55 protein-coding genes and 1 pseudogene (2 of these 56 running past the window's edge) are annotated in these 57,671 nt (G+C 56.4%); 18 read left to right on the top strand and 38 right to left on the bottom strand.

What is annotated here, in order from left to right; genetic code table 11:
- Together rsmF and PUZ33_RS00585 are read left to right on the top strand one after the other, a co-directional pair.
- On the top strand, positions 1-934 hold the 3' portion of the coding sequence (gene rsmF, locus PUZ33_RS00590; protein ID WP_062676524.1) for a 16S rRNA (cytosine(1407)-C(5))-methyltransferase RsmF. 509 nt of this gene lie to the left of the window's left edge; the window shows 934 of its 1,443 coding nt (coding positions 510-1,443); its start codon lies off the left edge, out of view; the stop codon is at positions 932-934.
- 105 nt (positions 935-1,039) lie between these two features.
- Positions 1,040-1,279 (top strand): YebV family protein, encoded by a 240-nt coding sequence (locus PUZ33_RS00585; RefSeq protein ID WP_013096113.1) that lies wholly within the window; start codon positions 1,040-1,042, stop codon positions 1,277-1,279.
- 33 nt (positions 1,280-1,312) lie between these two features.
- Here the strand turns inward: PUZ33_RS00585 and pphA are convergent, their stop codons facing one another.
- Complete coding sequence (gene pphA / locus PUZ33_RS00580; protein ID WP_058680170.1) at positions 1,313-1,957, bottom strand: protein-serine/threonine phosphatase; 645 nt, start codon at positions 1,955-1,957, stop codon at positions 1,313-1,315.
- Between the two features lie 166 nt (positions 1,958-2,123).
- Here pphA and PUZ33_RS00575 point away from each other — a divergent pair, with 166 nt between their 5' ends.
- A complete protein-coding gene (locus tag PUZ33_RS00575; RefSeq protein WP_058680171.1) occupies positions 2,124-3,065 on the top strand; it encodes a VirK/YbjX family protein in 942 nt (313 codons plus the stop codon).
- 406 nt (positions 3,066-3,471) lie between these two features.
- On the opposite strand, the gene PUZ33_RS00570 is transcribed toward PUZ33_RS00575, so the two are convergent.
- From PUZ33_RS00570 to yobA, 3 genes are read right to left on the bottom strand one after another with little or no spacing between them, the layout of a single operon-like run.
- The gene (locus PUZ33_RS00570; RefSeq protein ID WP_058680172.1) at positions 3,472-3,810 is read right to left on the bottom strand and encodes a YebY family protein; all 339 of its coding nucleotides are present in this window, start codon (positions 3,808-3,810) and stop codon (positions 3,472-3,474) included.
- A 16-nt stretch (positions 3,811-3,826) separates the two neighbouring features.
- The gene (gene copD / locus PUZ33_RS00565; RefSeq protein ID WP_058680173.1) at positions 3,827-4,696 is read right to left on the bottom strand and encodes a copper homeostasis membrane protein CopD; all 870 of its coding nucleotides are present in this window, start codon (positions 4,694-4,696) and stop codon (positions 3,827-3,829) included.
- Between the two features lies 1 nt (position 4,697).
- Positions 4,698-5,069: a CopC domain-containing protein YobA gene (gene yobA, locus PUZ33_RS00560; protein WP_020690820.1), complete on the bottom strand. Its 372-nt coding sequence runs from the start codon at positions 5,067-5,069 to the stop codon at positions 4,698-4,700.
- Between the two features lie 137 nt (positions 5,070-5,206).
- On the opposite strand from yobA, the gene PUZ33_RS00555 reads away from it, so the two are divergent.
- The 3 genes from PUZ33_RS00555 (at position 5,207) to exoX (ending at position 6,883) form a co-directional block, all read left to right on the top strand.
- A complete protein-coding gene (locus tag PUZ33_RS00555) occupies positions 5,207-5,437 on the top strand; it encodes a DNA polymerase III subunit theta (protein WP_013096102.1) in 231 nt (76 codons plus the stop codon).
- Between the two features lie 109 nt (positions 5,438-5,546).
- Positions 5,547-6,197 carry a carbon-nitrogen hydrolase family protein gene (locus PUZ33_RS00550; RefSeq protein WP_045294396.1) on the top strand — a complete coding sequence of 217 codons (651 nt, stop codon included), beginning with the start codon at positions 5,547-5,549 and terminating at the stop codon, positions 6,195-6,197.
- A gap of 23 nt (positions 6,198-6,220) precedes the next feature.
- Positions 6,221-6,883 (top strand): exodeoxyribonuclease X, encoded by a 663-nt coding sequence (exoX, locus tag PUZ33_RS00545; protein WP_020690817.1) that lies wholly within the window; start codon positions 6,221-6,223, stop codon positions 6,881-6,883.
- Here the strand turns inward: exoX and ptrB are convergent.
- Entirely contained in the window at positions 6,880-8,940 is a 2,061-nt protein-coding gene (gene ptrB / locus PUZ33_RS00540) for an oligopeptidase B (protein ID WP_020690816.1), read from the bottom strand. The genes exoX and ptrB overlap by 4 nt on opposite strands.
- Before the next feature lie 85 nt (positions 8,941-9,025).
- Positions 9,026-9,673: a tellurite resistance TerB family protein gene (locus tag PUZ33_RS00535; RefSeq protein ID WP_020690815.1), complete on the bottom strand. Its 648-nt coding sequence runs from the start codon at positions 9,671-9,673 to the stop codon at positions 9,026-9,028.
- A gap of 170 nt (positions 9,674-9,843) precedes the next feature.
- On the opposite strand from PUZ33_RS00535, the gene purT reads away from it, so the two are divergent.
- On the top strand, positions 9,844-11,022 hold the full coding sequence (purT, locus tag PUZ33_RS00530; protein WP_058680174.1) for a formate-dependent phosphoribosylglycinamide formyltransferase: 1,179 nt from the start codon (positions 9,844-9,846) through the stop codon (positions 11,020-11,022).
- A 42-nt stretch (positions 11,023-11,064) separates the two neighbouring features.
- Here the strand turns inward: purT and PUZ33_RS00525 are convergent, their stop codons facing one another.
- The 3 genes from PUZ33_RS00525 to zwf all read right to left on the bottom strand — a co-directional run bounded on the left by PUZ33_RS00525 (position 11,065) and on the right by zwf (position 15,267).
- Positions 11,065-11,706 (bottom strand): bifunctional 4-hydroxy-2-oxoglutarate aldolase/2-dehydro-3-deoxy-phosphogluconate aldolase, encoded by a 642-nt coding sequence (locus tag PUZ33_RS00525; protein WP_058680175.1) that lies wholly within the window; start codon positions 11,704-11,706, stop codon positions 11,065-11,067.
- Positions 11,707-11,745: 39 nt separating this feature from the next.
- The gene (gene edd / locus PUZ33_RS00520) at positions 11,746-13,557 is read right to left on the bottom strand and encodes a phosphogluconate dehydratase (protein ID WP_058680176.1); all 1,812 of its coding nucleotides are present in this window, start codon (positions 13,555-13,557) and stop codon (positions 11,746-11,748) included.
- A gap of 234 nt (positions 13,558-13,791) precedes the next feature.
- Positions 13,792-15,267, bottom strand: coding sequence for a glucose-6-phosphate dehydrogenase (gene zwf / locus PUZ33_RS00515; RefSeq protein WP_014832396.1), 1,476 nt, complete (start codon positions 15,265-15,267; stop codon positions 13,792-13,794).
- A gap of 356 nt (positions 15,268-15,623) precedes the next feature.
- Here zwf and PUZ33_RS00510 point away from each other — a divergent pair, with 356 nt between their 5' ends.
- Complete coding sequence (locus PUZ33_RS00510; protein WP_029882312.1) at positions 15,624-16,493, top strand: MurR/RpiR family transcriptional regulator; 870 nt, start codon at positions 15,624-15,626, stop codon at positions 16,491-16,493.
- Positions 16,494-16,633: 140 nt separating this feature from the next.
- Positions 16,634-18,076 (top strand): pyruvate kinase, encoded by a 1,443-nt coding sequence (gene pyk / locus PUZ33_RS00505; protein WP_013096092.1) that lies wholly within the window; start codon positions 16,634-16,636, stop codon positions 18,074-18,076.
- A 51-nt stretch (positions 18,077-18,127) separates the two neighbouring features.
- Here pyk and lpxM read toward each other — a convergent pair whose 3' ends face one another.
- The 3 genes from lpxM to znuA form a co-directional block, all read right to left on the bottom strand.
- The gene (gene lpxM / locus PUZ33_RS00500) at positions 18,128-19,099 is read right to left on the bottom strand and encodes a lauroyl-Kdo(2)-lipid IV(A) myristoyltransferase (protein WP_274205289.1); all 972 of its coding nucleotides are present in this window, start codon (positions 19,097-19,099) and stop codon (positions 18,128-18,130) included.
- Between the two features lie 119 nt (positions 19,100-19,218).
- A complete protein-coding gene (mepM, locus tag PUZ33_RS00495; RefSeq protein WP_013096090.1) occupies positions 19,219-20,538 on the bottom strand; it encodes a murein DD-endopeptidase MepM in 1,320 nt (439 codons plus the stop codon).
- Between the two features lie 15 nt (positions 20,539-20,553).
- Positions 20,554-21,498: a zinc ABC transporter substrate-binding protein ZnuA gene (gene znuA, locus PUZ33_RS00490; protein WP_013096089.1), complete on the bottom strand. Its 945-nt coding sequence runs from the start codon at positions 21,496-21,498 to the stop codon at positions 20,554-20,556.
- A gap of 77 nt (positions 21,499-21,575) precedes the next feature.
- Here znuA and znuC point away from each other — a divergent pair, with 77 nt between their 5' ends.
- Both znuC and znuB read left to right on the top strand, forming a co-directional pair.
- Positions 21,576-22,331: a zinc ABC transporter ATP-binding protein ZnuC gene (znuC, locus tag PUZ33_RS00485; RefSeq protein WP_014832401.1), complete on the top strand. Its 756-nt coding sequence runs from the start codon at positions 21,576-21,578 to the stop codon at positions 22,329-22,331.
- Entirely contained in the window at positions 22,328-23,113 is a 786-nt protein-coding gene (znuB, locus tag PUZ33_RS00480; protein WP_058680177.1) for a zinc ABC transporter permease subunit ZnuB, read from the top strand. Before znuC ends, znuB begins: the two co-directional genes overlap by 4 nt.
- Positions 23,114-23,605: 492 nt before the next feature.
- Here znuB and ruvB read toward each other — a convergent pair whose 3' ends face one another.
- The 6 genes from ruvB to aspS all read right to left on the bottom strand — a co-directional run bounded on the left by ruvB (position 23,606) and on the right by aspS (position 28,862).
- Entirely contained in the window at positions 23,606-24,616 is a 1,011-nt protein-coding gene (gene ruvB, locus PUZ33_RS00475) for a Holliday junction branch migration DNA helicase RuvB (RefSeq protein ID WP_013096086.1), read from the bottom strand.
- 8 nt (positions 24,617-24,624) lie between these two features.
- Positions 24,625-25,239: a Holliday junction branch migration protein RuvA gene (gene ruvA / locus PUZ33_RS00470; protein ID WP_020687649.1), complete on the bottom strand. Its 615-nt coding sequence runs from the start codon at positions 25,237-25,239 to the stop codon at positions 24,625-24,627.
- An 81-nt stretch (positions 25,240-25,320) separates the two neighbouring features.
- Entirely contained in the window at positions 25,321-25,842 is a 522-nt protein-coding gene (gene ruvC / locus PUZ33_RS00465) for a crossover junction endodeoxyribonuclease RuvC (RefSeq protein ID WP_013096083.1), read from the bottom strand.
- Between the two features lie 34 nt (positions 25,843-25,876).
- On the bottom strand, positions 25,877-26,617 hold the full coding sequence (locus PUZ33_RS00460) for a YebC/PmpR family DNA-binding transcriptional regulator (RefSeq protein ID WP_013096082.1): 741 nt from the start codon (positions 26,615-26,617) through the stop codon (positions 25,877-25,879).
- Between the two features lie 27 nt (positions 26,618-26,644).
- Positions 26,645-27,088, bottom strand: coding sequence for a dihydroneopterin triphosphate diphosphatase (gene nudB / locus PUZ33_RS00455; RefSeq protein WP_014832405.1), 444 nt, complete (start codon positions 27,086-27,088; stop codon positions 26,645-26,647).
- A 1-nt stretch (position 27,089) separates the two neighbouring features.
- Positions 27,090-28,862 (bottom strand): aspartate--tRNA ligase, encoded by a 1,773-nt coding sequence (gene aspS / locus PUZ33_RS00450; protein ID WP_013096080.1) that lies wholly within the window; start codon positions 28,860-28,862, stop codon positions 27,090-27,092.
- Between the two features lie 264 nt (positions 28,863-29,126).
- On the opposite strand from aspS, the gene PUZ33_RS00445 reads away from it, so the two are divergent.
- The 5 genes from PUZ33_RS00445 to cmoB are packed head-to-tail and all read left to right on the top strand — an operon-like array spanning position 29,127 to position 32,706.
- Complete coding sequence (locus PUZ33_RS00445; protein WP_013096079.1) at positions 29,127-29,693, top strand: hydrolase; 567 nt, start codon at positions 29,127-29,129, stop codon at positions 29,691-29,693.
- Complete coding sequence (locus PUZ33_RS00440; RefSeq protein ID WP_058682203.1) at positions 29,690-30,508, top strand: DUF72 domain-containing protein; 819 nt, start codon at positions 29,690-29,692, stop codon at positions 30,506-30,508. The genes PUZ33_RS00445 and PUZ33_RS00440 overlap by 4 nt, the downstream gene beginning before the upstream one ends.
- 50 nt (positions 30,509-30,558) lie before the next feature.
- Positions 30,559-30,954, top strand: coding sequence for an MAPEG family protein (locus tag PUZ33_RS00435; RefSeq protein WP_013096077.1), 396 nt, complete (start codon positions 30,559-30,561; stop codon positions 30,952-30,954).
- Positions 30,955-30,994: 40 nt separating this feature from the next.
- Positions 30,995-31,738 (top strand): carboxy-S-adenosyl-L-methionine synthase CmoA, encoded by a 744-nt coding sequence (cmoA, locus tag PUZ33_RS00430; RefSeq protein ID WP_013096076.1) that lies wholly within the window; start codon positions 30,995-30,997, stop codon positions 31,736-31,738.
- Positions 31,735-32,706, top strand: coding sequence for a tRNA 5-methoxyuridine(34)/uridine 5-oxyacetic acid(34) synthase CmoB (gene cmoB / locus PUZ33_RS00425; protein ID WP_058680199.1), 972 nt, complete (start codon positions 31,735-31,737; stop codon positions 32,704-32,706). The genes cmoA and cmoB overlap by 4 nt, the downstream gene beginning before the upstream one ends.
- Before the next feature lie 262 nt (positions 32,707-32,968).
- On the opposite strand, the gene cutC is transcribed toward cmoB, so the two are convergent.
- Positions 32,969-33,712 (bottom strand): copper homeostasis protein CutC, encoded by a 744-nt coding sequence (gene cutC, locus PUZ33_RS00420; RefSeq protein WP_058680200.1) that lies wholly within the window; start codon positions 33,710-33,712, stop codon positions 32,969-32,971.
- A 78-nt stretch (positions 33,713-33,790) separates the two neighbouring features.
- Positions 33,791-34,351, bottom strand: coding sequence for a VOC family protein (locus PUZ33_RS00415; RefSeq protein WP_038419925.1), 561 nt, complete (start codon positions 34,349-34,351; stop codon positions 33,791-33,793).
- A 238-nt stretch (positions 34,352-34,589) separates the two neighbouring features.
- Between PUZ33_RS00415 and argS the strand changes: the two genes are divergently transcribed.
- Complete coding sequence (gene argS / locus PUZ33_RS00410; protein WP_058680201.1) at positions 34,590-36,323, top strand: arginine--tRNA ligase; 1,734 nt, start codon at positions 34,590-34,592, stop codon at positions 36,321-36,323.
- 39 nt (positions 36,324-36,362) lie between these two features.
- On the opposite strand, the gene bglB is transcribed toward argS, so the two are convergent.
- From bglB to PUZ33_RS00330, 16 genes and pseudogenes are all read right to left on the bottom strand, one after another.
- Complete coding sequence (gene bglB / locus PUZ33_RS00405) at positions 36,363-37,502, bottom strand: beta-galactosidase BglB (protein ID WP_058680235.1); 1,140 nt, start codon at positions 37,500-37,502, stop codon at positions 36,363-36,365.
- 4 nt (positions 37,503-37,506) lie between these two features.
- Complete coding sequence (locus PUZ33_RS00400) at positions 37,507-39,090, bottom strand: MFS transporter (protein ID WP_029882320.1); 1,584 nt, start codon at positions 39,088-39,090, stop codon at positions 37,507-37,509.
- A gap of 260 nt (positions 39,091-39,350) precedes the next feature.
- Positions 39,351-39,743, bottom strand: a complete 393-nt coding sequence (gene flhE / locus PUZ33_RS00395; protein WP_058680202.1) for a flagellar protein FlhE — start codon at positions 39,741-39,743, stop codon at positions 39,351-39,353.
- On the bottom strand, positions 39,743-41,821 hold the full coding sequence (gene flhA, locus PUZ33_RS00390) for a flagellar biosynthesis protein FlhA (RefSeq protein ID WP_020687642.1): 2,079 nt from the start codon (positions 41,819-41,821) through the stop codon (positions 39,743-39,745). Before flhA ends, flhE begins: the two co-directional genes overlap by 1 nt.
- A complete protein-coding gene (gene flhB, locus PUZ33_RS00385; protein ID WP_013096066.1) occupies positions 41,814-42,962 on the bottom strand; it encodes a flagellar biosynthesis protein FlhB in 1,149 nt (382 codons plus the stop codon). Before flhB ends, flhA begins: the two co-directional genes overlap by 8 nt.
- A gap of 145 nt (positions 42,963-43,107) precedes the next feature.
- Positions 43,108-43,752, bottom strand: coding sequence for a protein phosphatase CheZ (gene cheZ / locus PUZ33_RS00380; RefSeq protein WP_013096065.1), 645 nt, complete (start codon positions 43,750-43,752; stop codon positions 43,108-43,110).
- A 10-nt stretch (positions 43,753-43,762) separates the two neighbouring features.
- Entirely contained in the window at positions 43,763-44,152 is a 390-nt protein-coding gene (gene cheY, locus PUZ33_RS00375; RefSeq protein WP_008500431.1) for a chemotaxis response regulator CheY, read from the bottom strand.
- 17 nt (positions 44,153-44,169) lie between these two features.
- A complete protein-coding gene (locus PUZ33_RS00370; RefSeq protein WP_003859716.1) occupies positions 44,170-45,219 on the bottom strand; it encodes a protein-glutamate methylesterase/protein-glutamine glutaminase in 1,050 nt (349 codons plus the stop codon).
- Positions 45,216-46,082 (bottom strand): protein-glutamate O-methyltransferase CheR, encoded by an 867-nt coding sequence (cheR, locus tag PUZ33_RS00365; RefSeq protein WP_058680203.1) that lies wholly within the window; start codon positions 46,080-46,082, stop codon positions 45,216-45,218. Before cheR ends, PUZ33_RS00370 begins: the two co-directional genes overlap by 4 nt.
- A 19-nt stretch (positions 46,083-46,101) precedes the next feature.
- Positions 46,102-47,703 carry a methyl-accepting chemotaxis protein IV gene (gene tap / locus PUZ33_RS00360; RefSeq protein ID WP_058680204.1) on the bottom strand — a complete coding sequence of 534 codons (1,602 nt, stop codon included), beginning with the start codon at positions 47,701-47,703 and terminating at the stop codon, positions 46,102-46,104.
- Positions 47,704-47,747: 44 nt separating this feature from the next.
- Positions 47,748-49,415, bottom strand: coding sequence for a methyl-accepting chemotaxis protein II (gene tar, locus PUZ33_RS00355; protein ID WP_013096061.1), 1,668 nt, complete (start codon positions 49,413-49,415; stop codon positions 47,748-47,750).
- Between the two features lie 85 nt (positions 49,416-49,500).
- Positions 49,501-50,463 carry a Csu type fimbrial protein gene (locus PUZ33_RS00350; RefSeq protein WP_045903425.1) on the bottom strand — a complete coding sequence of 321 codons (963 nt, stop codon included), beginning with the start codon at positions 50,461-50,463 and terminating at the stop codon, positions 49,501-49,503.
- Positions 50,460-52,844, bottom strand: a pseudogene (locus PUZ33_RS00345) (fimbria/pilus outer membrane usher protein). Before PUZ33_RS00345 ends, PUZ33_RS00350 begins: the two are co-directional and overlap by 4 nt.
- Positions 52,820-53,581, bottom strand: coding sequence for a fimbrial biogenesis chaperone (locus tag PUZ33_RS00340; protein WP_038419938.1), 762 nt, complete (start codon positions 53,579-53,581; stop codon positions 52,820-52,822). The pseudogene PUZ33_RS00345 and the gene PUZ33_RS00340 overlap by 25 nt, the downstream one beginning before the upstream one ends.
- Positions 53,582-53,597: 16 nt before the next feature.
- A complete protein-coding gene (locus tag PUZ33_RS00335; RefSeq protein WP_058680205.1) occupies positions 53,598-54,146 on the bottom strand; it encodes a Csu type fimbrial protein in 549 nt (182 codons plus the stop codon).
- Between the two features lie 12 nt (positions 54,147-54,158).
- The gene (locus PUZ33_RS00330; RefSeq protein WP_013096056.1) at positions 54,159-54,731 is read right to left on the bottom strand and encodes a spore coat protein U domain-containing protein; all 573 of its coding nucleotides are present in this window, start codon (positions 54,729-54,731) and stop codon (positions 54,159-54,161) included.
- 428 nt (positions 54,732-55,159) lie between these two features.
- Here PUZ33_RS00330 and PUZ33_RS00325 point away from each other — a divergent pair, with 428 nt between their 5' ends.
- On the top strand, positions 55,160-56,419 hold the full coding sequence (locus PUZ33_RS00325; RefSeq protein ID WP_274205288.1) for a dicarboxylate/amino acid:cation symporter: 1,260 nt from the start codon (positions 55,160-55,162) through the stop codon (positions 56,417-56,419).
- A gap of 539 nt (positions 56,420-56,958) precedes the next feature.
- Here the strand turns inward: PUZ33_RS00325 and cheW are convergent.
- On the bottom strand, positions 56,959-57,462 hold the full coding sequence (gene cheW / locus PUZ33_RS00320) for a chemotaxis protein CheW (RefSeq protein ID WP_013096054.1): 504 nt from the start codon (positions 57,460-57,462) through the stop codon (positions 56,959-56,961).
- A gap of 19 nt (positions 57,463-57,481) precedes the next feature.
- Positions 57,482-57,671 carry the end of a chemotaxis protein CheA gene (cheA, locus tag PUZ33_RS00315; protein WP_058680206.1) on the bottom strand. 1,847 nt of this gene lie beyond the right edge of the window, so the window shows 190 of its 2,037 coding nt (coding positions 1,848-2,037); the start codon falls outside the window, past its right edge — the gene reads right to left on this strand; the stop codon is at positions 57,482-57,484.

Genomic DNA, 57,671 nt, shown 5'->3' with positions numbered 1-57,671 from the left:
TGCCCTGACGCATTTCGACGGACGCGTGTTTGGCGCCGCCCTGCCGGAAGCGTTTGACGCCATACTGCTGGACGCTCCCTGCTCCGGTGAAGGCGTGGTACGCAAAGATCCCGATGCGCTAAAAAACTGGTCAGTTGAAAGCAACCTCGACATTGCCTCAACGCAGCGCGAACTGATCGACAGCGCGTTTCATGCCCTTCGTCCAGGCGGTACGCTGGTTTATTCCACCTGCACGTTAAACCGTGATGAAAACGAAGAGGTCTGCCTGTGGCTGAAAGCGCAATACCCCGATGCGGTTGAGTTTCTGCCACTGAATGACTTATTTGCCTCTGCTGAAGACGCCATCACCCCGGAAGGTTTCCTCCACGTATTCCCGCAGATTTATGACTGCGAAGGCTTTTTTGTCGCCCGTCTGCGTAAAACTGCCGCCATCGCACCACTGCCCGCGCCAACATTTAAGGTCGGTAATTTCCCCTTCACACCGCTGAAGAGCCGTGAAGCAGAGCAGGTCACCACCGCAGCCCGCAAAGCCGGACTGAACTGGAACGACGATCTCCACCTCTGGCAGCGTGATAAAGAGATTTGGCTTTTCCCGGCGAACATCGAACCGCTTATCGGCAAAGTTCGTTTTTCCCGAATCGGGATCCGCCTGGCGGAAGTGCATAACAAAGGCTATCGCTGGCAGCACGAGGCAGTCATTGCCCTTGCCGGCACGGCTAACACCTTCGCGCTGACGCATCAGGAAGCTGAAGAGTGGTACCGGGGGCGCGATGTGTATCCGGAAACGGCCCCTTCTCAGGATGACGTTGTGGTGACGTACCAGGGATACCCGCTGGGACTGGCAAAGAAAGTGGGTTCGCGTCTGAAAAACAGCTATCCACGCGAACTGGTGCGCGATGGTCGCCTGTTTACCGGTAACGATCGCGCCGACTAAAAAAAGCGCACTTTTTTACTGGCGATTTTGCTCTCCTTGTCTACGATCAAAAATGGATGGCTGTACTGGTCATACCAGATTTTGACAACACACCCGGAGAGCATTATGACGAAAACCAGCGTGCGAATTGGTGCTTTTGAAATCGACGACGCAGAATTGCGCGGCGAAACCCAGGGCGAACGAACGTTAAGTATTCCCTGCAAATCCGACCCGGATTTGTGTATGCAACTGGATGCCTGGGATGCCGACACCAGCGTTCCGGCAATCCTTGATGGCGAACATTCCGTCCTTTACCGCGAGCATTACGATAGTAAAACCGATGCCTGGGTCATGCGTCTTGCCTGACCAGAGAGAACCCGCCCGAAGGCGGGTTATTTATTACTGCAACTGCGCCAGCGTGAAATAGCCGTCAAACACCGCGCCGGTATCAATGTAGTGCAGGCTGTCAAAATCATATCGCTTATCCAGCGGCGTATGACCAAACCAGAAGTGATCCGCTCCGCGAATTCCCTGCCCTTTTCCTGCCATAAACCCCATTAGCCGATCCCGATCCCACAGCACCCGCTCAGCGCTCACCGGCTGCTGCCAGCGATATTCCGCTGCCGGATAGTCAGCATGAGCAATGACATTCAGGCCGTTTGTGCAGGTTATCTCAATAATCAGCGGCAACTGTCGGCACGCTTCTAACAGGGTCAGCGCCTGCTGCTGTTGCGAATCACCAAGCTGCGAAAACCAGCTTCCACCATTCATCAACCAGAGCGCAAAGTCGTTATTTTCCACGCTGTCGATTGCCATTTGCTCATGGTTCCCCCGGACTGCGCGAAACCATTTTTCATTGATCAGTTGCAGGCATTTAACGCTGTCAGGGCCACGATCAATTAAATCCCCAACGGAGATCAGCAAATCCTCATAAGGATTAAAACGGCGGCGTTTCAGTTGGTCCAACAGCCACTGATAGCAACCGTGTATATCGCTCACAACCCAGACGTGACGCCACTTTCCACCATCGATTCGCTGATACATAAGGCCTCCCTGAATAAGTATAGCCGCATCAGAAAATGCAAATATCAGCGCCGGGCATCACAAAGCCAAACAAACGCTAAACCAAACGGAAATAAACCTTCCAGCGCTATTAATCCCTTTTTATCGGGCCTTTAAAATAAGCGCTAAATAAAAGAGAGGTTTCAACGTGTCCAATACTCACCTGCATAACGATGTGCTCTATCCGCATCGTACACATATTATTTCCGACCTGGTCAACGGAAGATGCGTTCCGGGCCCCATCTGGAAAAAGCGTGAGTATCGGCTGAAATTCCTGTTACGCTCGCTTCTGTTCTGGTCTTCTACCCGACGCATGCTTGAGGCACTCTCTGGCCGAGATGACTTTGATCGACTGCTGGCCGCGCAAATCACGTTACCCAGTAAAACCCACCGCCAGTACTTGATGCGCGGCCTGAATGCCGGCGACCGTGCTGACGCGATCGTCAGCCACTACCACTGGATTGATGGTCTGAAAGACCCCTTACTCGCCCATGCGCTGACCAGCCCTCAGGAGCAACCTGTCATGCAGTTCAGGGCTAAAAATGAGGTGCTCTATACCGTCAACGCCTCCTCCGCTCACAAAGCCGAGCGCGAAGGTGAAAGCACACTGTGGCTGCGCGATGACGAGAATACCTTGCTCGCAAGCCTGACCTTCACTGTTGCGCATAGCGCGGGACAACGGGTACTGGTGATCGGCGGTCTTCAGGGGCCTCGCCGTGGCGTCACGCGCGATGTGATAAAACAGGCTACCCGCGCCTGCCACGGTCTGTTCCCAAAACGCGTACTGATGGAAGTGATTTTCCAGCTGGTCGCACAGTCAAACATCCGCGCCATCTATGCCGTCAGTGATGAGGGCCATGTTTTCCGCGCGTTGCGTTATCGCCTGAGCAAAGGCCGTCATTTCCACGCCAGCTACGATGAGTTTTGGGAAACCCTGGACGGTAAGAAACGCTCGACCTTCTGCTGGCAGTTGCCACTTGAGATGGCGCGCAAATCCCTGGACGAGATTGCCAGTAAGAAACGGGCAGAATATCGCCGCCGCTTTGAGCTGCTTGATGAAATTAAAACGGCCATTAACGCCCGCTTTTAACCCTGCGTCTTGCTTTTGCCAACCACATACAAAAATTTAACAAAACCGTCAAAAAGGGCTGGACTTCCGCCTGCCGTAGTGTGGTATGGTTGAAGGCGGTTCACTGGAACTGTCCCTTCTGAGAGAGTCGATAAGTGGATTTTGTCGCTACTTTCAATCAGATAAAAAGAGACCGAATACGATTCCTGTATTCGGTCCAGGGAAATGGCTCTTGGGAGAGAGCCGTGCGCTAAAAGTTGGCATTAATGCAGGCTAAGTCGCCTTGCCTTTTAAGAATAGATGACGACGCCAGGTTTTCCAGTCCACAGCTAAAGCGGTCGGAAAAAAAGCGTCAAAACATCAATAAATATGAAAAACCGCAGTGCTTTCGCAAGCCACTGCGGTTTTTTTTACTGGAAACCGAAAGCTAGCAGAGCTTGTCAGCGCGTTCGATAAACGGCGCCAGGTTCATTTTCTGCCCCGGGCTGGACGGGTCGTCAATCTGGATTACGCTGATGGGCTGTCCGCTGCTCTTACCGCTGGCGACCTGCTGCTCGGCCGCGTCGTTTAACGGGTATTGCACCAGCGTGCTTGGGTTGATGGCATACAGCGCATGACCCGGACGGCAGGTCAGCATCACCTCTTCACGATTGAACGCCCATTTATCCTTACCCACTTCAAAACGGCTGACGGTGATAACCTGTGGCGCCGCCAGCGCGCTACCCGTGCAGGCCAACAATAAGAGAGAAAGTACTGTCTTTTTCATATGCTTTTTAACCTTGTCAAAAGGGTTCCCAGGTCGCGAACAGGCTGACTGTTGCCAGCACCAACGCCCCCAGCACCACCTCTGCCTGTGTCATTCTGATAAAAATCTGTTGTTCGCGCCCGATGTGGGCACCAAACCGTGGCACCAGAAAATACCGATTCACCAGCGCAATTACCACCATCAATGCCACCAGCGCACATTTGAACAACAAAAGTTGCACGTAGCCCGTCTGCCAGGGCACCGTGATGCCCAGAATAAAGAGCCCATTGATCGCGCCGGTAAGCACTACCCCCGCTACGGCATAATGCCCCACGCGAGAGAAGCGCATCATGGTGTAAATTGCCGCAACCCGCCAGCGCCCTTTCGCCAGATGCATGCAATACAGCAGCGGCAGGAGGCCGCCAACCCAGGTGGCGGCACAGAGCAGATGCAGAGCGTGATTGATACGCTGCAACGCCCCCGCTGCACCGTCGTTCATTGCCGCATGCCCTACGCCTGCCAGCAGGACAAATTGCCCCATGGCGAGCAGCAAGAGTCGCGATCCTTTCTGAGGCGCAAGCCAGGCGACACAGGCCGCAATTACGCCCAGGATAATTTGCCACAGCCACACGCTACCAAACTGCGTTTCCAGCACGCTCTGCCAGACGTTCGGGTTAAACACGTCTCCCCAGCCGTTGCCCATGAGCCCCGCCTGGATCATTAACATCAGGAGCGCCGACAACAGACTGACCAGCGCCGCAATCTGCTGCTGCACCTGAAAACGACAGGACATCAGACGGTACAAAGAAGACGGCGCGAACCAGACGCTATACAGCGCATTACCAAAAATCAGCATCAGCGCGCCGAAGTGGATAAAGCGCAACCCCACGTAGATAAAGGCCAGCATATTATTTCACGCTGAAGCGATAGCTGCCTTTGGTTTTGTGACCATCTACCGAGACCACATGCCAGTCAACCTGGTACGTGCCGGTCACCAGCGTCTGCTCCAGCGGAACATGGAACTGGGCCTTATTCTGCTCGTCACGCTGAATATCACCGGTTTTAACCACATTCCCCTGTGCATCCTTCACCACGACACCGCTGAATCCGGGTTCAATGCCTTCGGAAAAATTCAGGGTAAGCGCCTGAGGAGCTGCTACCTGGCTATCGGCTGCCGGGATTTGTTGCTGGAGGTGCGCATGCGCCAGCACCGGGGTCGCTGTAACGGAAGAGAAGAGAAAAGCCAGTGCGCATACCGCGCGGGAAGCGGATAAACCCATCGCAATCATTCCTTTTTGTTATGCCTGTATGCTAAAGAATAACGCTGTATAATAATCGAGTCGAGGATCATCCCACCTCCGCTTGTCATCATCGTGCAATCGCGGTAACGTTGCCGCCGCATAAAAAGGAGAAGGTAATGAAGATCAATCTGGCTGCCCTTCCTCAGGACGAGATGGATAAAGTGAATGTCGATCTCGCTGCCGCAGGTGTCGCGTTTAAAGAGCGTTACAACATGCCAATCGTGGCTGAGGTGGTGGAACGTGAACAACCCGCCCATCTGCGTGACTGGTTCCGCGAACGTTTGATTGCGCACCGACTCGCGTCGGTCAATCTCTCTCGTTTGCCGTACGAACCTAAAGTTAAATAAGCTTAACGACTCGTTACACTTCCTTACGCGGAATATGCCAGGATAAGAAAACCCTGATTAGTTTAGGTGTATTCTTAAATCCTGCGACTCTGTGTATAAGGAAGTCACGATGTCACAATGGAATATTGCCGCCGCCCAGTATGCCGGGCAGCATCACAGTGTAAATGACCACGTAGCGCACCACCTCCGTTTCGTTGCGGAAGCGGCACAACAGCGGTGCGATCTCCTGGTCTTTCCTGAACTCTCGTTAACAGGACCGGGAAGGACGGACCTACCTCCCCCACCCGATGACGCACAGCTGGCCCCTTTGCTCGCCGCCGCAAAGCGTTACCGGATCACCATCATTGCCGGTCTGCCCCTTGATCTGAATGGTCAGCGCGTAAAGGGCCTCGCCCTGTTTTCGCCGTCCCGGCACAGCATCCTGCGCTACCCCCAGGGAAGCGGAGCCAGCCTGGTGCCGGGTGATAAACAGCTGACGATTGTTGATACGCATGCCGATTCCCCCAATCTGGATCCGCAGGCGACGCTGTTTACCAGCTGTCAGTCCGTGGGCGATACCCGCTGGCGCCAGTCCATCAACACGTTGCAGCGCTTCGCGCACAGGTATGCCATTGCCGTGTTAATGGCAAACGCCCGTGGCGGTAGCGCGCTGTGGGATGAAAAAGGCCAGCTGATTGTCCGTGCGGATAAGGGCGAACTATTATTGACCGGATCTCTGGGCCGACAGGGTTGGCAAGGCGATATCATTCCTTTAGGCTAAGCGTTTTAGCTCAGGAGCATTCAATGCTGCGCGTCATCGATACCGAAACTTGCGATCTTCAGGGCGGAATAGTGGAAGTGGCGTCTGTTGACGTCATTGACGGTAAAATCGTCAATCCCATGAGCCATCTGGTGCGTCCCGACCGCCCGATTAGCCCGCAAGCGATGGCCATTCATCGCATTACAGAATCGATGGTGGCGGATAAACCCTGGATTGAAGAGGTCATTCCGCACTATTACGGTAGCCCGTGGTATGTCGCGCACAACGCCAGCTTTGACCGCCGGGTACTGCCCGAGATGCCCGGCGAATGGATTTGCACCATGAAGCTGGCGCGTCGTCTGTGGCCGGGGATCAAATACAGCAATATGGCGCTGTATAAATCGCGTAAGCTCAGCGTCAGAACGCCCGAGGGGCTGCATCATCACCGCGCCCTGTACGACTGCTATATCACCGCGGCGCTACTCATAGATATTATGAATACCTCTGGCTGGACGCCGGATGATATGGCAACGATCACCGGGCGACCGGCGCTTATGACCACCTTCACCTTTGGCAAATACCGCGGCAAAGCGGTGTCCGATATCGCCGATAAAGATCCGGGCTACCTGCGCTGGCTGTATAACAACCTCGACAAAATGAGCCCGGAGCTTCGCTTAACGCTCAAGCACTATCTGGGTGAAGCTTAACTTCCGGCACGGCCTGGCAGCGTTTCCTGCGCCAGGCCAATCAAAAAGGCATACTCCAGCGCGACCCCTTCATACGATTTGAATCGTCCCGATTTCCCGCCGTGTCCGGAGTCCATGTCGGTACAGAGTAGCAGCAGGTTATTATCGGTTTTCAGCTCCCGCAGCTTCGCCACCCACTTTGCGGGCTCCCAGTATTGCACCTGTGAATCGTGCAGGCCGGTGGTCACCAGCATGTGCGGATAGGCTTTGGCTTCCACGTTATCGTACGGGCTGTATTCTTTCATATAGCGGTAATAGATCTCGTCCTGAGGATTCCCCCACTCTTCAAACTCACCGGTCGTCAGCGGAATAGACTCATCCAGCATCGTGGTTACCACGTCGACAAACGGAACCTGCGCAATGACCCCTTTGAAGCGGTCAGGACGCTGGTTAATGGCCGCCCCCATCAGCAGCCCTCCCGCACTGCCGCCCATGCCAAAGCAGAGCTGCGGATCGCCATAACCCTGTTCTATTAGCGCATCGCAGACGTCGAGGTAGTCGTTAAAGGTGTTTTTCTTCTTCAGGAATTTCCCGTCTTCGTACCAGTGCTGGCCCAGCTCGCCGCCACCGCGCACGTGGGCGATGGCGAAAACAAAGCCACGATCGAGCAGGCTTAATCTGCTGCTGCTGAAATCGGCATCCATGCTTGAGCCGTAGGATCCATACCCGTAGACCAGGATCGGGTTTTTCCCTTTCTGGAAATGCGCCTTGTGATAGACGAGCGAGACGGGCACCTCAACGCCATCCCGGGCGGTGACCCACAGGTGTTCGCTTCGGTAGTTATCGGAATCAAACCCTTTTACCTCAGACTGCTTAAGCACCTGACGTTGTCCGGTCTCCATGTCCAGCTCAAACAGCGTATCCGGCGTGGTCATTGACGAGTAGCCATAGCGCAAGCGGGACGATTCCGGCTCGGGATTAAACCCAATCCACGTAACATAGGCCGGATCGTCAAACGCAATCCCGATGACCTCCCGCGTTTTGCGGTTAATTTGCCGCAGGCTGGTCAGCCCCCGCTGGCGCTCTTCCACCACCAGCCAGTCGGTAAAGAGGGTAAATCCTTCCAGCATCACCTGTTCCCGCGCAGGAATGAGCACTTCCCATTTCCGTTCATCGCGTACTTTGGTTTTATAGAGGCCAAAGTTTTTGCCCTCGCGGTTAGAGCGCAAGTAAAAGCTGTGCTGGAAGTGATCCAGGCTGTACTCATGATCTTTACGACGCGGCAGGAAGCAGAGCGGCTGCGCATCAGGCAGCTCGGCATCCAGGAGCAGAACTTCAGAGGTGGTCGCGCTGGCGAGGAAGATAATCACATAGTGACGTGACGACGTTTTATGCAGACTGACATAGAACGTTTCATCTTTCTCTTCGTAGACCAGCTCGTCATCATCCGCACTGGTGCCAACGGTATGACGCCATACCTGATAAGGCAGCAGCGTGGAGGCATGTTTCTTCACGTAGTAGACGGTTTCAGAATCATTCGCCCAGACAAAATCCGGAGAAACGTTGGCAATCATCTCCGGGTACCAGTTACCGGTTTCCAGATTGCGAAAACGCAGGCCGTACTGACGCCGGGAGAGGTAATCTTCCGCCAGCGCCATAATGGCGTTATCGGGCGAGACCGACATGCCGCCCAGCGTATAAAACTCGCTGTGGGCAGCACGCTGGTTGGCATCCAGCAAAATATCCCATTCATCCCACTCGGCGCTTAACACCGACTGACGCTGGTAGATGGGATATTCGTTACCGGGCTCGTAGATATGGCGATAACGATAGCCGTTTTTGGTCCAGGGTGCGGAGACATCGCGCTGGGGAATACGCTGCACCATTTCATTCAGCAACTGATCCTGAAGCGCCTGCTGGCTGGCCATGACCTTGCGGCCATAGTCATTTTCCGCGTGCAAATAGTCGAGCACCTCTGGCCGGGAACGCGAATCGTCCCGGAGCCAGTAATAGTTGTCAATGCGCGTATCGCCATGCGTGGTGATCGCATAAGGAGTACGTCGGGCTTTTGGTGGCATGTCATGTTTCTTTTGAGTTTTACACCCTATAAGGTTGGCAAAACACGCGCATGATGCAAGCGAAACATGACCGCGACGGTGACAGTTAACCCGCTAACGCCTGTTTTTGCTCCCTGATATCCTTCTCAATGCCGTCGCGCACGTCCTGAGGGATCTTCAACGCGTCGCCGAGGGCATTGAGGTAGCTGCGCTCCATAAAGTGGTCAATATCAATGGCGGCACAGCTTAAGAAATAGAGTTCAAGCGCCTCCTCCTCATTCTTTACGCTTTGCGCAAGGCGCTGCGGATCAAGCGGCTGTTCGATGGCCTGAGCCACCAGCGTTCTGCCCTGCTCTTCCACACCGGCCTCCCGCAACTGCTGCTCAATCGCCGACCGTTCTTTATCGTCGATATGCCCGTCACTTTTCGCGGCAAAAACCAGCGCAAGGATCAGCCGTTCAGTGCGCAGATCCAACGGTGATGTGTGCTGACCATAATCGGGTTCATCGCTATGTGCGGTTCGTACTCTGTCCTTGTATTTATTCCACAGTACAGTCCCCGCAATGGCTCCGCCACCGGCCAGTAACGCGCCGGTGCCATATTTTGCCAGCAACTTGCGCGAGGATTTATTCGCCACCAGCAGGCCTGCCAGCCCGCCGAGCGCCCCGGGGACCAGTTTGCTCAGCCCCTGCTCGCCGGATGGCGATGTTTTCTGCCCTAACAGTGATTGCAATTGATTTAACCAGCCAGACATGGTTTCCCTCACTTAACGGTGTACATGTTCCACAGCGTAAGCGAGCAGGCGTCAGGAAATGTCTGGCGGGGCTAAAGAAGCGCAAATTTCTTCCCCGCGCACGGGCCCCGATCAAGACACACGCAAACGTTTTCGTTTATACTGCGCGCAACTTTTTCAGGGGGATTGTTATGACTCGTTTAGGAACCGCGCTGCGACCTGCGGCGACGCGTGTAATGCTGTTGGGATCGGGTGAACTGGGCAAAGAGGTCGCCATTGAGTGTCAGCGTTTAGGCGTGGAAGTCATTGCCGTAGACCGGTACGCCGATGCACCCGCCATGCACGTTGCCCACCGTTCTTATGTGATTAACATGCTGGATGGCGATGCCCTGCGCGAGCTGATTACGCGTGAGAAACCGGATTTTGTCGTACCGGAGATCGAAGCCATCGCCACCGATACGCTGCTTGCCCTTGAACAGCAAGGCCAGCGCGTGGTGCCCTGTGCAAAGGCCGCGAAGCTGACCATGAATCGCGAAGGCATTCGTCGCCTGGCGGCGGAAGAGCTGGGATTACCCACCTCTGGCTATCGTTTTGCCGGCGATAAAGCTGCTTTCCTGCAGGCCGTTGAGGAGATTGGCTATCCGTGCATCATTAAGCCGGTGATGAGCTCCTCCGGTAAAGGGCAGAGCTTCATCCGCGACAGCAGCACGCTGGACAAGGCATGGGATTATGCCCAACAGGGCGGTCGCGCCGGAGCCGGTCGCGTGATTGTTGAAGGCGTGGTGAAGTTTGATTTCGAAATTACCCTCCTGACCGTCAGTGCCGTTGATGGCGTCCATTTCTGCGATCCGATTGGACACCGTCAGGAGGATGGCGATTACCGTGAATCCTGGCAGCCGCAGCAGATGAGTGCCCTGGCGCTGGCGCGCGCGCAGGAGATCGCCCGTAAAACGGTGCTGGCGCTGGGCGGTTACGGCCTGTTCGGCGTGGAACTGTTTGTCTGCGGTGATGAGGTGATTTTCAGCGAAGTGTCCCCTCGCCCGCACGATACCGGGATGGTGACCCTGATTTCCCAGGATCTCTCCGAGTTCGCCCTGCACGTGCGCGCGTTCCTCGGCCTGCCGGTTGGCGGTATTCGCCAGTATGGTCCGGCCGCCTCGGCGGTGATCCTCCCGCAACTGACCAGCCAGAACGTCACCTTTGACAACGTTGAAGGCGCGGTTGGGGTGGGTATGCAGGTTCGCCTGTTCGGGAAACCGGAGATCGACGGTACGCGTCGTCTGGGCGTGGCATTGGCCACTGGCAATAGCGTTGATGATGCCGTGGCAAGGGCGAAAGCTGCCGCTGCCGCGGTTAGCGTTAACGGATAAAAAAAACGGGCCTGATGGCCCGTTTTTCATGATGTGAGGTGCTTACTGCTTCGCACCTTCAACCGCTTCGCGAGCCAGTCTGGTGATGCGATCCCAGTCGCCTGCTTCCAGGGCATCCGCCGGTACCAGCCAGGAGCCGCCGATGCACAGCACGCTCTTCAGCGCCAGGTAATCACGGTAGTTGGCCGGAGAGATGCCGCCCGTCGGGCAGAAGCGCACCTGAGAGAAGGGACCCGCAATCGCCTGCAGCGCTTTGGTGCCGCCGTTGGCTTCTGCCGGGAAGAATTTGAACTCTTTCAGACCGTAGTCCATGCCCAGCATCAGTTCAGAAACGGTGCTGATCCCGGGGATCAGCGGGATGGTGCCCTCGGTGGTCGCTTTTAACAGCGGCTCGGTCAGACCCGGGCTGATGGCAAACTGCGCGCCCGCTTCGGTCACTTCAGCCAGCTGTTTTGCGTTCGTAACGGTACCCGCACCAATGATGGCATCCGGCACGTCTTTAGCGATTGCGCGAATCGCGTCCATCGCGCAGGCGGTACGCAGGGTCACTTCCAGAACGCGAACGCCACCCGCAACCAGCGCTTTCGCCATCGGTACCGCGTGCTCCAGTTTGTTCACCACGATAACCGGCACAACGGGGCCAGTGGTCAGGATTGCTTCTGCACTTGTTTTCCAGTTTTTCATCAGAGTTTTCTCTCGCCAGATCGATAAAATCAAGTCGTCTTAAAACGTAATACAGGTTGCGCCCTGCTCCGCCCCGGAGAGTTTCTCACGCAGCGCGCCAAACATTTCGCGTCCGGTTCCCACGCGCGATGCGCTCAGGTCGGGAATATGCGGCTGACGGGCCGCCAGCTCGGCTTCGTCCACCAGCAGGGTTAACTCACCTGTCTGGCCATTGACGCGGATGATGTCGCCGTCACGCACCTTAGCCAGCAAACCACCATCATACGCTTCAGGCGTTACGTGGATGGCTGAAGGCACTTTACCTGAGGCACCCGAGAGGCGTCCATCGGTGACCAGTGCAATTTTGAAACGGCGGTCCAATAATACACCAAGTGGTGGCATAAGTTTATGTAATTCTGGCATCCCGTTCGCTTTAGGTCCCTGATGACGCACCACCACCACGCAATCCTTGTTGAGAAGGCCCGCATCAAAGGCAGGTAAAACATCATGCTGGCTCTCAAAGACCACTGCCGGGGCTTCAATCACCTGGTTCTCTTCCGGCACGGCAGAGGTTTTCATCACCGCGCGTCCCAGGTTGCCGCTCAGCACTTTCGTGCCGCCGTGGCGTGAGAACGGCTGTTCGAAGGTAGCAATGACCTGCGGATCAAGAGAGGCGCTCGCCCCATCACGCCAGTCCAGCTCACCGTTGTTCAGCCACGGCTCAAGGGTATAGCGATGCAGACCATAACCCGCCACCGTGTTCACGTCTTCGTGCAGCAGACCGCCCTTGAGCAGCTCACGCATCAACACCGGTACACCACCGGCGGCCTGGAAGTGGTTAATGTCTGCCGGACCGTTCGGATACAGGCGCGCCATCAGCGGCACCACGGAAGAGATGTCGGAGAAATCATCCCAGTTGATCAGGATGCCAGCCGCACGTGCCATTGCCACAAGGTGCATGGTGTGGTTGGTTGAGCCCCCCGTTGCCAGCAGGGCCACGATGCCGTTGACGATCACTTTCTCGTCGACCATTTTACCCAGCGGCATCCACTCGTTGCCGTTCCCGGTCAGACGCGTCACCTGACGGGCGGCGGCTTCGGTCAGAGCCTTGCGCAGCGGCGCATCGGGTTGAATGAAGGAGGAGCCCGGAAGCTGCATCCCCATAAATTCCACCACCATCTGGTTGGTGTTGGCCGTACCGTAGAAGGTACAGGTACCCGGCGCATGGTAAGAGGCGGCTTCCGCTTCCAGCAGCGCCTGGCGGTCTGCTTTACCTTCGGCATACAGCTGGCGGATACGCACTTTTTCTTTGTTTGGCAAACCGCTGGCCATCGGACCTGACGGCACAAAAATGGCCGGAAGATGACCAAACGACAGCGCCGCCATGGCGAGCCCCGGGACAATCTTGTCGCACACGCCGAGGTACAGCGCGCCATCGAACATATTGTGAGAAAGACCGACCGCTGCAGACATGGCAATGACTTCGCGGCTCAGCAGCGACAGCTCCATCCCGTCCTGCCCCTGGGTCACACCGTCACACATGGCCGGTACGCCCCCCGCCACCTGGCCCACCGCATTCACGCTGTGCAGCGCTTTACGGATGATGTCCGGGTACACTTCGTACGGCTGATGCGCAGAGAGCATGTCGTTATAGGAGGTAATGATGGCGATATTGTTACGCAGCATGCTCTTTAATGAGGCTTTGTCTTCAGGCTGACAGGCGGCGAAACCGTGCGCCAGGTTACCGCAGGCCAGCTGCGAGCGGTGTACGGTATTGGTCTTAGCCTGTTCAATGCGGGCGAGGTAGGCCGAACGGGTCTCTTTCGAGCGCTCGATAATGCGTTGTGTTACGCGTAACAATGTCGGATTCATAAAAGCTCCTCTAATTTATCTGTCCGGGCTCGGGAGTTTACAAAGTCGCTGGCAGTTGTTAACAACGCTGAAACGCTTGCTGTCCGGAGCTCAGGGGCAAAATCGCTTCCGGCAGTGTAATAAAAAAAGCCCCGCGGGTGAATCCACGCGGAGCTTAAAAGTATAAAAATTGTGCCACTAGCTGTGTTAGATCATGTTACCGGTAAAATAACACCTTCGGGCTAGAGGATTATCTTACTCAAACTCGTTCCAGGAGCGGCCATCACGGGTGATCATCGCCACGGAGGCGACAGGTCCCCAGGTGCCCGCCTGATACGGTTTTGGCGGATCCTGATCGGCAGCCCAGGCTTCGGTGATGGAGTCGACCCATTTCCACGCCTCTTCCACTTCGTCGCGACGCACAAACAGCGCCTGGATACCGCGCATGGTTTCCAGCAGCAGGCGCTCGTAAGCATCCGCCAGGTGCGTTTGATTGAAGGTCTCGGAGTAGCTCAGATCCAGTTTGGTGGTCTGAAGGTTATGTTTGTGATCCAGCCCCGGCACTTTGTTCAGGATCTGGATATCCACACCTTCATCCGGCTGCAGACGGATAGTCAGTTTGTTCTGCGGCAGCTCCTGCCACGACTCTTTAAACAGGTTCAGCTCAGGGTTTTTGAAGTAAACGACAACTTCAGAGCATTTGGCTGGCAGACGTTTACCGGTACGCAGGTAGAACGGCACACCCGCCCAACGCCAGTCATCGATATCCACGCGGATCGCCACGAATGTCTCGGTGTTGCTGGACTTGTTCGCGCCCTCTTCTTCCAGATAGCCAGGGACTTTTTTGCCCTGCGCAAAGCCAGATGTGTACTGACCACGCACCGTCTTCTCGCGCACGTTAGAACGGTCGATACGACGCAGTGACTTCAGCACTTTCACCTTCGCGTCGCGGATGCTGTCAGCGGTCAGGTCCGATGGCGGAGACATGGCAATCATGCAGAGTACCTGCAGCAGGTGGTTCTGGATCATGTCACGCATCTGACCGGCCTGGTCAAAGTAACCCCAGCGGCCTTCGATACCCACCTCTTCGGCCACGGTGATTTCCACGTGGTCGATGGTACGGTTGTCCCAGTTGTTCACAAACAGGGAGTTGGCAAAACGCAGCGCCAGCAGGTTCAGTACCGTCTCTTTGCCCAGATAGTGGTCGATGCGGTAGACCTGGCACTCTTCGAAGTATTCGCCCACCTGGTCGTTGATTTCGCGGGAGGTAGACAGTGAGGTACCCAGCGGTTTTTCCATTACCACACGCGCAGGTTTGGCGTTCAGATTCGCTTCGCCCAGACCTTTACAGATGGCACCGAAGGTGCTTGGTGGCATGGCGAAATAGTTAATGGTGACCCGGTTTTTCTGATCCAGCATCTCACCCAGACGGGTAAACGCGCTCACGTCGTTTACATCCAGATTGCAGAAATCGAGACGTCCGCTCAGGGTATCCCACAAACTTTCATCAATTTTCTCTTTCATGAAAGTTTCGAGCGCTTCACGCACGACTTTGGTGTATGCGTCCTTGTCCCAGTCGGCGCGCCCTACACCCAGGATACGGGTATCCGGATGAAGTTGGCCCGCTTTCTCCAGTTGATACAGGGAAGGCAGCAATTTTCGGCGTGCAAGATCGCCTTTCGCGCCGAAAATGACCAGGTCACATGCCTGGGCTGTTTGCGTTACCGCCATGTCATTCTCCTCAGTTGGATCACCTGGTGCTTCTGCCAGGTATCGTTGTAATTTTATTACAATGCACTGTACTGCTTTTACGTCATTCCCGAAACCATTAGCGCTTAACGTCGCGTGCGATACGGCGATTTTTCACCCTTAAGAGGATTACGCTGGCCTGATGACGCAACAAGCGTCGATTCTTTGCGCAACACGGTCACAGTAAAACCCGACACCGATCAAGTAATGAAAAAAAACAACAACATTATCTTGTCGACTGTTACCCTTTATGGAAGCCACGAGGGTAATATCGGCTAAATCGAATCTCAATTTCATCTATGGATGAAATCGTTTACACCCATGAGCGTCCTGTTAACATGAACATGCTGGAAAAAATCCAGTTTCAACTGGAACACCTTAGCAAATCCGAGCGAAAAGTGGCTGAAGTTATTCTCGCCTCGCCTGCTCAGGCGATTCATTCAAGCATCGCCGCTCTGGCACAGGATGCAGGCGTCAGCGAGCCGACGGTGAATCGGTTCTGCCGGAGCCTGGAAACGCGTGGCTTTCCTGATTTTAAACTGCATCTGGCACAAAGTCTGGCAAATGGTACGCCCTATGTTAATCGCAATGTGGATGAAGACGACAGCGTTGATGCATACACGGCGAAAATATTTGAATCGGCCATGGCCACGCTTGACCACGTGCGTCAGTCGCTGGATATGAGTTCTGTCAACCGGGCGGTCGATTTACTGACCCAGGCCAAGCGAATTGCATTCTTCGGACTCGGTTCGTCGGCGGCCGTGGCGCATGACGCCATGAATAAATTCTTCCGCTTTAACGTCCCGGTCATTTATTCCGATGACATCGTGTTGCAACGCATGAGCTGTATGAATTGTAGCGAGGATGACGTGGTGGTCCTGATTTCCCATACCGGGCGCACTAAAAGTCAGGTTGAGCTGGCGCAGCTGGCGCGTGAAAACGATGCCATGGTTATCGCCCTCACGACGGCAGGCACGCCGCTGGCAAGAGAAGCCACGCTCGCCATCACTCTGGACGTTCCGGAAGATACGGATATCTATATGCCAATGGTCTCCCGTCTGGCGCAGCTGACGGTGATTGACGTCCTGGCAACCGGTTTTACCTTACGCCGCGGCGCTAAATTCAGAGATAACTTGAAGCGTGTCAAGGAAGCGCTCAAGGAATCGCGTTTTGATAAAGAATTGCTTATAAAGAGCGATGTTCCCTGATAGTAGATAACTAAGACGTAACGAAAAATTACGATGTAACGATTTACGGCATTCGGTCCCCTCGCGGTTGCTTTGCAGCAGATGAAGGCCGATTCAATCTTCACGCAACACCAAAGTTGTTTCAGTCAACGGAGTATTACATGTCCAGAAGGCTTCGCAGAACCAAGATCGTCACCACCTTAGGCCCGGCCACCGATCGCGATAATAACCTCGAAAAGATTATCGCCGCGGGTGCCAACGTGGTGCGTATGAACTTCTCTCACGGTACGCCAGAAGACCATAAATTACGTGCCGACAAAGTGCGTGAGATCGCGGCTAAACTGGGCCGCCATGTTGCTATCCTCGGTGACCTGCAGGGTCCAAAAATTCGTGTCTCGACCTTCAAAGAAGGCAAAGTTTTCCTCAATATCGGCGATAAATTCCTGCTTGATGCCAACCTGGGTAAAGGTGAAGGCGATAAAGAGAAAGTGGGTATCGACTATAAAGGTCTGCCGGCTGACGTTGTGCCTGGCGATATCCTGCTGCTCGACGACGGTCGTGTTCAGCTGAAAGTGCTGGAAGTTCAGGGGATGAAGGTGTTCACCGAAGTCACCGTCGGCGGCCCACTCTCTAACAACAAAGGCATTAACAAGCTCGGCGGTGGCCTGTCTGCCGAAGCGCTGACCGATAAAGACAAAGCGGATATCGTTACCGCGGCGCTGATCGGCGTGGACTATCTGGCCGTCTCCTTCCCGCGCTGCGGCGAAGACCTGAACTATGCCCGTCGTCTGGCGCGTGATGCCGGCTGCGACGCGAAAATTGTGGCAAAAGTTGAACGTGCGGAAGCCGTTTGCGATCAGGATGCCATGGACGACGTGATTCTGGCGTCTGACGTGGTGATGGTTGCCCGTGGCGATCTGGGTGTGGAAATTGGCGACCCGGAACTGGTCGGCATCCAGAAAGCGCTGATCCGTCGCGCGCGTCAGCTGAACCGCGCGGTGATCACCGCAACCCAGATGATGGAATCCATGATCACCAACCCAATGCCGACCCGTGCAGAGGTGATGGACGTGGCTAACGCCGTGCTGGACGGTACCGATGCGGTCATGCTTTCCGCTGAAACCGCAGCCGGTCAGTACCCGGCAGAGACCGTTGCCGCGATGGCGCGCGTCTGTCTGGGCGCGGAGAAGATCCCAAGCATTAACGTCTCTAAACACCGTCTGGACGTGCAGTTCGACAACGTGGAAGAAGCGATTGCGATGTCCGCCATGTATGCGGCTAACCATCTGAAGGGCGTCACGGCGATCATCACCATGACCGAATCGGGCCGTACCGCGCTAATGACGTCCCGTATCAGCTCCGGTCTGCCGATCTTCGCGATGTCCCGCCACGAGCGCACGCTGAACCTGACGGCACTGTACCGCGGCGTCACCCCGGTTTACTTCGACAGCACCAATGACGGTGTGGCAGCGGCGCATGATGCTGTTAATCTGCTGCGCGACAAAGGCTACCTGGTATCCGGTGATATTGTCATCGTGACCCAGGGTGATGTCATGAGCACCATCGGCTCAACCAACACCACCCGCGTATTAACCGTCGAATAATAAACAGATGTTCCCCTCTCCCCCACGGGGAGAGGGTCAGCGTGAGGGGCTTTATTTCTTTGGGTAAAGTTCTTTGCGCTGATACGGCTCTTTCTCGCCAGGCTTACGCGTTTTGAGCAGCTTCAGGATCCACGTGTATTGCTCAAGATGCGGTCCCACCAACACCTCCACCTCTTCGTTCATGCGACGCGCGATGGTGTTATCGTCCGCGGTCAGTAAGTCGTCCATCGGCGGGCGAACCTCAATGCTCAGACGGTGCGTGTTGCCATCGTAGACCGGGAACAGCGGAATAACCCGGGCGCGGCAGACTTTCATCAGACGGCCAATCGCCGGAAGCGTCGCCTTGTAGGTGGCAAAGAAATCGACAAACTCGCTGTGCTCAGGGCCGTGATCCTGATCCGGCAGATAGTAACCCCAGTACTCCTGTCGCACGGACTGAATAAACGGCTTGATACCATCGTTACGGGCGTGCAGGCGTCCACCAAAACGACGACGCACGGTGTTCCAGACGAAATCAAAGACTTTATTACCCTGGTTATGGAACATGGCCGCCATCTTCTGGCCCTGAGATGCCATCAGCATGGCCGGAATATCCACTCCCCAGCCGTGCGGAACGAGAAAAATCACTTTTTCATCGTTGCGGCGCATCTCGTCAATGATCTCCAGCCCTTTCCAGTCAACACGCTTAAGGACCTTTTCTGGCCCTTTTAGCGCCAGCTCTGCCATCATCGCCATGGCCTGTGGCGCGGTGGTATACATGTCATCAATAATCGCTTCGCGCTCGGCATCGCTCTTTTCCGGGAAGCAGTAGTAGAGATTGATTTGCGCGCGACGGCGGGCACTTTTGCCCATTCGTCCTGCAAGACGGCCAATTTTCCCCAGAACGGGATCGCGCACAGAGGCAGGTAACATGGCAATGCCAGCAAACGCGTAAACGCCAAGCCAGGCGCCCCAGTTACGCGGGTGGCGAAAGGATTTTTCAAACTCAGGAATGAACTCAATATTGTTTTTTTTGGTTTCCATGCTGGTTCCAGGGTCTGGTGACGCAAAATATAATGACGATAGTGTAGCGAGGCAGCGCCCCACGCACAAAAGAAAAAGCCGGCGCTTACTGACGCCGGCTTTAGACAAAACGGAAGGGTTTAGTCGAAACGCAGTTGCGGCACAACCTCTTTCACCTGCGCCAGGTAATCTTTACGATCTTTACCCGTCAGCCCTTCGGTGCGCGGCAGTTTCGCCGTCAGCGGGTTTACCGCCTGCTGGTTGATCCACACTTCATAATGCAGGTGTGGCCCTGTAGAACGTCCGGTATTGCCTGAGAGGGCGATACGGTCGCCACGTTTCACTTTCTGGCCTGGTTTCACCAGCAGCTTACGCAGGTGCATATAACGGGTGGTATAAGTGCGACCATGACGGACCGCAACATAGTACCCGGCCGCCCCGCTGCGTTTTGCGACAACCACTTCACCATCTCCCACCGCCAGCACCGGTGTGCCCTGTGGCATGGCGAAGTCCACGCCACGGTGCGGCGCCACGCGCCCGGTGACCGGGTTCAGACGACGCGGGTTAAAGTTGGATGAGATGCGGAACTGTTTCGCCGTTGGGAAGCGCAGGAAGCCTTTCGCAAGCCCGGTACCGCTGCGGTCATAGAATTTGCCGTCTTCAGCGCGAATGGCGTAGTAATCTTTGCCATCAGAGCGCAAACGTACCCCCACCAGTTGGCTCTGCTCACGCTTGCCGTCCAGCATTTCGCGGGACATCAGTACGGAGAACTCATCACCTTTTTTCAGCTTACGGAAATCCATCTGCCACTGCATGGCTTTGATAACCGAGCTGATTTCAGCGCTGGTCAGGCCCGCATCGCGCGCGCTGGAGACAAAGCTTGCGCCTACGGTCCCTTTCATCACGCTGTTAACCCAGTCGCCCTTCTGCAACTCGCTGGTCATCTTGAAACCGTTTGCAGTGCGGTCATATGTGCGCGTTTCGCGACGGGACATTTCCCAGGTCAGGCGCTGCAGATCGCCCTCTGGCGTTAACGTCCACGAGAGCTGCTGGCCAATTTTCAGGTTACGCAGGTCTTTATCTGCGGCAGCCAGCTGGCTGATATTCCCCATGTCAATGCCGTACTGGTTCAGCACGCTGCTCAGCGTATCGCCAGTGGAGACCACATATTCATGGATCCCGGCTTCATTCTCGGTTTTATCGTCCAGCTCATCCTGCGGAATGGCTTCATCTTCCTGAGCCGCCTGGTCGATAGGCTCACTGGCCTCCGGCAGCAGAGAACGGATTTCGTTCTTCTCAAGCTCGATGGTTTTGATGATAGGGGCAGAACTCGGGTGGTAAACATAGGGCCGCCAGACGGCGACCGCTAAGGTGAGAACTGTAAGCGACCCCAGCATAACGCGATGGGGTCGGGGCAGATTGTTAAATGCCAGGGCGACAGAGCGGGCTATCTGTTGCACGTATTCACTTCCTCGTTAATCTCCTTTCAGGCAGCTCGCATACTGGTTCGCCAGTTGAGTGAGGAACTGCGAATAGCTCGCTTTACTCAACTGGATGTTCGTTCCTAGCGGGTCAAGGGTTCCCATGCGCACGGATGTTCCCCTGGCCACGGCTTCTACGACCGCTGGCCTGAACTGTGGCTCAGCAAAAACGCAGGACGCTTTTTGCTCAACCAACTGTGTTCTGATCTCATGTAAACGCTGCGCACCAGGCTGAATTTCAGGGTTGACGGTAAAATGCCCACGCGGGGTCAGGCCGTAGTGTTTTTCGTAATAGCCATAGGCGTCATGAAAAACGAAATACCCTTTTCCTTTCAGCGGTGCCAGCTCGTTACCCACCTGCTTATCGGTTGCGGCTAATTGTGCCTCAAAATCTTTCAGGTTGGCGTCTAGTTTGGCTCGACTTTGCGGCATAAGTTCCACTAATTTGTCATGGATTGCAACCGCCGAAAGCCGCGCTATCTCTGGGGAGAGCCAAAGATGCATATTGTACTCACCGTGATGGTGATCCCCGTCACCTTTTTCATCATGAGCATGATGACCTTCGTGTTCGTCACCGTCGTCGTCACTCCCCTTCATGAGCAGCGGTTTCACGCCAGAGAGTTCGGCAATGGTGACCTTTTTCGTGTCCGCGATCTGGTTCGCAGACTTCTGCATGAAGGCTTCCATCTCCGGCCCAATCCAGACAACTAAGTCCGCGTTTTGTAAGCGTTTTACATCTGATGGGCGCAGGGAATAATCATGCTCAGAGGCACCATCGGGCAGCAGAACCTGGGTTTCCGTCACTCCATCTGCAATGGCCGATGCAATGAATCCCAGCGGTTTGAGCGAAGCGACAACGGCAGCGTTAACATCTTGTGCTGTTGTGCCCCAAAGGGCAGCGGATAATGCTGCGAAAAGAAGCGTATTTTTATGTAACATAATGCGACTAATCATCGTAATGAATGCGTGGAATGTGATATTATAACATTCGTTGACTTCTGCAAGCTTAAATTGACATGACAACTTTGGTTTCTCTTGAAAATGTTTCGGTCTCGTTCGGTCAGCGCCGCGTCCTTTCTGACGTCTCGCTGGATCTGAAGCCCGGTAAAATTCTGACGCTGCTCGGTCCGAACGGTGCAGGTAAATCCACCCTTGTGCGCGTGGTGCTGGGTCTGGTAGCCCCTGATGAAGGTGTCATCAAGCGTGAAGAAAAATTGCGTATCGGCTACGTGCCGCAAAAATTACATCTCGATGCCACACTGCCGCTGACCGTCAGCCGCTTCCTGCGCCTGCGCCCTGGTACGCGCAAAGCCGATATTCTTCCGGCGCTGAAACGTGTCCAGGCGGGCCACCTGGTGGACGCGCCACTGCAAAAACTGTCCGGCGGGGAAACCCAGCGCGTGTTACTTGCCCGGGCGCTGCTCAGCAGCCCCCAGCTGCTGGTACTGGATGAGCCAACGCAGGGTGTGGACGTCAATGGTCAGGTCGCGCTTTACGATTTAATTGACCAGCTGCGCCACGAACTGAACTGCGCGGTGCTGATGGTCTCCCACGACCTGCATCTGGTGATGGCGAAAACCGACGAAGTGCTCTGTCTGAACCATCATATCTGCTGTTCCGGCACGCCTGAAGTGGTGTCAATGCACCCCGAATTTATCTCTATGTTTGGCCCTCGCGGGGCTGAACAACTGGGTATTTATCGCCATCATCATAACCATCGCCATGATTTACAGGGACGAATTGTCCTGCGCCGGGGAAATGGACACTCATGATTGAACTGTTACTGCCCGGCTGGCTGGCCGGGATTATGCTCGCCTGCGCCGCAGGTCCGCTTGGCTCGTTTGTGGTCTGGCGCAGAATGTCCTATTTCGGCGATACCCTGGCCCATGCTTCACTGCTGGGCGTGGCTTTTGGTTTGCTGCTGGACGTCAACCCGTTCTGTGCGGTGATTGTCGTTACGCTGCTCCTCGCCGCCGGTCTGGTCTGGCTGGAAAAACGCCCTCACCTCGCCATTGATACCCTGCTCGGCATTATGGCGCACAGCGCCCTGTCGCTGGGTCTGGTGGTAGTGAGCCTGATGTCCAATATCCGCGTTGACCTGATGGCCTACCTGTTTGGCGACCTGCTGGCCGTGACGCCGGACGATCTGATCGCTATCGCCATCGGCGTGCTCGTGGTGCTGGGAATTCTGCTCTGGCAGTGGCGTAATTTGCTCGCAATGACCGTCAGCCCGGATCTGGCGTTTGTTGACGGGGTGAAATTGCAGCGCGTGAAGTTGCTGCTGATGCTGGTGACGGCGCTAACCATCGGCGTGGCGATGAAGTTCGTCGGCGCGCTGATTATTACATCGCTGCTGATTATTCCTGCGGCCACCGCGCGTCGTTTTGCCCGTACGCCGGAGCAGATGGCAGGCGTGGCGGTGATTATCGGGATGATTGCGGTAACGGGCGGGTTAACCTTCTCGGCGTTCTATGACACGCCTGCGGGGCCGTCAGTGGTGCTGTGTGCGGCGGTGCTGTTTATTTTCAGTATGATGAAGAAGACCGCTAGTTGATATCGAGGGCGCTGATGCCCTCATCCTAACCCTCTCCCGGTGGGCTGAGGGATCCCCAGTAATTTTTTACCGGAAGCGATGAATGTTGCTTCAGGAAAATGAATGACTTACAGCGACGCCCTGGTCCGGCTGTAAATCGCTGAGGCGTTTCCTGCAGGCCGGGGTGAGGCGCATGGATGCGCCGAGAGGGCGGATTTACAGGGATGTTACCTCCGCCCGTCCCCGATAAGCCGGAAGGAATAAGCCGAGGGCACCGCGAAGCGGCGATTTACCGCCGGGAGCCCGGGTTGCCAGGGTGGTGGCGACTGAGCCACCCTGGCACGTTCACGGATCATGTTGTTGCAGAGTAGCAAGGAACATGAAGTGAACGGAATGACCTCCACAGCCGTATGTTCCCCCTCACCCCAGCCCTCTCCCAAAGGGAGAGGGGGGCCGTCTGTGCAGGCATTATTTATGGGGATCCCTCAGCCCTTTGGGAGAGGGAATTAAGCATTACGGCATTGCCGGTGGCGTGATACCAAAATGATTCCACGCCCGCACCGTGGCCATACGCCCACGCGGGGTACGTTGCAGGAAGCCCTGCTGGATCAGATACGGTTCGAGTACATCTTCAATTGTCTCGCGCTCTTCCCCGATTGCCGCCGCCAGGTTATCCAGCCCGACCGGCCCGCCAAAGAATTTGTCCAGTACCGCCAGCAGCAGCTTGCGGTCCATGTAGTCAAAACCCTCAGCATCGACATTCAGCATATCCAGCGCCTGAGCAGCAATTTCGGCAGAAATAGAACCATCGTGCTTCACTTCTGCAAAGTCACGGACGCGGCGCAGCAGGCGGTTAGCGATACGCGGTGTTCCGCGCGAACGCTTCGCCACTTCAAATGCCCCCTCTTCGCTCATATCCAGCCCCATATAACGGGCACTGCGGCCCACGATATGCTGGAGGTCGGCGACCTGATAAAACTCGAGGCGCTGCACAATACCAAAGCGGTCGCGCAGTGGAGAGGTTAACGACCCGGCGCGGGTGGTGGCGCCAATCAGGGTAAACGGCGGCAGATCGATTTTGATCGAACGCGCGGCAGGGCCTTCGCCGATCATGATATCCAGCTGGTAGTCTTCCATTGCCGGATAGAGAACCTCTTCCACCACCGGTGACAGGCGGTGGATCTCATCGATAAACAGCACGTCGTGCGGTTCAAGATTGGTCAGCATCGCCGCCAGATCGCCTGCTTTTTCCAGCACCGGGCCAGACGTGGTTCGCAGGTTCACGCCCATTTCATTAGCAACGATATTCGCCAGGGTGGTTTTCCCCAAACCCGGAGGACCGAAAATCAGCAGATGATCGAGCGCATCGCCGCGCAGCTTTGCCGCCTGGATGAAGATCTCCATCTGGGAACGCACCTGCGGCTGGCCAATATACTCATCAAGCAACTTCGGACGGATCGCACGATCCACCACGTCGTCTGCCTGAATAGTGCCTGCCGATACCAGGCGATCTGCTTCAATCATCCTTTACCTCACAATGCAGCGCGCAGCGCTTCACGAATCAGAGTTTCACTGCTGGCATCCGGTTTGGCAATTTTGCTCACCATTCGGCTGGCCTCCTGAGGTTTATAGCCCAGCGCCACCAGCGCGGCAACCGCTTCCTGCTCGGCATCATCATCCGACACAGGCGCACCCGGCGAAGTCAGCACCAGATCGGCTGCAGGGGTAAAGAGATCGCCATGCAGACCTTTAAAGCGGTCTTTCATCTCAACAATCAGACGCTCTGCCGTTTTCTTACCAATGCCCGGAAGCTTAATCAGCGCGGCAGGATCTTCGCGCTCAACGGCATTCACGAACTGCTGGGCGGACATACCGGAGAGAATGGCCAGCGCCAGCTTCGGCCCGACGCCGTTGGTTTTAATCAGCTCGCGGAACAGGGTGCGTTCCTGTTTGTTGTTGAAGCCATAGAGCAGTTGAGCATCTTCACGCACCACAAACTGGGTAAAGACAATCGCCTCTTTGCCCGCGTCCGGCAGCTCGTAGAAGCAGGTCATTGGCATATGGACTTCATAGCCCACGCCGCCCACTTCCAGCAGCACTAACGGGGGTTGTTTTTCAATGATGATGCCTCTGAGTCTGCCTATCACGTGACGCTCCTGCGTTCTGGAAAATTATTGATTTGCGACATAATAAAAAAAGGCTGGATAAACATCCAGCCTGATTTCTCATTATCGTAACCTGCCTCGCGCCAGATTGAGCCGCGACTCGCTCATTTGCATCGCGTTCTGGCTGACATGACAGTGGGTGATCGCAATTGCCAGCGCATCGGCGGCATCGGCCTGCGGGTTCGCGGGGAGCTTCAACAGGGTACGCACCATGTGCTGCACCTGGCTTTTCTCCGCGCTACCAATCCCGACCACCGTCTGCTTGACCTGTCTTGCCGCGTATTCAAATACCGGAAGATCCTGGTTCACGGCAGCAACAATTGCCACGCCCCGCGCCTGACCGAGCTTTAACGCCGAATCGGCGTTTTTCGCCATGAAGACCTGCTCGATGGCGAAATAGTCAGGCTGAAACTGGGTGATAATCTCCGTCACGCCCGCATAAATGAGCTTCAGTCGCGACGGCAGATCTTCAACTTTGGTGCGAATACAGCCACTGCCAAGGTAGGTTAACTGGCGTCCAACCTGACGGATAACGCCGTAACCGGTGACGCGTGAGCCGGGGTCAATCCCAAGGATAATCGACATCACGCGTCTCCCGTAAACGGTTTAAACGCTCTCATCAGAGAGTCGCTGCAACCTCATCAGAGATCTCACCGTTGTGATACACTTCCTGCACGTCGTCGCAGTCTTCAAGCATGTCGATCAGACGCAGCAGTTTTGGTGCCGTTTCAGCATCCATATCCGCTTTGGTGGACGGGATCATGGAGACTTCAGCGTTGTCGGCTTTCAGGCCCGCCGCTTCCAGCGCATCACGTACTGCGCCCATCTCTTCCCACGCGGTGTAGACATCGATAGCGCCATCGTCGAAGGTCACTACGTCTTCCGCACCCGCTTCCAGCGCCGCTTCCATGATGACATCTTCGTCGCCTTTCTCGAAGGAGATGACGCCTTTTTTGCTGAACAGGTACGCTACAGAACCGTCAGTCCCCAGGTTACCCCCGGTTTTGGTGAACGCATGGCGCACTTCTGCAACGGTACGGTTACGGTTGTCGGACAGACATTCAACCATTACCGCGGTGCCGCCAGGACCGTAACCTTCATAAATGATGGTTTCCATGTTCGTGTCTTCATCACCGCCCACGCCACGAGCGATAGCACGGTTCAGGGTGTCACGCGTCATGTTGTTGGACAGCGCTTTATCTACTGCCGCACGCAGACGTGGGTTAGACGCCGGATCGCCGCCGCCCAGACGCGCCGCTGTCACCAGCTCGCGAATGATTTTGGTAAAAATCTTACCGCGCTTGGCATCCTGTGCCGCTTTGCGGTGTTTGGTGTTGGCCCACTTACTATGACCTGCCATAAAAAGTTCTCCAAAAATCGCGCCTTTTCAGGCTGCGTTAATTACAAATTCTTCAATCGCCTGCCGGTTGCTCCACGATTTGGTCAGTGCGGCGGCATCCGCCGCATCCACCCAGCGGTAGGTCAGATGTTCAGTGAACACGATCTCCCGTTCGTGAGGAAGCGCGAGACAGAACCACGATTCCGTGTTGCGCTCGATACCCGGTGCATAGCGATGACGTAAATGGCTAAAAATTTCAAACTCCACCGTGCGCTGACAGTCCTTCAGGGTCAGTTGCTCACAAGCAACGTCAATGGTGACCTCTTCCTTTACTTCACGCGCGGCGGCCTGCGGCGCGGTTTCCCCCTCTTCCAGACTGCCGGTAACCGACTGCCAGAATTCAGGGTCGTCGCGCCGCTGCAACATCAGCACCCGCTTCGTATCTTCTGCATAAATCACTACCAGAACAGAAACGGGACGCTTATATGCCATATCAGTTTTTCTCTTCCTTTTTCACCACGTCGATACCCAGCTCAGCCAGCGCGGCCGGGTTAGCGAAGCTTGGCGCTTCGGTCATCAGACACGCCGCTGCGGTGGTTTTCGGGAAGGCGATAACGTCACGGATGTTGTCGGTGCCGGTCAGCAGCATAGTCAGACGGTCGAGACCGAATGCCAGGCCTGCGTGAGGCGGCGTACCGTACTTCAGCGCATCCAGCAGGAAGCCGAACTTCTCGCGCTGTTCCTGTTCGTTGATGCCCAGAATGCCGAACACCGTCTGCTGCATCTCACCGCTGTGAATACGCACGGAGCCGCCGCCCACTTCATAGCCGTTGATAACCATATCGTAGGCGTTCGCGACCGCCTCTTCCGGTGCCGCTTTCAGCTCTGCCGCCGTCATGTCTTTTGGCGAGGTGAACGGGTGGTGCATGGCAGTCAGGCCGCCTTCACCGTCGTCTTCAAACATCGGGAAGTCGATAACCCACAACGGCGCCCATTTGCTCTCGTCGGTGAGGTTCAAATCTTTGCCCAGTTTCAGACGCAGCGCGCCCATTGCATCGGCAACAATTTTCTTGTTGTCAGCGCCGAAGAAGATCATGTCGCCATCCTGTGCGCCGGTGCGCTCAAGGATCGCTTCTACAATCTCCGCGTTCAGGAACTTCGCCACCGGGCTGGTGATACCTTCCAGACCTTTCGCACGCTCAGTTACTTTAATATAGGCCAGACCTTTCGCGCCGTAGATCTTGATGAAGTTGCCGTAGTCGTCAATCTGCTTACGGCTAAGCGCTGCACCGCCCGGTACACGCAGGGCTGCTACGCGGCCTTTCGGATCGTTAGCCGGGCCGGCAAACACCGCAAACTCAACGGATTTCACCAGGTCAGCAACGTCCACCAGCTCCATAGGGTTACGCAGGTCTGGTTTGTCGGAGCCGTAACGACGCTCGGCTTCGGCGAAGGTCATAATGGGGAAGTCGCCCAGCTCCACGCCCTTCACGTCATTCCACAGGCTGCGCACCAGCGCTTCCATCACTTCACGCACCTGCTCAGCGGTCATGAAGGAGGTTTCCACATCGATCTGGGTAAATTCTGGCTGACGGTCAGCGCGCAGGTCTTCGTCACGGAAGCATTTTACGATCTGATAGTAGCGATCGAAGCCGGACATCATCAGCAGCTGTTTAAACAGCTGTGGAGACTGCGGCAGCGCGTAGAATTTGCCTTTATGAACGCGGGATGGCACCAGGTAATCGCGCGCGCCTTCCGGCGTGGCTTTGGTCAGCATCGGGGTTTCGATATCGAGGAAACCGTGGTCATCCATAAAGCGACGCACCAGGCTGGTGATTTTCGCACGGGTTTTCAGGCGCTGTGCCATCTCCGGGCGACGCAGATCCAGGTAGCGGTATTTCAGACGCGCTTCTTCAGTGTTGACGTGGTTGGAGTCCAGCGGCAGCGCTTCAGCACGGTTGATGATCGTCAGATCGGAGGCCAGCACTTCAATGGCACCGGTCGCCATATCTGCGTTGACGTTTTTCTCGTCACGCGCACGTACGGTGCCGGTGACCTGAATGCAGAACTCATTACGCAGTTCAGAAGCCAGCTTCAACGCGTCCGCGCGATCCGGATCGAAGAACACCTGAACGATACCTTCGCGGTCGCGCATATCGATGAAGATAAGGCTACCAAGATCACGACGACGGTTGACCCAACCACACAGGGTCACCTGCTGTCCGACGTGGGACTGACGCAGCTGCCCGCAATATTCTGTACGCATGAGATATCCCTTAATTAGCCGCAGGCTAAATGTCGCCTGGTATGCAGGCTACTATGTCGCAGCTTTCTGTATGTCACAACTGGATGAAAAAAGGCGGCTATTATACTGGAAATTCCGCCGGACGATAAGAGCGAAGCACGGCCAGACGCACGTTTGCTGCGCTCTTATTGCGCATTCTCACAAAAATTAACAAAATTATCCGACCGATAACAGGCCATAACGTCGTAAGGTGTAACGGAAGCGATTCATTTAACTGGAGTTACCATGCTGACACTTGATGCCCGCAAAACCGCCCTGGTGGTGATTGATCTACAGGAAGGGATCCTTCCCTTTGCCGGTGGCCCGCACACCGCTGATGATGTCGTCAGCCGTGCCGCCCGTCTGGCGGAAAAATGCCGCGCCAGCGGTGCACCGGTTGTCATGGTGCGCGTTGGCTGGTCGGCCGATTTTGCCGAAGCGTTAAAACAGCCGGTTGACGCTCAGGCGCCCGCGCACGCCCTGCCGGACAACTGGTGGACGTATCCGGTCTCGCTCGGTAAACGCGACAGCGATATCGAAGTGACCAAACGCCAGTGGGGCGCCTTCTATGGCACCGACCTGGAGCTGCAGCTGCGCCGCCGCGGTATCGACACCATTATCCTGTGCGGGATCTCCACCAACATTGGCGTGGAATCCACCGCCCGTAACGCCTGGGAGTTGGGCTTTAACCTGGTGATTGCCGAAGACGCATGTAGCGCGGCTTCTGCGGAACAACACCAGGGCAGCATGACCCATATTTTCCCGCGCATCGGTCGCGTGCGCAGCACGGATGAGATTTTAAGCGCGTTATGATGTACGTGGGCCTGCCCCAGTGGTCGCACCCGAAATGGGTGCGCCTTGGCATAACCAGCCTTGAAGAGTACGCCCGGCACTTTAACTGCGTGGAGGGCAACACCACGCTGTATGCCCTTCCCCGGGCAGAGATTGTCGAGCGCTGGCGGGATCAAACCACGGATGATTTCCGCTTCTGCTTTAAATTTCCGGCAACCATCTCCCATAACGCCGCCCTGCGTAACTGCGGTGATTTAACCGAAGAGTTTTTTGGCCGAATGTCGCCACTGGCAAACCGTATCGGCCAGTACTGGCTGCAGCTTCCCGCCACCTTTGGTCCGCGCGATCTGCCCGCGCTCTGGCAATTTCTTGATGGCCTGTCCCGGGACTTTACCTACGGCGTTGAAGTGAGACATCCTGAATTTTTTGCCAAAGGCGAGGTGGAAAAAGCACTCAACCGGGGATTGCATGAGCGCTCAGTCAACCGCGTCATCCTTGACAGTCGTCCTGTTCACAGCGCCATTGCGCATAACGAAGCCATTATTGATGCCCAGCGCAAGAAGCCCAAAGTCCCGGTCCACGCTATCGTAACCGCGCACAATCCGATGGTCCGGTTTATCGGCAGCGACAATATGCAGCAAAATCAGGAGATGTTCGCCGTCTGGCTGCACACGTTAGCGAAATGGGAACTGACCACCACGCCGTATCTTTTTTTACATACGCCGGATATCGCCCAGGCCCCCGAACTGGTCGATACGCTCTGGCAGGCCCTGCAAACCGCGGTTCCGTCGCTCGGCAGCGCGCCCTCCATCCCACAACAATCTTCTCTTTTCTGAGATCACGCCATATCATAGAGACGCCATCTGCCAAAACACAGGGAGTTTGTATGGTCAGCGCGTTGTATGCGGTGCTAGGTGCATTACTGCTGATTAAATTTTCATTTGATGTTGTGCGACTCAGAATGCAGTACCGCGTCTCATACGGCGACGGGGGGTTTTCCGAACTGCAAAGCGCTATCCGTATCCACGGCAACGCGGTTGAGTACATTCCGGTGGCACTCATTTTGCTGCTGTTTATGGAGATGAATGGCGCCGAAACCTGGATGGTACACATTTGTGGCCTGCTGCTGATTGCGGGTCGGTTAATGCATTATTACGGCTTTCACCACCGCTTATTCCGCTGGCGTCGTTCCGGCATGAGCGCGACATGGTGTTCGCTTTTGCTGATGGTGCTGGCTAACCTTTGGTATATGCCGTGGGAGTTGGTTTTCTCCTTCCGTTAGCGCACAATACGCCACTTTATTTTTCCCGGATTTTTACGTTATGTCAGATCGCGACACGCTTTTTTCCGCGCCTATCGCCAGCCTGGGCGACTGGACCTTCGATGAACGGGTAGCCGAAGTCTTCCCGGATATGATCCAGCGCTCTGTTCCCGGTTATTCCAATATTATCTCCATGATCGGCATGCTGGCTGAGCGCTTCGTTCAACCCGGCACGCAGGTGTATGACCTGGGCTGCTCGCTCGGCGCGGCAACGTTGTCGGTACGTCGTAACGTTCATCACGAAGGCTGTAAGATCATTGCCGTCGATAACTCCCCGGCGATGGTTGAACGCTGCCGCCGTCATATTGATGCCTGGAAAGCGGCAACTCCGGTCGAGGTCGTTGAAGGCGACATTCGTGATATCGAAATCCACAACGCCTCGATGGTCGTGCTGAATTTTACCCTGCAGTTCCTGGTGCCCGATGACCGCCAGCGGCTGCTGGACAAAATTTATCAGGGCCTTAACCCCGGTGGCGCGCTGGTGCTGTCTGAGAAATTCAGCTTTGAAGACGCGACCGTCGGCGAACTGCTGTTCAACATGCACCACGATTTCAAACGTGCAAACGGCTACAGCGAGCTGGAGATTAGCCAGAAACGCAGCATGCTTGAAAACGTGATGCTGACGGACTCCGTGGAAACCCATAAAGCGCGTCTGCGCCAGGCAGGCTTTGAGCACAGCGAACTGTGGTTCCAGTGCTTTAACTTTGGCTCCCTGGTGGCGCTGAAAGCTGAGGACGCGGCATGATTGAGTTCGGTAACTTCTATCAGCTGATTGCAAAAAACCATCTCTCCCACTGGCTGGAGACCCTGCCTGCGCAGATTGCCACCTGGCAGCGCGATCAGCAGCATGGGCTGTTGAAGCAGTGGTCAAATGCGGTGGAGTTTCTGCCGGAGCTGACGCCTCACCGTCTGGATCTGCTGCACAGCGTCACGGCCGAAAGCGCAGAGCCGCTGCCCGCCGGGCAGATTAATCGCATCGAAACGCTGATGCGTAACCTGAAGCCGTGGCGCAAAGGACCGTTTTCGCTCTACGGGGTGAATATCAATACTGAATGGCGCTCCGACTGGAAATGGGATCGCGTGCTGCCGCACCTCTCCGACCTGACCGGGCGTACCATTCTGGACGTCGGCTGCGGTAGCGGTTACCACATGTGGCGCATGATTGGCGCGGGCGCGCATTTAGCCGTTGGCATCGACCCGATGCAGTTGTTCCTGTGCCAGTTCGAAGCCGTGCGTAAGCTGCTGGGTAACGACCAGCGCGCGCATTTGCTGCCGCTGGGCATTGAGCAACTGCCCGCGCTGAAAGCGTTTGATACCGTCTTCTCCATGGGCGTGCTTTACCACCGCCGTTCCCCGCTGGAGCATTTATGGCAGCTGAAAGATCAGCTGGTCAGCGGCGGCGAACTGGTGCTGGAAACGCTGGTGGTCGAAGGCGATGAAAATACCGTTCTGGTTCCCGGCGATCGTTACGCGCAAATGCGCAACGTCTACTTCATTCCTTCCGCGCTGGCGCTGAAAAACTGGCTGGAGAAGTGCGGGTTTGTGGATGTGCGCATCGCCGACGTCTGCGTGACCTCCATCGAGGAGCAACGCCGCACGGAGTGGATGGTGACCGAATCGCTGGAGCAGTTCCTTGATCCAACCGACCACAGCAAAACCGTTGAAGGCTATCCGGCGCCAATGCGTGCGGTGTTGATTGCCACGAAGCCGTAGCCTTTTAGCCGGGTGGCGGCTGCGCCTTACCCGGCCTGGTCATCGCAGGTTTTCTCCAAAATATTTCAAGTTGCAGCAAGGCGGCAACGCAGCGAATCCCCAGGAGCTTACATCAGTAAGTGACTGGGGGGAGCGAGGCAGCCAACGCAGCTGCGGCTTGAAATATGAAGGAGAAAAAAAGGCCCCTGTGTAATTGGCAGGGGCCTGGTACGAGCAAGCATCATATTGGGCGACATGATGCGCGGTAAAAATCGGTACGTTGCTACACGTGATGACGTTCAATCAGCGATTTCATTTCCGCAACCGACTCTCCATCTACACCGTAGCGTGAGTACTCATCCGCTTCAGCATCCGTCGACATAGACAACCCTGTGTTGCGATAACGCATGGGCGACGGTATCCATTTCCCGGCAGAGCTGTGCAGCTCTTCCACCCCGGCGTTTAAAAACAGTTCCAGATTGCTGGCACGGACTCCCGCACCCGCCATTATTATTGGAACACCGGAATGTGCTTTTAGTTCCGTAATTAATTGCAGTCCTTTTTCAGCCGACGACTGCTGGCCCGATGTCAGCACACGCGCCACGCCAAGTTCCGCAAGGGTATCAAAGGCTTGCAATGGGTTTTTACACATATCGAACGCGCGATGAAATGTTACCGCCATCCCCTTCGCGGCCGCCATTATCTGGCGCATACGCGGTACATCGACGTTGCCTTCTTCATCGAGCAGCCCCGTCACCAGCCCCGGGAAACCCAGATCGCGAACAAGGGCGATATCGTCAAGCATGGCACTGAACTCGCCTGCCGTGTAACAAAAATCACCGCCCCGAGGACGAATGATAGGGTGTACCGGAACGGTGACAGCCTGACGGGCAGACGTCAACACACCGTACGAGGGCGTTAACCCCCCTTCTTTCGGTGCCGCGCACAGTTCAATGCGGTCAGCCCCCCGCTGTTGCGCCGTCACGGCACACTCCACGCTGTAACAGCAAATCTCCAGCAGCGCCATCCACTCCTCCTTAAATTTCGCGTAATGCACCATCATGACACGCCGCTCCCGGCCGGTCTTCGCGTGTCGTCACAACGCTTACTCTTCGCTGGCAACAATCTGTTCTATCGTCCAGGGGTGGAACTTCACCGTCACCTGTCCGTCAGTCACGGCCAGCGTCGGGTTCGGTAAACGCTCGCGCTCGCCTTTTGGTGAACTCGTTTTCACAAAGATACCCGGCTTGCTCAACCCCTCATCAGACAGCAGCGCCAACGCGCGCGCATTCAGCGTTTCGGGCTCGCCTGGCAGCACGATTTCGATGTGCTCCCAGCCTTCATGCGGGTAACGTTTTTCTCCCGGCCACGGCAGTTCAACAACGCTAAATTGCCAGTGCGCTACGCAGACCGGCTCATGCAGTTTAAACAGGCAGATAGGTCGGCCGTTGATGATGTTCTCAGAGAGCAGTTCCCCGCACTGTTCAAACCCGCGACGCCAGCGCTCGGCGGTGGCGTTCTGATGACAGCGCAAGGAGATGTGATCGGCCTCAAGCGGCGCAATGTCCAGACCAAGACGGGTGGCAAGTTCTGTGAACGCCTGGGTGAAGCGCGGTAAATCTGCGGAAATATCATGCAGTTCGTCAATGGATTGCCAGTTCGCCATAAGTCAGTCTCTTATCGTGTCGCAAAGCCGCTAATTTACTCTGTTGCCCCCTTTTGACCAACCGCGGAATGACGCTTTTTATGACTGCATGATTATGCATGCTTTCTTAGCCTGGATTCTGCGCAATCTTCGCTCCCCGCAATGCTGACGGCAGAAGGCATTTGCAGTATACTCCCGCCCTCATTCTTTAACTGGCGCGGGTGGCAGTCAGCCCGCATCAAAAACGTAAGGTATCCAGGTGAATATTCAGGCTCTTCTCTCCGAAAAAGTCAGTCAGGCACTGATTGCCGCAGGTGCGCCTGCGGATTGCGAACCGCAGGTTCGTCAGTCAGCGAAAGTACAGTTTGGCGACTATCAGGCTAATGGCGTGATGGCAGTGGCTAAAAAACTGGGCATGCCGCCGCGACAACTGGCTGAGCAGGTGCTGACTCATCTGGATCTCACCGGCATTGCCAGCAAAACCGAAATCGCTGGCCCGGGCTTTATCAACATTTTCCTTGAGCCGGCCTTCCTGGCAAGCCACGTTGACGCAGCGCTGAAATCTGACCGTCTGGGCGTAACCCAGCCAGAGCCACAGACCGTGGTGATTGACTACTCCGCGCCAAACGTCGCGAAAGAGATGCACGTTGGCCACCTGCGCTCCACCATCATCGGTGACGCGGCAGTACGCACCCTTGAGTTCCTCGGTCACAAGGTGATCCGCGCGAACCACGTTGGCGACTGGGGTACCCAGTTCGGTATGCTGATTGCTTACCTGGAAAAACAGCAGCAGGAAAACGCGGGTGAAATGGCGCTGGCGGACCTGGAAGGGTTCTACCGTGAAGCCAAAAAACACTACGACGAAGATGAAGCCTTCGCCGAGCGCGCGCGTAGCTATGTGGTGAAACTGCAGGGCGGCGACCCGTACTTCCTGGAGATGTGGCGCAAGCTGGTGGACATCACCATGTCCCAGAACCAGCTCACCTATAACCGTCTGAACGTCACCCTGACCCGCGACGACGTGATGGGTGAAAGCCTCTATAACCCAATGCTGCCGGGCATTGTGGCCGACCTGAAGGCCAAACATCTGGCGGTTGAGAGCGAAGGCGCAACGGTCGTATTCCTTGATGAGTACAAAAACAAGGAAGGCGAACCGATGGGCGTGATCATCCAGAAAAAGGATGGCGGCTACCTCTACACCACCACCGATATCGCCTGTGCGAAGTACCGTTACGAAACGCTGCATGCTGACCGCGTGCTGTACTACATCGACTCCCGTCAGCACCAGCACCTGATGCAGGCGTGGACTATCGTGCGTAAAGCCGGTTATGTTCCCGATTGCGTACCGCTGGAACACCACATGTTCGGCATGATGCTGGGTAAAGACGGCAAGCCGTTCAAAACCCGTGCGGGCGGTACCGTGAAGCTGTCCGACCTGCTGGATGAAGCGCTGGAACGCGCCCGTCGCCTGGTGGCAGAGAAGAACCCGGAGATGCCGGCCGATGAGCTGGAAAAACTGGCGAACGCCGTGGGTATCGGTGCGGTGAAATACGCGGATCTCTCCAAGAACCGTACCACCGACTATATCTTCGACTGGGACAACATGCTGGCGTTTGAAGGTAACACCGCGCCGTACATGCAGTATGCCTACACCCGCGTACTCTCGGTGTTCCGTAAAGCGAATATCGATGAAAGCGTGCTGGCGAATGCGACCGTCACCATTACCGAAGATCGCGAAGCCCAGCTGGCGGCCCGTCTGCTGCAGTTTGAAGAGACGCTGTCCGTGGTTGCGCGCGACGGTACGCCGCACGTGATGTGTGCTTACCTGTACGATCTGGCCGGTCTGTTCTCCGGCTTCTACGAGCACTGCCCTATTCTGTCTGCTGAAAATGAATCGGTCCGCAACAGCCGCCTGAAGCTGGCGCAGCTGACGGCGAAGACCCTGAAGCTGGGTCTGGATACCCTGGGTATCGAAACCGTAGAACGTATGTAATACAAAAAACCCGGCTATCATCGCCGGGTTTTTTTATGATCAGAAGTACTTCCGCAAATACTCCGTCAAACAGAGGATTGCCATTGCCTGACCGTACGGCATCGACGTCAGCGGGATCTGGCGGTAAAACTCCAGATCGCTCCCCATCCCGGTTCCGAACGACGTTTGCAGCAGCTCCCCTTCCGGCGAGATGTTTTTCACAATCCCTCTGATGGCTTTCTCCGCGACCTCAGCGTATTCCGCCGCCACATAGCGTTTACGCACGGCCTTAAGTATACCGTAGGCAAAGCCTGCCGTGGCCGACGCCTCCAGGTATGAGTCTGGGTCGTCGAGCAGCGTATGCCACAGGCCACTGTCGTCCTGACATGTCGCCAGCGCGGCAATCTGCGCATTGAGAACCTGCGTCAGATAACGGCGCACGGCGTTGTTTTCCGGCAGATCGACCAGTTCGAGGAAGTCCGGGATCACAATGGTGAGCCAGCTGTTGCCACGCGCCCAGCGGGCATGGGCAAAGTTATGGTTGCCGTCATAGTTCCAGCCGTGGAACCACAGCCCGGTCTCCCGGTCCATCAGGTTCTGCACGTGCAGCAGGAACTGGTACACGGCCTCCTCAACGTATTCCGGTTTGTTCAGCAGCTTGCCAATTTTGGCCAGCGGCAGGACCGTCATCATCAGCGTGTCATCCCACATCTGCTGCGCGTTCTCTTCCGCCAGGGTAATGTGCTGCATGCCGCCGTGTGCGGTACGCGGCATCTCATGCATCGCCCACTCCGCCCAGCTCTCCAGCCACGGCAGCCAGGCCGGATTTCGGGTCTCTTCGTAGCGGTACGCCAGCGTCAGGAACGGCGACATGGTATTTACATTTTTGGTGGTTGCCCCTTGTGCAAAACGGTCCGCAAACCAGCTGTCGATAATGTCGCGCATCCCGTCGTCGCCGGTCTGGCAGTAGTACTGCCAGATACCGTACAACCCGACGCCGTGCGTCCACTCCCACCCTGCCCAGCCTTTGGTATCTATGACGCGCCCGTCGTCCAGCCGCAGCAAAAATTCACCCGTTTTGTCGTGGATATTGACCAGGTTATGCGTCACCTTCTGAATCAGCGATTTCAGCTCGTCCCTGGCGATAAAACGCTCTGGCTGACGCAGCAAGGGGCTATGTTTGACAGGCCAAACTTTCATCATCTTAACCTCTGTTGTATGTCGAATTCAGTACCGCACGTCCCTTCAGCGAAGGAGCCGCTGGTTTATTGCGATTGAGATAACCAATGTTGTTATTCCCCCACAAGGATTCGAACGGCATACCGGCCAGCATTTCCACGGTGGCGCGGGCGTGCGGGCTGGCCGCTTCAGGCATGGCGCGGCCCGATTCGCGCATTTTCGCGGTCTCTTCGCGCAGCGTGCTGTGGGTTTGTAGATTTAGCCTGAAGCGCAGGGAGACCAGGAAGCCGCAGAACAGCACCAGAAGGGTTCCCACGCTCAAAATCAGCAGAATGGTGTGGCTGACTTCAGCAGGCTGGGTTTTCTGACCGCTGACAAAGCCGGACATCTGCATCACGATGCCCACCAGCATTACCGCACCGGCCTGAGACGCTTTTCGGGTCAACGTCATGATACCGGCGAAGATGCCCTCACGACGCTGGCCGGTGATCACTTCGTCCACGTCAGCAATGTAGGTATAGGTGTTCCACGGCACATAGTTGATACCGCCGCGACCAAGACCGGCAACCGCGGAGATAAGCAGCAGCAAAGCGTAAACGTCGCTCAGCCCGGCGTAATACAGCACGGCGTAAGAGAGAGAGGCCAGGCCAAACAGCACCACCACCATGCGGTAAGACGGCGCAGGCCCAAAGCGAATGCACAGCGGGATCATCCCAATCACGGCAAGAAACTGGAAGATGGCCATCGTGCCCAGCAGGTTTGACGCCATTGACGCCTCCTGCATCAGCACAAACACCACGTAATAGGTAAAGACGGCGTTGAAGACGTCCTGCGCAATGTAGCCGCCGAGGTACATGCCCAGGTGCTGACGGAAAATCTTGATGCGCAGCGTCGAGCTTAACTCCACAAACAGGCGGTTCAGGCTCTGGCCCAGGGTCAGTTTTTTCTTCTCTTCTTCCGCGCGCAGGGCCGCTTCGGACCACTCCTCGCGCGGGCGCTCCCAGGTGAAGAACCAGACAAAGGTCAGCATCAGCGCGCACAGCACCGAGAAGACCAGGCTTGCGTAGAAGAAAGAGATCGCGTTGTCTTTACCAAAGTGGGTCAGCAGGATCCCTGGCAGGAACGAAGCCAGGATAGCGGACATCTGCGCCATCGAAATACGCGCACCGGAGAATTTCGTTTTCTGTTTAAAGTCATCGGTCATCTCCGGGACCAGCGTTTCATACGGCACCAGAATCATGGTGTAGACGATATCGAAGACCAGATAGGTCAGCAGGTAGTACCAGAAATTCATCTCCCCAACCCACATCAGGGAGTAGCTGAAGACGCAGGGAATGCCGAGCAGAATAAAGAACTTGCGACGGCCAAAGCGTTTGCCCAGCCAGGTGGTGCCAAAGTTATCGGTTAAAAAGCCCATCAGCGGGCTGACCACCGCGTCCAGTACCCTTGCAGCAGCAAAAATAAAGGTCGCTTCAATCGGTGTGAGTCCACAGAAGGTCGTATAAAAATACAAAAGCCAGGCCGCCGTCAGCGCGGTGGTTCCCGCGCCGAGGAAATCCCCTGCCCCGTATGCAAGATAGTTTGCGAGTCCAATTTTTCGTGTTTTCATTGCCGTCAACCCTAATCAGTTTTAGGAGACCCCCTGTAAGCAAACCTCGTCCGGGAGTTTTTACACGGCTACAGTAGAATTAACGCACTGTGGAAACCTTTCTGTTTCTGCCATCACACCGCAAAGGCTGGCAAAAATGCAAAGAGTGTCATTACGTGCATCACTGATTTATAAAACAGCGTTTCTATTACTTCAAAAGGCGAGGTCATTTTTGCGAGCCCGCTATCATAATCACTGATAACGGGCGTTGAGGCAGGCAACTAGCGGTAGTTAACGATAACGGAATTACTCTGCACCTTGAGCGCCGGGATTAACCGCCCGCCGCCCGGCACTTCCCAGATAAAGCGTAAAGGTTCTACCGCAGGTACGCCGTTAAACGCCTGGGTAGTGCCATTCTCTGCGTCGATTTCCGTGCAACGGCTCTGGGAACACAGACGCACCTGCATCCCGGCAGGCGTCGGGCCAATCAGCGAGTAGTTCCACACCACCAGGCTCATCTGACCGGATACCGGTTCAGAAGGCGCCAGCGGACGCGACGACATCGCCACGCCACGGTTGCTGAGGGTCACGCCGATGCTGCTGGCCTGCCAGCTCCCTTCGCCCGCGGCCTGCGCCACCAGCGGGAAGAGTAATAGCCCTAACCACTTACGCATTATTTACCTCCAATCGTCGCCGTCATACGAATATGGCGATTATCAGACAGCTCCAGATTCGACAGCACCACCAGCTGGTTCAGGCTACGGCGCAGGAAGCGTGACAGCAGCGGACGCAGCGCATGGTTTACCAGAAGCACCGGCGGTGCACCCAGCATCTCCTGACGCGCCAGCGCCTCCTGTGTTTGCGCCAGCAGACGGTCCGCCAGACCCGGCTCCAGCCCGCCACCGCCCTGCAGGGCCTGCAGCAGCAGACGTTCCAGCGGCGTATCCAGGCCAATCACCTGCACTTCACCGGTGCCCGGGAACCACTGCTGGGTGATCGCGCGGCCCAGCGCCACGCGCACCACCGCCGTCAGCTCATGCGGATCGCTTTGCAGCGGCGCGTGCTCGGCGAGGGTTTCCAGAATGGTGCGCATATCGCGGATCGGCACTTTTTCATCAAGCAGGTTTTGCAGCACCTTATGCAGCGTGGTCAACGTCAGCACGCCCGGTACCAGATCCTCCGTCAGCTTCGGCATCTCCTGGCTCACGCGGTCGAGTAACTGCTGTGCTTCCTGACGGCCAAACAGCTCTGCTGAGAACTGTCCAATCAGGTGGTTAAGATGGGTAGCCACCACGGTACTGGCCTCCACCACGGTATACCCCTGAATTTGCGCCTGCTCTTTGAGCGCGCTTTCAATCCAGATAGCGGCCAGACCAAACGCGGGATCGATGGTCTGTTCACCCGGCAGCGTACCGGCGGCTGTGCCTGGGTTAATCGCCAGCCAGCGGCCTGGATACGCATCACCGCTGCCAATCTCAACCCCTTTCATCAGAATACGGTAGCGGGCAGGTGGAAGATCCATGTTGTCGCGGATGTGCACAACCGGCGGCAGGAAGCCCATATCCTGGGCGAACTTTTTCCGGATACTGCGGATGCGGCCAAGCAGTTCGCCATCCTGCTGGAAATCGACCATCGGGATCAGACGGTAACCCACTTCCATCCCCAGCGAATCTTCCAGCTGAACGTCGTTCCAGGTGGCTTCCACGGCCTGCGTGTTCTCCGGCATTTTTACCGGTACAGGTTCTGCCGCGGGTTTCATTTCACGGCCACGCATCCACCAGGCAAGGCCCAGCAGTGCTGCCGTGAACAGCAGGAAAACCAGGTTCGGCATGCCCGGCACCAGGCCGAGCAGACCCAGCACCGCCGCCGCCAGCAGCATGACGCGCGGGTTGCTGAACAGCTGGCCAACCATCTGCTCGCCAACGTCCTGATCGGTACTGACGCGGGTAACGATAACGCCCGCAGCGGTAGAAATGACCAACGCCGGGATCTGGGCAACCAGACCGTCACCAATGGTCAGCAGCGTATAGCTTTCAGCCGCCTGGCCCATGCCCATGCCATGCTGCAGCACCCCAACAAGCAAGCCGCCCACCACGTTAATCACCATGATGAGAATGCCCGCGATGGCGTCACCGCGCACAAACTTACTCGCACCGTCCATTGAGCCGTAGAAGTCCGCTTCCTGGGTCACTTCCGCACGGCGTTTTTTCGCTTCATCTTCCGCGATAAGCCCGGCGTTAAGGTCGGCGTCGATCGCCATCTGCTTACCCGGCATCCCGTCCAGCACAAAGCGCGCACCCACTTCCGCAATACGCCCTGCACCTTTGGTGATAACCATAAAGTTGATGATAACGAGGATGACAAACACCACGATACCGATGGCAAAGTTACCGCCCACGAGGAAGTGGCCAAAGGCCTCAACCACTTTGCCCGCCGCTGCCGCGCCGGTGTGGCCTTCCATCAGGATGATACGCGTGGACGCCACGTTCAGCGCCAGTCGTAACAGGGTGGTAAACAGCAGGATGGTCGGAAACGCCGCAAACTCAAGGGTACGCTGGGTGAACATCGCCACCAGCAACACCATGATGGACAACGCAATGTTGAAAGTGAAAAGCAGGTCGAGGATGAATGCCGGCAGCGGCAATACCATCATCGACAGGATTAGCAGGATGAGGATCGGCCCGGCAAGGATTTGCCATTGGGTCGATTTCAGGTTGCCGGGCAGGCGCAACATTGCCACCAGATTAGCCATCAGTGTCCTTCTCGTTCATAAAATCCAGCGCAGCAGGCACCGGAAGGTTCTCAGGTTTGACAGGTCGTTGACCGCCAGCCAGACGCCAGCGTTTCAACTGCCATACCCAGGCCAGCACTTCCGCCACGGCGGCGTAGAGTTGTCCTGGGATCTGTTGTCCAATTTCCGCGTGGCGGTACAACGCACGCGCCAGCGGCGGCGCTTCCAGTATTGGCACCCGGTTTTCCGTGCCAATCTCGCGGATGCGCAGGGCGATTAAGCCCGCCCCCTTCGCCACCACTTTCGGCGCGCTCATTTTGTTTTCGTCGTACTGCAGCGCAACGGAATAGTGGGTTGGGTTGGTGACAATAACGTCGGCTTTCGGCACATCTTCCATCATCCGTCGACGGGCGGCGGCGCGCTGCATCTGGCGGATACGCCCTTTCACGTGCGGGTCACCTTCCATCTGCTTATATTCGTCACGGATATCCTGACGGGACATGCGCAGTTTTTTGAAGTGGCTGTACAGCTGGAAGATGACGTCGAACCCCACCATCGGAATAATGCTGAGGACCACCAGCAGCGCACAGAGTCCGACCAGATTCAGCGCATTGCTCATCGCGGTCAAAGGCGACTCGCTGATAAGCCGCATCATTTCCGGCCAGTTGTGCCAGAGGTAAAACCCCGCGGCACTGCCCATCAGCGCCGCTTTGAGGATGGCTTTAAGCAGTTCTGCCCCGGTCTGCGCGGAGAACATTTTCGCGATGCCGGACAGCGGGTTCAGTTTGGAAAATTTTGGTTGCAGCGATTTGGTGCTAAAGACCAGACCACCAAGCATCACCGGCGAGATCAGCGCGACCAGCACCACCCCGGTAATCAGGGGCAGCAGTGCGACCATGGCCCCTTTAATAAGCTGAATAATCTGGCTGAGGATAAGGTTTGGGTCGTTGACCATACTGTGGTCGAAACGTAATCCGGCAGAGAGCATCCCCGCCAGTTTTCGGGCGAGCGACTCCCCACCCCACCAGATGATGCACACACCCACAATAAGGATCAGCAGGGATGTCAGCTCTCGGGATCGGGGGATCTGCCCTTCCTCACGCGCTTTTTCAAGTCGGTGGGGTGTGGGGGCTTCTGTTTTGTCGTCGTTCTCTTCTGCCACAGTGCATGCTCAGCCCATTACGTCACAGGTATCATGCCAGCGCAGAGGAAATCCAATGGCGGGAAAAGCCCGTTTATTCGGGCTCTTTTCGGTGATTCTGCGTTAACCGCCTCAGGCGCATGCACACCTGAGGCGGAAAGGCGTATCAGAAACCGAGGCTGTCCAGCAGGTCGTCTACCTGATCCTGGCTTGCCACAACGCCCGCTTTGGTGGCGTCGAGCTGTGGGCCATTGAGCAGGCTTTCGTTCTCGCGTTTCGGACGTGCAGCCGGTTCCGGAATGTTTTCCAGCAGCACCATCAGCAGCTGACGTTCAATCTCCTGAATCACATCCATCATGCGCTTGATCACCTGACCGGTCAGGTCCTGGAAATCCTGCGCCATCATGATGTCCAGCAGCTGAGCGTTGGTGAAGCTGGTGTGGCCCGGTACATCGCCCAGGAACTGACGGGTATCCGTCACCAGTTCGCGGGCATCCGCCAGCTCGATAGGATTCTCAAACCACTCATCCCAGCGTTTGGTCAGCGCTTTCGCGCCCTTTTCCATCGCATCCTGGTGCGGTTGTGACGCTTCAACGCTGTTCAGCGCACGTTCAGCCGCTTGCGCGGTCATCTGCACAACGTAGTCCAGACGGTCACGCGCATCAGGAATCGCTTCCGCCGCTTCGGCGATTGCCTGGTCCAGCCCCAGTTCACGCAGGCTGTCACGCAGCATGCGTGTCAGGCTGCCGATGCGGGCAATGATATCGCTGGGCGAATGTTCTTCAACGGGTTTCATAGCAGGTTGCATCATAACCAACACCTCACATGCCGAGTTTCTCGAAGATCTTACCGAGCTTCTCTTCCAGGGTCGCCGCGGTGAATGGCTTCACCACATAGCCGCTTGCGCCCGCCTGTGCAGCGGCAATGATGTTCTCTTTTTTCGCTTCTGCGGTCACCATCAGCACCGGCATAGAAGCCATGCCTGCATCCGCGCGGATGGTTTTCAGCAGTTCCAGACCATCCATATTCGGCATGTTCCAGTCAGAGATAACAAAACCAAACCCGCCCGCCTGCAGTTTGTTCAGCGCATCCACGCCGTCTTCTGCTTCTTCAACGTTGTTGAAGCCCAGCTCTTTCAGCAGGTTGCGCACAATGCGACGCATGGTGGAAAAGTCATCCACAACCAAAAACTTAAGCTCTTTATCCGCCATAAAATAATACTCCTGAGTCAAATACGTATTGCCTGTCCGGCACTGATTTTCGCCAGCATCTGCTGGCTTACCTGGCTAAGATCGACCACTTCGCTCACGCCACCCATATTGATGGCCTCGCGCGGCATGCCGAACACCACACAACTTGCTTCATTCTGCGCAATCGTCCAGGCGCCAGCCTGGTGCATTGCAAGCATTCCGGCGGCACCATCGTTGCCCATCCCCGTCAGGATCACCCCAACGGCGTTGCGCCCCGCATGTTTCGCCACCGAATGAAACAGCACATCCACCGACGGACGGTGCCGGTTTACCGGCGGCCCGTCATGAATTTTGATTTGATAGTTAGCGCCGCTGCGCGCCAGCTCCATATGCTTATCGCCCGGCGCGATGTAAGCATGACCCGGGAGCACACGCTCGCCATCTTCCGCCTCTTTCACGCTGATCTGGCACAGCTTGTTCAGACGCTCCGCGAACGAGCGGGTAAAGCCTGGCGGCATATGTTGAGTGATCAGAATACCCGGACTGGAAAGCGGCAATGGCTGGAGTACATGGCGAATTGCCTCTGTTCCTCCGGTTGATGCGCCAATCACCAGCAGTTTTTCCGAGCTGAGTAACGGACCCGCCTTCAGGGTTGCCGGGGCAGCCGTTGGCTTATGGGCCGCGAGCTTCGCGCGCGAGGCGGTGCGGATCTTCTCAGCGATCATTTCGCTGTAGGCCAGCATGCCTTCACGAATGCCAAGCTGGGGTTTGGTGACAAAATCCACCGCCCCCAGCTCCAGCGCGCGCAGCGTAATTTCCGAGCCTTTGCCAGTCAGCGATGAGACCATCACCACCGGCATTGGACGCAGACGCATCAACTTTTCCAGGAAATCAATGCCATCCATGCGCGGCATCTCGACATCCAGCGTCAGCACGTCGGGGTTATATTTTTTAATTAAATCCCGCGCTACCAGCGGATCCGGCGCGGTAGCGACCATCTCCATGTCGCTGTGGCTATTGATAATTTCAGTCATGATCTGGCGCATCAGCGCCGAATCATCGACAGACAATACCCTGATTTTACTCATGCTTTTTCCTTACTCAGCGCATATACCGTTTGCCCACGCAGGCTAAACTCACGCACGAGGTTGCTGAAGTTTTCCGAGTGCCCGGCAAACAGTAAACCGTCAGGCTTGAGCAACGGAACAAACCGACGCAGAATGTCCTGTTGCGTCGTTTTATCAAAATAGATCATGACGTTACGGCAAAAAATGGCGTCGAAAGGCCCCGGCACGTTGTACTGCTTATCCAGCAGGTTAACCGGTGCAAACTCCACGCAGTTCGCCAGCTCCTGGCGCACGCGCACCAGCCCTTCATGCGGGCCGGTACCGCGCATGAAGTAACGCTGAAGCTGCTGAGGCGACAACGTCTTCAGCTCATCCTGGCGATAGACGCCGTTACGCGCCTTCTCCAGCACTTCGGTGTCGATATCGCTGGCGTACACTTTCCAGCGACCCGGCGCCATTCCCAGGGTATCGGCAAGGGTGATCGCCAGCGAGTAAGGCTCTTCCCCGGTCGAGGCCGCCGCACTCCAGACGCGATACTCCCCGGTGCGACGGCGGGCGTGCTCTGCCAGTACCGGGAAGTGATGAGCTTCGCGGAAAAAGGCCGTCAGGTTAGTGGTTAAAGAGTTAATAAAAGCCTGCCACTCGGCGCTGTTCTGGTTCGCTTCGAGCATGCTCAGGTAGCGACCAAAGTCATCCAGCCCCAGCGTACGCAGACGCCGCACCAGACGGTTGTAGACCATGTCTCGCTTATGGTCAGCAAGCACGATCCCCGCACGCTGGTAAATTAACTGACATATCCGACGAAAATGCGCGTCGGACAGCGCGAGGCGCTGTGTCATCTGCAACAATAATGACGTGTGCCCTGGAGGCATTGGTGATGTCATAGCGCCTTCTTAATTACATTCAGGATACAACTGGCACGGCCTGCGACCGCCCGACTTCTGTTACTGCTTCAACGTGCTCTTTGACATTAAATACCGCGACCAGCCCGGTCAGATGATCCGCCTGACTGGCCAGCTGATCGGTTGCCGCTGCCGCTTCCTCCACTAACGAGGCATTCTGCTGCGTGACCTGATCCATCTGGCTTACCGCCTGGGCCACCTGCTCAATCCCGCGACGCTGCTCATCAGATGCCGAGGCAATTTCGCCCATGATGTCGTTCACCCGCGTAACGGAGGTGACAATCTCGTGCATGGTTTTCGCCGCCGTATCCACCAGCGCGGAGCCTTGCTGGACGCGGGAGACAGACTCTTCAATCAGCCCTTTGATCTCTTTCGCCGCGTTGGCGCTGCGGCTCGCCAGGTTACGGACTTCACCCGCCACCACCGCAAACCCGCGCCCCTGCTCACCCGCACGCGCCGCTTCCACAGCCGCGTTCAGCGCCAGAATGTTGGTCTGGAACGCAATGCCATCAATCACGCTGATGATGTCGCCAATTTTCTGCGAACTGGCGGCAATATCCTGCATGGTGCTGGCCACATGAGACGCCTGGTCGCCCCCCTTCTTCGCCGTCATCGCCGCCTGTTTTGACAGGTCTGACGCCTGGCGCGCGTTGTCGGCGTTCTGGCTTACCGTCGCAGTCAGCTGTTCCATGCTGGCCGCCGTTTGCGCCAGCGAGGCCGCCTGTTGCTCGGTACGGGAAGAGAGATCGTTATTGCCAGCCGCAATCTCTGAGATCCCGGTGTGCATGGCATAGCTGCCCTGGCGCACATCGGAGACCGTTTCCCGTAGCGATCCTTGCATCGCCTTCAGGCTGGCAAAGATCGCCGAAATTTCGTTTTTGCCATACACCGCCACCGGACGCGCCAGATCCCCCTTCGCAATGCTGTCGAAGTGGCTGCTGATAATCGCCAGCGGCTGAACAATCATCTTGCGCGACCAGAGCAGCGCGGCACCGGTCAGCAGTGCCGCCAGAATCACCATCACGGTAAAAATCACGCCGGACATGTGGTAGCTCATGCGGCTGCTATCCCCTGCGCGCTGCACAAACTGGTTAATGTCCTGCTGCCAGGCGTTAAAGCTGTCATCAAACGCCGCCTGCGACGCCTGTACCGGCGCGGTCATAAAGTCCGAGAGCTGGTTGTTCTCAAGCCAGGTCGCCTGGTGATCCAGATCGCTGTGCCACTGCTCAAAGTTCTTCTTCATGGCAGCTTTCAGCGCTTTCCCTTTTTCGCTGACGTCCTCCTGTGCGGTGAACGTTTTGAACTGCGCGTCGGCCTGTTTAAGGCTGTTGCGCGCCGTCGCCATCAGCGCCTTGATATCATCCGGCGGATAACTCAGCGCGGTTAAGGTTCCCGCCTTGTTTAGCGCAGTGCTTGCCTGCAACAGCACGGCACGCGTTTGTGCCAGTGCGGAGCGCTGCTGATTACTCGCCTCAACTTCCTGCAAATTCTGATAGCCATCGCGAAACGCCCAAAAAGACAACCCGTTACTGCCAACCTGCAACACACCGCAAAGGATCAGAATCAAAAACAGTGTGGTCGAGATACGAATACGATTTAACATCCACGCTCCCATCAAGCGGCAAGCAGCCGCGGTTTAAATGTCAGTCAAAATGTTTCCCAGTTTTCATCATGTCCGGTCGTCGCGGCGCGGGTACGCGTGGCCGCCGGCTCAGCGGCGGGCGCACGATACGTGGCTTGCGGGGTGACCGTATTTCCAGCGAGTGAAGCGAGACGAAACGCCGAGACGGCCATCTTCAGACGGCTCGCCTGGTCTTCCAGCGCAGCGGCCGCCGCGGCGGACTCCTGCACCAGAGCGGCGTTTTGCTGTGTCACGCGATCCATTTCCGATACCGCCAGGGCAACCTGGTCGATACCACGACTCTGCTCATCAGAGGCAGAGGCGATTTCACCCATGATGTCCGTTACGCGGGTAACGGCATTCACGATGTCATTCATGGTCTCCCCTGCGCTTTCCACCAGCACGGAGCCGGTATCGACGCGGGAAACCGAGTCTTCAATCAGGGCTTTAATCTCTTTCGCCGCGTTAGCGCTGCGGCTGGCGAGATTACGCACTTCACCGGCCACCACCGCAAACCCGCGCCCCTGTTCACCCGCACGCGCGGCCTCAACGGCGGCGTTCAGCGCCAGGATATTGGTCTGGAAGGCAATGCCGTCGATCACGCTGATGATGTCAGCGATTTTCTTCGAGCTGTCGGCAATTTCATGCATGGTTTTCACCACACCATCCACCACCCGACCACCACGCTGCGCCGTTTCGGACGCGCTTTCTGCCAGCTGAGAAGCCTGACGCGCGTTATCCGCGTTCTGCTTCACGGTGGCGGTGAGCTGTTCCATGCTGGCCGCGGTCTCTTCCAGCGCGGAGGCCTGTTGTTCGGTACGGGAAGAGAGATCGTTATTGCCCATCGCAATTTCGCTGGTGCCGGTATAGATGGCATCCGTGCCGCTACGCACGTTGGCAACGGTATCGATAAGCGAACGCTGCATATGGTCTACGCTGTTAGCCAGTTCGGTGATTTCGTTACGCCCGGAGACGGTGAGCGTTTTGGTCAAATCGCCGCTCGCAATCTCGCGGATATGGGCAATGACGCGACCCAGTGGGTTCAGCAGGCTATGGCGAATGCCGTACCATACCGCGATCAGCACAATGGCCAGCGCCAGCGCCATTACCGCCATCTGCCATTTGGCAAAGCGGTAATCATTCTGGCTTTCCGTAAAGGCCGAGTGGTAGAGATCTGCGCTGGCTTTGGCGTATTCACTCAGCGCCGCGCCGAGCGCGTTTTGCATTCCTTGTGTCGGCTGGGCGAAATAGGCGTCCATGTTGCCGCTCTCCAGGAACTGGATAAGCTCCGTCAGACCGGCATAGTAGGCGTTATATTTTTCGTCGATATTCTGGCTCACCTGCTCCATGGCAGGCTGCGGGGCGATCTTCTTAAAGGCGTCGTAGTGCTTTGCGGCATCCGCAAGGGTTGCGCGGGCATTTTTCAGCAGATCGGTTTTCGCGCTGCTCTGCTGGTTATTGGGATCCATCATCATGCGGGCGGAGGAGCGGCTCAGGTTGATACGCGTTTGCAGCATCAGATCCCACGTTGAGGTGAGTTCACTCTGCTGCAGGCGCAGGTCGTTTGAGGCGGCGAAACTGTCCTGATTCTGTTTTAACGACGAGAAAAAAAGCCCACCGGAGATAAGCTGAAGTAGTGCGAAAATGACCAGCACCATCATGAGCATTGTGACAACGCGGATACGGTTCAACATACAACACCTTCTCATAGATTTATTAACGGTGTTATCGGCACAGGCCACAGGAACTTTACATTTGCGAAAGGGAAAAGCGCGGGGGTTAGAACGCCACGTCAACAATCAGCGTATCGGTATAGGTTCCGGCGGGGGGTGTGACCTGCCCGGTCAGGACTTTGGCGGTGTAATTGTAGGTACGCAGTAATCCGTCGGTACTGACCTGGGACGACGTCGCACTGGTCCAGCGTTCGGTGCCGCTGCTGCCCCAGCGGTTGGTGGTGGCTTCTTTATAGATGTCGTAACTCATGTAGTTACTGCCGCTCACCATGCGACGAACGTTGTTCAGCGCATTGGCACCATTGTTAATCCCTATGGTATAGGTACTGCCTTTGGTGCAGGTGACGGCGATGGCCTGCGAGACGGTGGGAAAACTTTGTACCAGCGGCGCGCTGTTGAAATTCACGTCCGGCGTGGTCATGGTGCTGCAGTCGTTGGTGACGGTCATGTTGAGAAGGATCGTGGTGGTGGCCGTGCCGGTTTGCGGCGTCAGGCAAAGTCCGGCAGCGCCAACGGCACAGACGTTGTAATTAATGCTGAATGTCAGCAGCACCTGATACGGCCCGGCCGAGACGTTCTGTCCCGGCACCGTACGGAAATAGAGCGGAATGTTGTAGCGCTTCGACCCCAGCAGCCCGAGCAGCGTGTTCCCGCTCCAGGTATAGGCATTACCGATCTGCACTTCGCTGCTACCGCCACAGCCGGAGGCAGCGCACAGGCGCGTGGGTATCACATCGGTAATAGCCGCATTGTCCGTGCGCTTCAGGGTGGCGCGACTGTTGGCGAATATCGATGCCGAGGTGTAAGTCAGCGCCACCGAGTCGTTGGTAAGCAGGTTGAGGACCGTATCGCAGGCCACCACCAGCGTGCCGGTGGTTTCCACTTCCCCGGTTCCGCTCAGCGCGAACGAGGTCACGCTGCCAAACGACGCATTCACCGTACTGACGGTGCAGGCCGCGCCGCTGGCACCGGAGAAGAGCAGCAAAATCACCAGCAGATAACGCGTCACCGTGCCTCCCGACATACCAGCGGCCCGTAGGTTTGCAGCCTGTGTTCCGGGTTCGCGCCAACGGTCAGCGTCGCCTGGCACCGTTTCCCCGTCGGGGTAATAACCTCCAGCAAATTGACGTCGCTGAGATTTTCCAGCCAGGCGATCCCGTCATAACCCACCACCGCGTTGCTGCGTGAGGCACGTCTGACCTGGCTGCCCACCGGAATGGCCTGTCCCTCGGCATCATGCAGAATGACACTTGCCACCCGCTCCTGCTCCATCGGGAAGTCCACCAGATAACCGCTGTGGCGGCGGATCGCAATCCGGCGTTCGGTCTCTTTCAGACGCGTATCGGCAGGGAGATTGAGGGTGTCAATGCGGTAACTGGCCGGGTAATAGGCCGACACGCCGCTCACCAGCAGATAGCCGTTGCGATTCGTTTTGCCGACCGGCTGATTCTCGTAGCTGACGGGTACATCCGGTTGACCATCGGTGCTGATCACCACAAAGGCGTCGTTGATTTTATTCGCCGCGAACAGTTCCCCGTCCATCAGCACAATTGAGCCCAGCGCCTCGCTCCACCAGGTCATCATGTCCTTTTCCCCGTAGGCCCCGCCCTGCAGTTCGATATTGTTATTACGCCAGCCCAACGTTCCCTGCTGATAATTATTCGCCCGCGACTGATGCGCCCATGCCATGTTCCAGCTCAAACCGCCATCGGAAGGCATGGAGTGGTTGTAGTTGATACGCTGCGTGCTGCCTGCCTCCGGCGTGTTTTCGAAGGTGACGGCGGCGCTGTCCCGTTCCCCAAAGGGGACCTGTAACGAGAGTGCAACCGTCCAGTCGCCCCGCTGCTGATCACGGCTTGCGGCGAGGTAAAGACTGCTCGCGCCCCACAGGTTGCGGCTCCATGAGAGGTTAAGCAGTTCTGTTTTCTGGCTGTCAAAACTCTCCACACCGATCCAGGCGGCCCCGATATTGCCGTACTGCCCAAGATTAAAAGTCAGGGAATATTGATCGGTATTGCGGCTGAAGCTGGCGACAGGCCGGTCGTTTTCGTCATAGATCGTCGGCTGGTCATAGAGGGCCAGGTTGCCAAAACCGCGATCGCGTCGCGTATGTTGAGTGGCAAGGCTAAAATCGCTGGTGCTGTACTGATAGCCCCAGGCGATCTGCCCGCCCTCATCGCCGCGCATCCGGCTTTGGGTATACGCGGTATTCACAACGCCAAAGTGCCCGAGCTTCACCACCGTCCCGGCACCGCCCAGCGCCAGCGACTCCGCCCCTTCCGCGTGAGCTTCAAGAGTCAGCCAGTCCGTTACCCCGTAGCGATACGAACCGCTGCCCGCCGCCGGACCATAATCAAAATTGTCGATCCCGTAGTTGCGCCGCAGGCTTCCCAGCGTCACCGCCCCATCGCTCAAGCCGCGTTTAAGCAGTTCGCTGGTGACATAGAACGGCAGCGTAGTGCTCACCTGCCGTCCCAGCGCATCGGTGGTGATCAGCACCGCGTCTCCGGCCCCGTTAATATAGGGCAGATTCGTCAGGGTAAAGGGGCCCGGCTGAAGCTGCGTAGAGCCAGACCGATAGCCATTAATAAAGAGATCGACCGAGGTGGGAACCGCTGCTTCCCCGGAGAATTCCGGCAGCGGCCAGGTCACCAGATCCGGGCGCAGGGAGAAGTCACGCCCGTAGCTTATCCCACCCATTCGCACGCTGGAGCTTCAGCTCAGGGCATCGCTGATCACATCCCCGGCCGTCCAGGTGGTGGCGTCCTCTTCGTTGGTGACCAGCAGGGTGGTGTCATAGCGCACATATCCGGCCTGCTGGCCGTCATCGCCAGCGAAATTTTTCCGCACATAACCGGTAGAAGAGAGCGAACCGCGTTCATTGAAGTAGCGGAACTCATGCCACAGAGAAGCCTGGCCGCCCACGTGTTCCGTGTGGTTAGTATAAAGATCGTAATTCAGCAGCGCCCCGCGCCCAAAGTGAGGTTTGCTTTGCGCGGTTTGCCCGCCAAAGGAGGTCACCCGGGAGGCCACCCATTCGCGGGGCACGGTGAGCAGCAGACGCTGTGCGGCGCTGTCGTACTCCACGCGAACCTGAGCAAGCGATGAGAGATCCACCTCGCCGGTCGGCACATGCTCCGGCGGCAGCCCGGCACGCAGCAAATCGGCGCTCGAGATAAAGTAAGCGCCTTTACGCTGCGTCACGGGCACCACCAGACCGGTATCGTAGTGGTTCACTATGAGGCCAAGCTGAAAAACCGCCTCATCGTTCACCGCCCGGGCCTCGGGAGGCGGCGGTAAACTGTCATCGCCGGGTTCTGCCCAGGCGCTGGTCGTGACGCAAAGCAGGATCATCATCGCCGGTTTCAGTTGACGGGCGTCGACTGCCATTGTTCATCCCTGGCGTTAATCTGCGCGCGCATCTGGTCTGGCTGCCGAATTCCGGCCGGGATGGCCCAGCTGCGGGTACTGCCCGCCAGCACGTAGCCCAGCAATCCCTCAGCAACAGGACGTTTCTGCCCGCCCTGCACCAGCGAAACCTGACTGAGCCTGACGTGTACATCGCCCCGGTTGTTAACCTCCAGGTGAGGCTGTCCGCCCTCATTTTTTACCCGCCAGCTGAGGTTGTGCGTATCCACAAACGCATGGTGTGCCCCCTCTTTGCTTGTCGGGATCCCCTGCCCATAGACAAAAAGGGGAATGGAATAACGCATCTGCAGTTTGAGACCAATAGCCGGTTCGGCTTTGTTGTCCGGCTGAGGAATTTCATCGACAATAATGCGGTAGGCCTGCTCGACCCCCACCGGAACCGTCCCCTGTTTGATAAGACGAATAAGCTGCTTGCTGCCCGCTGCGATGGTGACAATTGGCGGGCTGGCCACCACATCCTGCTGGGCACTGTAACGTTCGAACCCGCCCTCCTGCTTCCAGCGCACAATGCGTACCTGCATGGTGGTTGGGCTGTTTCCTTGATTCTGGATCCACAGCTCCGTGGCTTTGGCATCAGCCGCCAGCCACGGATCGATAGGCCATAACAGAATGGTGGCGGCGGCCTGCACCTGGCCTGCCGCCACGGCCATCACCCCCAGCAAACTTCCCAGACATATGCGCCTGAAATATGCCGTCATCGACGCTCTCCCTTTATCACCATGACAAGGTCACGGAAAGTTGATCAGAATAGGTTCCTGCCGGGCTGAATCCGGTCAATAGCGCCACACCAAACAGCGGCAGCGCGATGTTATTGCTGTTGGTATAGGTCACCGGAATCGCCTGGTTGACCCCTATTTCGCTGTTCGCCGCAAGTGAACTGCTGCTGTAAAGCCGGTATCCCACCACGTCGTTCCCGCCGTTGCGCGTCATTCGCCGCACGGAGGCGTAATTCTGCCCGCCGTTAATACTCATACTCAGCGCCACGCCTGGCGTACAGGCGATCGAGAGTGCCCCGTTTGGTACGAAGCTGGTGCTCACCGGAGCACTCTCCACGCCGGTATGGGTACCGAAGTTCAGCGTGCCCAACAGCCCCCCACTGCCGGTGCTCACCGCGCATCCCGGCACAATGGTCGCGCTGACCTTAAAGGACTGCGACGTGACGGCCATAGCGACCGGCACCAGCGCCAGCCCGAGGATCAGCGTAAAAAAAAGATGCACGATCCCCTCTGCGCAGTGGCGCAGACCTGAAAAAGCGGTCTTCATGGGCTAAGTGGGCTAATAGGTTACGCTGACATTTATGGTGTCGGTGTAGGTCCCCGGTACCACCGTAACGCTGTTTCCGCCGCCGGTAATACGCCCGTAGAGGGTGTAACTGTCCACCCCACCGGCCGTGGACGCGATCGGCAATGCCGCGTTATTCGCCACAACGTTATTAAATCCGCTGTCGCTATACAGGCTGTATGCCACACCCTGCGCCGTGTTGGTGGTGTTGATCAGATAGCGGGCGGGTGTCCCCGTCGTGCCAACGACGGTGCCCGGCGCAGTGGAGTTGGTATTCCCGGTTATCGCCACCGTGTAGCTGGCGGTTGTACATTGAATCGTGAAGGTGTTTCCGCCGCTGGCACCGGTCAACTGCGTCGTCAGGGTGGAAAAGGTTGCAGGATGGGTCCCGAAATCCAGTGTCCCGAAGTTAATGCCGTTTTGGGTGGGCGATCCATTAATCAGACACCCGTTTGTCAATGTCAGCGTCGCGCCGATAGTGCCACTACTGGTGACCGCCAGCGCCTGATGGGCGGTTGTCGCGGTTAACAGAATGCCAGCGCAGGTCAAAAGGCGTTTTCTTTTCATTTACCACCCTCCAGAAGACGTCTCCGTTCACGTACAACAATTTAGTTTTAACGTTCAAGATGTTAGCCCCGCTTAATGTTCCTCCGAGGGGGTTATTGAGAATTTAGTTTATGGTTATCGCTTCGACCACTGGCGGCCATGTCAGTCACCCCCTTGTCCGATTGACAGAGAAATGATTTAAGAAACATTGGGTTATTGATTTATAAACGGAATTTACCGAATGTTGCCTGAGGATATATCCCATTAAAGTGTGATAAGCATCACAATATATCGTCGCGGCATTAGCAACAAAATTAATAAAATTTAAAAAGGAGTTGTATCTCCCCCCGCTTTACTTCAATTTATGTGCCGAATAATTTCCCGCGCAGTAATAAAAAATCCATATATATCGGCGCGGGCGACATCTACAGCGCATAGGGGTCTTTTTCGTGGCAAGTGCAAACAAACTTACGCTCTTCATCGTGATATTCATGCTGGCGGGTATTCTTTCAGGGGCGGCCATTCATGAAAACGCATCTGCGGATGCCATCAAAACCTGGTCGGATAACATTACGCTTCTCACCGATATTTTTCTGCGACTGATCAAAATGGTGATTGCACCGTTGGTCTTCAGCACGCTGACGGTCGGCATTATGAAAATGGGCGAAACCTCGACTATTGGCCGCGTAGGCGGTAAAGCGATGGTATGGTTTATCAGCTCATCGGTGCTTTCTATTCTGGTGGGGCTGTTTATTGTCACTCTGGAGCATCCAGGCAGCGGTCTGAACCTGACGATCCCCACTGAAGCAGTGGATACCGGGCTGGCCGTCGGCGGCATGACCCTGAAAGCGTTCCTCTCACATACCATTCCGACCAGCATTGCCGGGGCGATGGCGAACAATGAAATTCTGCAAATTGTGGTGTTCTCCATGTTCTTTGGCATCGGCGGCGCGTCGCTGGGCCAGAAATTCAACGCCCCGCTGGTCGCGGCGCTGGATGTGGTATCCCATATCATGCTGAAGGTCACGGGCTACGTCATGTATGTTGCCCCGCTGGCGATTTTCGCTGCGATCTCGTCGGTGATTGCCACCCAGGGTCTCGGCATTCTGCTGAACTATGCCTCCTTTATTGGCGGCTACTATGTGGCGATCCTGCTCACCTGCATGGTGTTGCTGGCAGTGGGTTACATGGTGCTGAAAAAAGAGGTGTTCCGCCTGCTCAGCATGCTGAAAGATCCGGTGCTGGTCGCCTTTACCACCAGCAGCTCCGAGGCAGCGTATCCGAAAACCCTTGAGCAACTGGAGCGATTTGGCTGCTCGCGCAGCATCGCCTCTTTCGTCCTGCCAATTGGGTATTCCTTTAACCTGGTCGGTTCGATGGTCTACTGCTCTTTTGCCTCAATGTTTATCGCTCAGGCGTACAATATTCATTTGAGTTTCTCTGAGGTCACCGTTCTGATGCTGACGCTGATGCTGGCATCAAAAGGCATTGCGGGCGTACCACGCTCTTCGCTGGTGGTACTGGCGGCGACCATCCCAAGCTTTAATATTCCGGTGGCGGGTATTCTGCTGCTGATGGGGATCGACCACTTCCTGGATATGGGGCGTTCCGCCATTAACGTGCTGGGTAACGGGATTGCAACCGCGATGCTGTCGCAGAATGAAGGGGCGCGGGAAGCTGAAGCGGAGCTGGTAGAGCAGGAAGTGTAAGAGTACAAAAGGGGTGTGGCCTGATGCCCTCACCCCACCCCTCAACCCACCGGGCTGAGGAATCCCCAGTAATTTTTTACCGAAAGCGATGAATGTTGCTTCAGGAAAATGAATGACTTACAACGACGCCCTGGTCCGGCTGTAAATCGCTGAGGCGTTTCCTGCAGGCCGGGGCGAGGCGCATGGATGCGCCGAGAGGGCGGCTTTACAGGGACGTTACATCCGCCCGTCCCCGATAAGCCGGAAGGAATAAGCCGAGGGCACCGCGAAGCGGCGATTTACCGCCGGGAGCCCGGGTCGCCAGGGCGGTGGCGATTGAGCCGCCCTGGCACGTTCACAAGTCATGCCGTTACAGAGTAGCAAGGAACATAAAGTGAACGGAATTACCTCTACAGCCATATGTTCCCCCTCACCCCAACCCTCTCCCTCAAGGGAGAGGGGGTCCTCCGTGCAGACATTATTTTATGGGGATCCCTCAACCCACCGGGAGAGGGAGCAAACACAAAAAACGGCAACCTGGATTGCCGTTTTGCATTTACCTACGCTACATGGTTCGCCGCGATATCCAGCAACGCCATCTCTTCGCTGTTCAACAGCTTCTCGATGTTCACCAGAATCAACATACGCTCACCCAGCGCACCCAGCCCCGTCAGGTACTCGGTAGACAGCGTGACCGCAAACTCCGGCGCCGGACGGATTTGGTCAGACGTCAGTGAAAGCACGTCAGACACGCCATCCACCACGATACCGACCACGCGCTGCCCCAGATTGAGGACAATCACCACGGTGTTATCGTTATACTCCACATCGCCCTGGCTGAACTTCACGCGCAGGTCAACGATAGGCACAATCACCCCACGCAGGTTGGTGACGCCTTTAATAAACGCTGGCGTGTTCGCGATGCGGGTAACCTGATCGTAACCACGAATTTCCTGCACTTTCAGGATATCGATGCCGTACTCCTCATCGCCTAAAGTGAATACCAGGAACTCCTGTCCTGATGGCTCGCCCGCCAGTTTCGTTACATTACTCATACCGGTCATGTTCTTACCCTTTACTTAATCAGGCGGCTGTGTACGCCACACGTTGTTCACGATTTAATCCCTGAAGCGCCGACACGTCGACGATCAGCGCCACGCTACCATCACCCAGAATGGTGGCGGCAGAAATACCCGGCACTTTGCGGTAGTTGCTTTCGAGGTTCTTCACCACCACCTGGTGCTGACCAATCAACTGGTCAACCAGCAGCGCG

Source organism: Enterobacter cloacae complex sp. 2022EL-00981 (genome assembly GCF_028737495.1).
GTDB lineage: Bacteria > Pseudomonadota > Gammaproteobacteria > Enterobacterales > Enterobacteriaceae > Enterobacter > Enterobacter cloacae.
Note: the sequence above shows the minus strand (reverse complement) of the source record. Positions and strands in the feature narration are given on the sequence as shown.

Coding starts and splice junctions, on each gene's coding strand:
- PUZ33_RS00585 (WP_013096113.1), top strand. CDS start 1,040: ATGACGAAAACCAGCGTGCGAATTGGTGCTTTTGAAATCGACGACGCA.
- pphA (WP_058680170.1), bottom strand. CDS start 1,957: ATGTATCAGCGAATCGATGGTGGAAAGTGGCGTCACGTCTGGGTTGTG.
- PUZ33_RS00570 (WP_058680172.1), bottom strand. CDS start 3,810: ATGAAAAAGACAGTACTTTCTCTCTTATTGTTGGCCTGCACGGGTAGC.
- copD (WP_058680173.1), bottom strand. CDS start 4,696: ATGCTGGCCTTTATCTACGTGGGGTTGCGCTTTATCCACTTCGGCGCG.
- yobA (WP_020690820.1), bottom strand. CDS start 5,069: ATGGGTTTATCCGCTTCCCGCGCGGTATGCGCACTGGCTTTTCTCTTC.
- PUZ33_RS00555 (WP_013096102.1), top strand. CDS start 5,207: ATGAAGATCAATCTGGCTGCCCTTCCTCAGGACGAGATGGATAAAGTG.
- PUZ33_RS00550 (WP_045294396.1), top strand. CDS start 5,547: ATGTCACAATGGAATATTGCCGCCGCCCAGTATGCCGGGCAGCATCAC.
- exoX (WP_020690817.1), top strand. CDS start 6,221: ATGCTGCGCGTCATCGATACCGAAACTTGCGATCTTCAGGGCGGAATA.
- ptrB (WP_020690816.1), bottom strand. CDS start 8,940: ATGCCACCAAAAGCCCGACGTACTCCTTATGCGATCACCACGCATGGC.
- PUZ33_RS00535 (WP_020690815.1), bottom strand. CDS start 9,673: ATGTCTGGCTGGTTAAATCAATTGCAATCACTGTTAGGGCAGAAAACA.
- purT (WP_058680174.1), top strand. CDS start 9,844: ATGACTCGTTTAGGAACCGCGCTGCGACCTGCGGCGACGCGTGTAATG.
- PUZ33_RS00525 (WP_058680175.1), bottom strand. CDS start 11,706: ATGAAAAACTGGAAAACAAGTGCAGAAGCAATCCTGACCACTGGCCCC.
- edd (WP_058680176.1), bottom strand. CDS start 13,557: ATGAATCCGACATTGTTACGCGTAACACAACGCATTATCGAGCGCTCG.
- zwf (WP_014832396.1), bottom strand. CDS start 15,267: ATGGCGGTAACGCAAACAGCCCAGGCATGTGACCTGGTCATTTTCGGC.
- PUZ33_RS00510 (WP_029882312.1), top strand. CDS start 15,624: ATGAACATGCTGGAAAAAATCCAGTTTCAACTGGAACACCTTAGCAAA.
- pyk (WP_013096092.1), top strand. CDS start 16,634: ATGTCCAGAAGGCTTCGCAGAACCAAGATCGTCACCACCTTAGGCCCG.
- lpxM (WP_274205289.1), bottom strand. CDS start 19,099: ATGGAAACCAAAAAAAACAATATTGAGTTCATTCCTGAGTTTGAAAAA.
- znuA (WP_013096089.1), bottom strand. CDS start 21,498: ATGTTACATAAAAATACGCTTCTTTTCGCAGCATTATCCGCTGCCCTT.
- znuC (WP_014832401.1), top strand. CDS start 21,576: ATGACAACTTTGGTTTCTCTTGAAAATGTTTCGGTCTCGTTCGGTCAG.
- znuB (WP_058680177.1), top strand. CDS start 22,328: ATGATTGAACTGTTACTGCCCGGCTGGCTGGCCGGGATTATGCTCGCC.
- ruvB (WP_013096086.1), bottom strand. CDS start 24,616: ATGATTGAAGCAGATCGCCTGGTATCGGCAGGCACTATTCAGGCAGAC.
- ruvC (WP_013096083.1), bottom strand. CDS start 25,842: ATGTCGATTATCCTTGGGATTGACCCCGGCTCACGCGTCACCGGTTAC.
- PUZ33_RS00460 (WP_013096082.1), bottom strand. CDS start 26,617: ATGGCAGGTCATAGTAAGTGGGCCAACACCAAACACCGCAAAGCGGCA.
- nudB (WP_014832405.1), bottom strand. CDS start 27,088: ATGGCATATAAGCGTCCCGTTTCTGTTCTGGTAGTGATTTATGCAGAA.
- aspS (WP_013096080.1), bottom strand. CDS start 28,862: ATGCGTACAGAATATTGCGGGCAGCTGCGTCAGTCCCACGTCGGACAG.
- PUZ33_RS00445 (WP_013096079.1), top strand. CDS start 29,127: ATGCTGACACTTGATGCCCGCAAAACCGCCCTGGTGGTGATTGATCTA.
- PUZ33_RS00440 (WP_058682203.1), top strand. CDS start 29,690: ATGATGTACGTGGGCCTGCCCCAGTGGTCGCACCCGAAATGGGTGCGC.
- PUZ33_RS00435 (WP_013096077.1), top strand. CDS start 30,559: ATGGTCAGCGCGTTGTATGCGGTGCTAGGTGCATTACTGCTGATTAAA.
- cmoA (WP_013096076.1), top strand. CDS start 30,995: ATGTCAGATCGCGACACGCTTTTTTCCGCGCCTATCGCCAGCCTGGGC.
- cmoB (WP_058680199.1), top strand. CDS start 31,735: ATGATTGAGTTCGGTAACTTCTATCAGCTGATTGCAAAAAACCATCTC.
- cutC (WP_058680200.1), bottom strand. CDS start 33,712: ATGGCGCTGCTGGAGATTTGCTGTTACAGCGTGGAGTGTGCCGTGACG.
- PUZ33_RS00415 (WP_038419925.1), bottom strand. CDS start 34,351: ATGGCGAACTGGCAATCCATTGACGAACTGCATGATATTTCCGCAGAT.
- bglB (WP_058680235.1), bottom strand. CDS start 37,502: ATGAAAGTTTGGCCTGTCAAACATAGCCCCTTGCTGCGTCAGCCAGAG.
- PUZ33_RS00400 (WP_029882320.1), bottom strand. CDS start 39,090: ATGAAAACACGAAAAATTGGACTCGCAAACTATCTTGCATACGGGGCA.
- flhE (WP_058680202.1), bottom strand. CDS start 39,743: ATGCGTAAGTGGTTAGGGCTATTACTCTTCCCGCTGGTGGCGCAGGCC.
- flhA (WP_020687642.1), bottom strand. CDS start 41,821: ATGGCTAATCTGGTGGCAATGTTGCGCCTGCCCGGCAACCTGAAATCG.
- cheZ (WP_013096065.1), bottom strand. CDS start 43,752: ATGATGCAACCTGCTATGAAACCCGTTGAAGAACATTCGCCCAGCGAT.
- cheY (WP_008500431.1), bottom strand. CDS start 44,152: ATGGCGGATAAAGAGCTTAAGTTTTTGGTTGTGGATGACTTTTCCACC.
- PUZ33_RS00370 (WP_003859716.1), bottom strand. CDS start 45,219: ATGAGTAAAATCAGGGTATTGTCTGTCGATGATTCGGCGCTGATGCGC.
- cheR (WP_058680203.1), bottom strand. CDS start 46,082: ATGACATCACCAATGCCTCCAGGGCACACGTCATTATTGTTGCAGATG.
- tap (WP_058680204.1), bottom strand. CDS start 47,703: ATGTTAAATCGTATTCGTATCTCGACCACACTGTTTTTGATTCTGATC.
- tar (WP_013096061.1), bottom strand. CDS start 49,415: ATGTTGAACCGTATCCGCGTTGTCACAATGCTCATGATGGTGCTGGTC.
- PUZ33_RS00340 (WP_038419938.1), bottom strand. CDS start 53,581: ATGACGGCATATTTCAGGCGCATATGTCTGGGAAGTTTGCTGGGGGTG.
- PUZ33_RS00335 (WP_058680205.1), bottom strand. CDS start 54,146: ATGAAGACCGCTTTTTCAGGTCTGCGCCACTGCGCAGAGGGGATCGTG.
- PUZ33_RS00330 (WP_013096056.1), bottom strand. CDS start 54,731: ATGAAAAGAAAACGCCTTTTGACCTGCGCTGGCATTCTGTTAACCGCG.
- cheW (WP_013096054.1), bottom strand. CDS start 57,462: ATGACCGGTATGAGTAATGTAACGAAACTGGCGGGCGAGCCATCAGGA.